Genomic DNA, 57,515 nt, shown 5'->3' with positions numbered 1-57,515 from the left:
ATCCAGAATCAGGTCACGCGCCAGCGGGTCACCGGCCAGCGCCGCATCACACAGGGTTTCCACCGTCAGCGGCACGCCGTGCAGCTGTGAACTCATGGAGACTTTCAGCCGCTGCTGCGCCAGCGCCAGCAGGTTATCGATGCCGGCGACCGTCTCCAGGCAGCCGTGATTGCCGCAGTAGCAGCGCTTGCCGTAAGGGTCGACCTGCACATGGCCAATCTCCGCGACACTGCGGCTGCCGCTGTGCAGCACCCGGCCGCCGGTGATGATCCCGGCGCCGACGTTGTGGTCAATCACCACCTGGATCACGTTCTGCGAGCCGCGTGACGCGCCGTACAGCGCCTCCGCCATCGTCCAGGCACCGATGTCATGCTGGAGGAACACCGGCACCCCGGTACGCTGCGCCAGCGCCGGGCCGAGCGGCATCTCATTGACCGGATAGTAAGGCATGCGGTGGACGATCCCGCCCTGGGCATCAATCATGCCCGGGAGGGTGATGGCGATGGCGGTCAGGCGCTCCAGTTTCTGCTGGTGGCGGATGAAAAACTGGTCGATGGTGGTCAGCAGGCGCTCCAGCAACGGCTGTTCACCCTCTGCGGTCAGCGGGAGTTGCTCCTCCACCACCAGCCGGCTGCTGAGATCGCGCAGCGCCAGGGTCAGGCTGCCGGGGCTGATACGGCCGGAGAGGTAGTGCCAGGCGTCGGTGTCGAGCACCAGCCCCACCGCCGGGCGACCACGGCTGCCGACATCCTGGAACTCGGTTTCCTGCACCAGATGGGCTTCCAGCAATTCACGCACGATCTTGGTGATGCTGGCCGGCGCAAGCTGCGCCAGTTTGGAAAGCTCAATACGTGAAACCGGCCCACATTGGTCGATCAGTCGATACACAGCCCCTGCATTGGTTTGTTTAATCTGGTCTATATGGCCGGGTTGCCCGTCGACGATCACGTACCTGCTCCTGCTATTTTTCGCGCCTCAAAATAAATCATATTCGACATCACAACCCTTTGGGAGCAAAGGCACAACTATTTGATTCGTTATGTGATTTAACGCACAGATTCACCCTGCATTTTGTAGGGAAGGATCACACCGGCGGCGCAACCGGCAGTGGCGCGGCCAGCCCGCGATCCTCCAGCAGCAAATCAAGCAGCGCCTGCGCCGGGGCGGTTAATGCACGGTGGCGGTGGCTCACCAGCCATACCTGCGTAGCGAAGTGCGGGTCGTCCAGCGGCACGTAACGCACCCCGCTGATCCGCAGCCGCGTAAACGAGGCCGGCAAAATTGAGACGCCAAGCCCGGAGGAGACCAGCCCGATAATGGTCATCGCCTCCCCCACTTCCTGAGTGATGTAAGGGCGGATGCCCGCGGCGGCCAGCAGGTCGAGGATTTCATCATACAGGGCGGTGCCGACCAGCCGGGAGAAGAACACAAACGGCTGATCCGCCAGCGCCTGCACCGCCAGGTGTGACGGGTTACCGGCCGCCAGCGGGTGATCCTCCGGCAGCACCGCTACCAGCGGCTCCCGCAGCATCAGCTGGTAGTGCAGCGCCTCGGGCAGCACGGTGTTGCGCATCACCCCGAGATCCAGCTTGCCCTCCAGCAAGGGGCCGATCTGCTGCTTGGTGTTCAGCTCCTCCATCTGGATATGCACATGCGGGTGGAGCTGGCGGAAACGGCGCAGGCTGCGCGAAATGCTGCCGATAAACGGCGACGAGGAGGTAAAACCGATGGTCAACTCACCCACTTCGCCCCGGTGGATGCGCGCCGCCTGCTCGGCGGCATCATTGACCTGCGCCAGAATCTGGTAAGCGTGGCGCAAAAACTGCTCGCCCGCCTGCGTCAGGCTGACGCTGCGGTTGGTGCGGGTCAGCAAACGTGCGTCGATTTGCTGCTCCAGCGTCTGGATTTGCAGGCTTAACGGCGGCTGGGAGATGTTGAGCCGCTCCGCCGCACGGCCAAAATGCAACTCTTCCGCCACGGCGATGAAATAACGCAGGTGGCGCAGTTCAATGTTCATCATATTTTAAAAGTATCAATTGTGATTATTAATATATTAGACAGGAAAATGTGACCTGCCTATGATTTTGTTACCCCTGATTTTCCTATTGATTCACCCACATTAAGGATTGACCGTGACCAGCCCCCAACGCTCCGCGAAAGCCCCTTCCGCGAGCGACGCAGCCAATGACAGTGACGCTGCCCATCAACACCCACTGCCGACTGACGCCCGCCGTACCCTGATTATTCCTGCTGCGCCCCGCGCCGCCAGCCCGTTTATCAAACGCGGCACGCCGCAGTTTATCCGTGTGACGCTGGCGCTGTTCTCAGCCGGGCTGGCGACCTTCGCCCTGCTCTACTGCGTGCAGCCGATCCTGCCGATTTTGTCGCAGGATTTCGGCATCTCACCCGCCAGCAGCAGCCTGTCTCTCTCTGCCTCTACCGGGATGCTGGCGGTCGGGCTGCTGTTTACCGGGCCGCTCTCTGATGCGGTGGGGCGAAAGCAAGTGATGGTGGTGGCGCTGCTGCTGGCGGCGATCTGTACGCTGGTCTGCTCGGTGATGACCAGCTGGGACAGCATCCTGCTGATGCGCGCGCTGGTTGGGCTGGCGCTGAGCGGCGTGGCCGCGGTCGCGATGACCTACCTCAGCGAGGAGATCCACCCCAGCGTAGTGGCGTTCTCGATGGGGCTGTACATCAGCGGTAACTCCATCGGCGGCATGAGCGGCCGCCTGGTCTCCGGTGTCTTGTCAGACTTCTTCTCCTGGCGGGTGGCGGTCGGCGTCGTGGGCGTGTTTGCCCTGGCCGCGGCGCTGATGTTCTGGCGCATTCTGCCGCCGTCGAAACATTTCCGCGCGGCCTCCCTGCGCCCGCGCAACCTGCTGATCAACTTCCGCCTGCACTTCCGGGATGCCGGGCTGCCGCTGCTGTTTGTGGAAGGCTTTGTGATCATGGGCAGCTTTGTGACGCTGTTTAACTATATCGGTTACCGGTTGCTGGCCCAGCCTTACCACCTCAGCCAGGCGATTGTCGGGGTGCTGTCCGTGGTCTACCTGATGGGCACCTACAGCTCGCCGAAAGCCGGGCTGCTCTCCACCCGCTACGGCCCCGGCCCGGTACTGATGGGGGCCATCGGCATGATGCTGGCCGGGATCCTGCTGACCGGGTTGTCGCCGGTGCCGGTGATCCTGCTGGGGATGATGCTGGTGACCGGCGGCTTCTTCGCTGCACACTCGGTCGCCAGCGCCTGGATTGGCCGCCGCGCCCGCCGCGCCAAGGGCCAGGCCTCCTCCCTGTACCTGTTCTGCTACTACGCCGGGTCGAGCGTTGCCGGTACCGGCGGCGGCTTCTTCTGGCACAGCTTTGGCTGGCTGGGAGTGGTGGGCTACATCAGCGTGATGTTGCTCGTCGGCCTCGGCGTAGCGTTGCGCCTGAAAGCCCTGCCGGAAAAACGCGCCCTGGCCTGACCCTTTATCGGGCGCGCCGCGCGCCCGATCTTCCCCGGTTCTCCCCTGATTCGCCCCTTTTTCCCTGCTCAGCGCATAAAACGGTGAAGTTAAAGTAGCCAGTTTGTTTTATATGCAGTATAAAGTGTGTTGTAACTAATTGGAGGGGTGAATGAGTAACTATGACCTGATTGGCCGCATGAATGAGTGTTTTCATGAGCTGGAGCTGGCGCTGGACGACCTTACCCACCTGCTGGGCAAGCTGTCGTTACAGGATGCGCGGGTGTTTGTGTTGCCGGAAATTGAGAAAGGCAAAGAGAACGACCCGGCAGACCAGATCGCCGTGACCCCGCTGATGGGCGACGAGGCGCACCAGCGGGCGTTACAGCATTTCCGCCGGTTGTTCATCCATGACAATGCAGAAAATATCAGCAGCAAGGCCGCGGTCAGGCTGCCGGGGGTGCTCTGCTACGCCGTGACGCCGGATGAGCAGCAGGCGGTGCAGTTGCTGATTGAGGAAGTGAACAAACTGAAGGCGGAGCTGGAGCATATTGTGACGGTGGAATCCGGCCTTGAGCGCGAGCAGCGTTTCGACTTTGTGCACACCCACCTGCGCGGGCTGATTACCCTGAACGCCTACCGCACCGTGACTTACCTGCTGGAGCCGGGTTCCGTGCGCTTTGGCTGGGCCAATAAACACATCATCAAAAACGTGACGCGGGAAGAGATTGTCGAGCAGCTGAACCGCAGCCTCAAAGCCGGGCGCGCCGTGGCACCTTATACCCGCGAGCAGTGGGCCGAGCATGTCACACGTGAGATCAATGACGTGATGCGGCTGCCGGAAAACGCCGCGCTGAAGATCCGCCGCCCGGTGAAAGTGCAGCCGATCGCCCGTGCCTGGTACCCGGCGCAGCAGAAACAGGTGCAGCACCCCTGCCCGATGCCGCTGATTGTGCTGTGCGGCCGCGTGGGCTCGCACGTCAAAGCGCCCAAACTCGGTGCCCTGCCCGACTATGACGCCGCCAACATCAAGCACAAATACCGCCCGGCCGCGCAGCCCCTGCACCTGCTGATCCCGCGCCTGCATCTTTACACTGACCATCTGGTCAACTGACAGACGTAAAAAAGCCGGCAAGCGCCGGCTTTTTGTTTTTCTACAGTTTATCGCTCAGCCCATTACAGCTTCATGCTGCCGACCATCTCTTCCGGGCGCACCCATTCGTCAAACTGCTCTTCCGTCAGGTAGCCCAGTTTCAGCGCCGAGGCTTTAAGCGTCAGCCCCTCTTTGTGCGCCTTTTTGGCGATCTCGGCGGCTTTGTCATAGCCGATGTGGGTATTCAGGGCAGTGACCAGCATCAGCGATTCATTGAGCAGCTGGGTAATGCGGTCACGGTTCGGCTCTATGCCCACCGCGCAGTGCTCGTTAAAGCCGCGCATGCCGTCCGCCAGCAGGCGGATGGATTGCAGGAAGTTATGGATCACCATCGGGCGGAACACGTTCAGCTCGAAGTTACCGGACGCGCCGCCGATGTTGACGGCCACGTCGTTACCCAGCACCTGCGCGCACAGCATGGTCATCGCTTCGCACTGGGTCGGGTTGACCTTGCCCGGCATGATGGAACTGCCCGGCTCATTTTCCGGGATGGAGATTTCACCGATGCCGCAACGCGGGCCGGAAGAGAGCCAGCGCACATCGTTGGCGATCTTCATCAGCGAGGCGGCCAGCCCTTTCAGTGCGCCGTGGCCGTGCACCAGCGCATCACAGGTTGCCAGCGCTTCGAACTTGTTCGGCGCGGTGACAAACGGCTGGCCGGTGAGGTCGGCCAGGGCTTTCGCCACACGCTCAGCGTATTCCGGGTGGGTGTTCAGGCCGGTGCCGACGGCGGTGCCGCCCAGTGCCAGCTCGCACAGGTGCGGGATGGAGGCCTCAATATGCTTCAGGTTGTGCGCCAGCATCGCGACCCAGCCGGAGATCTCCTGGCCCAGGGTCAGCGGCGTGGCGTCCTGCAGGTGGGTACGGCCGATTTTGACGATGTCTTTGAACGCGTCAGCTTTGTCAGAGAGCGTCTGGTGCAGGGTTTTCAGCTCCGGCAGCAGGGTTTCACGCACCGCGATCACCGCCGCGACGTGCATTGCCGTCGGGAAGACGTCATTCGAGCTCTGGCTCTTGTTGACGTCATCGTTCGGGTGCACCAGGCGGCCATCACCGCGCTCGCCGCCCAGCAGCTCGCTGGCGCGGTTAGCCAGCACCTCATTCATGTTCATGTTGGTCTGGGTGCCGGAACCGGTCTGCCAGATCGACAGCGGGAACTCGTTGCTGTGCTTGTCAGCCAGCACCTCGTCTGCGGCTTGCAGAATCGCGTTGCCGCGCTCCGCAGGCAACAGGCCCAAATCCATGTTAACGCTGGCGGCGGCGCGTTTGGTCTGCGCCAGGGCGTGGATCAGCGCGGTGGGCATTTTTTCCGAAGAAATGCGGAAATGCTCTAATGAACGCTGGGTTTGCGCGCCCCACAACTGTTCTGCAGGAACTTCAATCGGCCCCATTGAGTCTTTTTCAATGCGAGTGGCTGCCATTACTTTCTCCTTAGATACATAGCACATAAATGAGTGTGCCGCGGACGCTCCCATGTGTGCCCGCGGCACAGCCCACTATAGTGACACAGAAAAGCGGCGCATTATGCGACACAGTTTCATTTATTAGATTTTCCTTATTGATAATCACCTGTACTCACTGTTTACTAAACAGAATTTTCAAAATCCCCCTATTTTCTTCATGAGCAGGATAGCCACATGCAAAAGATGCACAATGCGGTTCAGAACTATGCCTGGGGCAGCCCGGACGCGCTGACCCGCCTGTATGGTATTGCCAACCCGCAGGGCAAGCCGATGGCCGAACTCTGGATGGGCGCGCACCCGAAAAGCAGCTCCCAGGTAACAGATGCGCAGGGCAACCGCCGTGCGCTGCGCGACGTGATCGGTGATGACCCGGCCACCTGGCTGGGCCGTGCGGTGGCCGATCGCTTCGGCGAACTGCCGTTCCTGTTCAAGGTGCTGTGCGCTGACCAGCCGCTCTCGATCCAGGTACACCCGAGCAAAGCCGCGGCGGAAGTCGGTTTCGCCAAAGAGAACGAGGCCGGGATCCCGCTGGATGCCGCCGAGCGCAACTACAAAGACCCGAACCACAAGCCGGAGCTGGTGTTTGCCCTGACGCCGTTCCAGGCGCTGAACGGCTTCCGCGAGCTGAGTGACATCATCTCCCTGCTGCAACCGGTGGCCGGTGCGCACCCGGACATCGCCGCGTTCCTGCAACACCCGGACGCCGGCCACCTGGCAACGCTGTTCGCCGGTCTGTTGAGCATGGAAGGCGAAACCAAATCCCTGGCGCTGGGCGTGCTGAAAGCGGCGCTGAACAGCCAGCAGGGCGAGACCTGGGACGCCATCCGCAGCATCGCCACCTTCTACCCGGACGACAGCGGCCTGTTCTCCCCGCTGCTGCTGAATGTCATCACCCTCCAGCCGGGCGAAGGGATGTTCCTGTATGCCGAAACCCCGCACGCCTACCTGAACGGCGTGGCGCTGGAAGTGATGGCCAACTCTGACAACGTGCTGCGCGCCGGGCTGACGCCGAAATATATCGACATCCCGGAACTGATGGCGAACCTGAAGTTTGAGCCGAAACCGGCCGCCACCCTGCTGACCCAGCCCCAGCAGCGCGGCAGTGAGCTGAACTTCCCGATCCCGGTTGAGGATTTCGCCTTCTCGCTGCATGACCTCTCTGCCAGCCCGCAAACGCTGGCCCAACAGAGCGCGGCGATCGTGTTCTGCGTGGAAGGGGAAACCGTGCTGGAGAAAAACGGTGAACAGGTGGTGCTGAAGCCGGGTGAATCCTGCTTTATCGGCGCGTTTGAATCCCCGGTTACCGTGAGCGGCATCGGCCGTATTGCACGGGTATTCAACCAGCTGGGTTGATTCCCCCCGGCACCGCGCCCCGTTTCTTGCTAAACTGGGGCCGGCCAGTTAACGAAAAACGCCTGCGGGCGTTTTTTTTTGCCGGCAGCGCGTGGACATTTTGCACGGACCTTTTCCGTGCCCAAAAAAGGATGAGCGGATTATGAAAAAATCGTTAGTTGCCGTGGGCGTGATTGTGGTGCTGGGCGCAGCCTGGACCGGGGCCGCCTGGTACACCGGCAAACAGTTTGAACAGCGCATTGATGAGATTGTGGCGCAGGCGAACGGCCAGATCGCCTCGCAGTTCCCGCAGGCCGGTGTCCGCTTGGTGTATCAGGATTACCAGCGCCACCTGTTCAGCAGCCGCGCGCGCTTTGTGCTGCAACCTGACCCGGCCGCACAGGGGGAGAAAGCCCTGAAGCCGGGCGAGGAAGTGGCCTTCAATGAGACCATCGACCACGGCCCGTTCCCGCTGGCGCAGCTGAAGAAATTCAACCTGATCCCCGCCATGGCCTCTGTACACAGCGAGCTGGCCAACACCGCCACCGTCAAGGGGCTGTTTGAGATGACCAAAGGTCTCTCCCCGGCCACCGCCGAGACGCGCATCGCCTACAGCGGTGACACCGAATCCGCCATTACCCTGGTACCGATCGACTACCAGAATAATGCCACCCGCCTGCAATTCTCCGGCGCCACGATCAATGCCGATGTCTCGCGCGACGGTGACCATATGAAAGCCGACGCCAGCAGCGACAGCATCGCCCTGACCTCGCGCAACCAGTTCGGCCAGCTGGAGAAAATCACCCTCTCCGGCGTGAACGCCAGCGGCGACACCCGGAAAGGCAGCGTGCAGATTGGCCTGGGCGAACAGCACCTGACCGCCAAACAAGTGATCGTCAATGTGGAAGGCAAAGATGCCGCCACGCTGGATGATATCCGCCTCAACAGCAACTTCGGTGAGCAGAACAACACCATCAGCGGCCAGCTGGACTACAGCCTCGGCGCGCTGAAGGTACAGGGCGCCGACCTCGGTGCCGGCAAGCTGACGGTCAAACTGGACAAACTGGACAGCGCGGCACTCAAGCAGTTCTCTGACACCTACAACCAGCAGGCGATGCAACTGGTGCAGCAGGGCGAGCAGCTTGACCCGGCAGTCTACCAGGCCCAGGCGGCCGCCCTGTTCAGCCAGAACCTGCCGTTGCTGCTGAAAGGCAGCCCGAGCATCAGCATCAGCCCGCTGAGCTGGAAAAACAGCGCAGGCGAAAGCACCTTTACCCTGAACCTGAACTTCAGCGCCCCGGTGGCGGGCCAGCCTGCCGCCCAGACGCAGGACCAGCTGATCGCCCAGCTGGTGCGTAACCTGGATGCCACCCTGACCATCCCGATGCCGATGGCGACCCAGATGGCGACCCAGATCGGTAAAATGCAGGGCTACAGTGAAGAAGATGCCGGGAAACTGGCGAAACAGCAGGTGCAGGGCCTGGCGGCGATGGGGCAGATGTTCAAACTGACCACGGTCAAAGATGACACCATCACCACCCGTTTCCACTTTGCTGACAACATCGTTGACCTGAACGGCCAGAAGATGAGCCTGCAACAGTTTGCCGGCCTGTTCGGCATCTTTGCCGGCCCGGCTGACGCGGCCCCGGCGCCAGAAGCTGCCCCGGCCGTGCCGCCGGCACCGTTGGCCCCTGTCCCGGCTCCAGCTCCGGCTCCGGCTCCGGCACAATAAGCGAACACCCTTGCTGACCAACCGGCCCCCGGGCCGGTTTTTTTATGCCTGCCGTTTTCTCAGATTACCCCGGCGCATGGGCGATCAGTTCCGGGGCGACCACCCACTGCTGCGGCATGGCCTCCGGGTCTTCAATCCGCTGGAGCAGCCGTTGCGCCGCGCTGCGCCCCACCTCCCGCCCGGCGGCGGAGACACGCGTCAGCGGCAGTTCCGCCAGCGCGTCATCCGCGCCCTCGCCAAACCCGGCCAGCGCCACCTGCGGCGAATAAAGCCCCTCCAGCGCCTGCCCGCCCACGCTGCGCCCGGCATTCAGCACGCCGAAATAGGCCCCGAGGGTCACTGCCGCGTCATGGCAGACCAGCGCGGTAATTTGCGGGTAGCGGCGTAACAGCGCCTCGACCTTCGCGGCCATGCCGTGCCGGTACGCTTCACTCTCCACTACCCACTCCGGGCGGAACGGCAACCCGTACTGCAACAGGGTGGCGCAGAAGCCCCCCAGCCGCTCGGCGCGCGTCAGGGAACTTCCGGCCCCACCGACATAGGCGATCTGCTTATGCCCTTCGGTGACCAGGTGCCCGGTCGCCAGCCGGGCCGCCAGCTGGTTATCCGGCCGCACCAGATCCATCCCCTCCAGCGCATTGGCCCGCGCCGCACACACCAGCGGCACCCCGGCCGCCGCCGCGCGTTGCCGCACGTCCGGCCCATGCAGCAGGTTCCCGGCCAGCACAATGCCGTCCACGCCCTGTTTCAGCAGGCTCTCTGCCGCCCGCAAGCTGCCCAGCCCCTCGCGGCCGCTCTGGGTCAGGAACAGCACCCGCGCCTGCGCCTCCAGCACCTCGCTCAGCCCGGCCGTAACCTCGGCATAAAACGGGTCACAGACGTCCCGCACAATCAGCCCAATCACGCCGGAGCGGCCGCCGCGCAGCGTTACCGCCTGCCGGTTCGGCACATAACCTAATACCTGAATCGCCTGCTGCACCCGGGCCGAGGTCTGCGGCGAAATGCGCCCCTTGCCACTGACCACCAGCGACACAGTGGTGACAGAAACCCCGGCGTGGTCAGCCACGTCATTAATGGTGATCTTCTTTGCCGTCATAGGCCCTCACCTGTCAGCAACTCATGAAAAATCAAAACGAAAGCGGGCATTGTACCCTGACTGACCCGGTTTTACCGGGCCGATCCGGCATCAGCAAAGCGACGATGAGCAACTGTGATCCGCCGCTCAGACCGCTCAGGTAAAACGTTTTATCTTATTTTACCTGATTTACCCTCACATTTTACCCAGTTTACTCATCCTTTACCTGACGTTTGCAAGGAGCATTTATGTCTGTGCCCACCCGCCCCAACATTACCCTCTGGGAGTTTTTCCAGAGCCTCGGCAAAACCTTTATGCTGCCGGTCGCCCTGCTCTCTTTTTGCGGCATCCTGCTCGGCATCGGCAGTTCACTCAGCAGCCGTGATGTCATCACCCTGTTACCGGCGCTGGGCCACCCGCTGTTTCAATTGCTGTTCACCTGGATGAGCAAAGTCGGCTCCTTTGCCTTCAGCTTCCTGCCGGTGATGTTTGCCATCGCCATTCCGCTCGGTATGGCGCGGGACAACAAAGGCGTGGCGGCGTTCTCCGGTTTTGTCGGCTTTGCGGTGCTAAACCTCGCCACCAACTTCTACCTCACCGCCAATGGCGTGCTGCCGACCAATGACCCGCTGGTGCTGAAGGCCAATAACATCCAGATGATCCTGGGCATCCCCTCCATTGACACCGGGATCCTCGGTGCGGTGATTGTCGGCGTGCTGGTGTACCTGCTGCACGCGCGTTTCCACACCATCCGCCTGCCGGATGCGCTGGCGTTTTTCGGCGGCACGCGCTTTGTGCCGATTATCACCACCGTAGTGCTCGGCATCGCCGGGTTGCTGGTGCCGCTGGTCTGGCCGTGGTTTGCCGCCGGGATCAGCGCGCTGGGGCGGATGATCAGCGGTGCCGGGATTTTCGGGCCGATGATTTTCGGCAGCGGCGAGCGCCTGTTGCTGCCGTTTGGCCTGCACCACATCCTGGTGGCGCTGATCCGCTTCACCGAGGCGGGCGGTACGCTGGACGTCTGCGGCCAGCCGGTGAGCGGCGCGCTGACCATTTTCCAGGCGCAGCTCTCCTGCCCGGAGACCCACGGCTTTGCCAACAGCGCCACCCGTTTCCTGTCACAGGGTAAGATGCCGGCCTTCCTCGGTGGCCTGCCGGGCGCGGCGCTGGCGATGTACCACTGCGCCCGCCCCGCTAACCGGCACAAAGTGAAAGGGCTGCTGATCTCCGGCGTGGTTGCCTGTGTGATCGGCGGCACTACCGAGCCGATTGAGTTCCTGTTCCTGTTTGTGGCGCCGGTGCTCTACCTGATCCACGCGCTGCTGACCGGGCTGGGCTTTACTGTGATGGCGCTGCTGGATGTCACCATCGGCAACACCGACGGCAATGTGATCGATTTCGTGGTGTTCGGCATCCTGCACGGCACCGCCACCAAATGGTACTGGGTGCCGGTGGTGGCGGCGGTGTGGTTCGCCGTCTACTACGGGCTGTTCCGCTTTGCCATTCTGCGCTTCAACCTCAACACCCCCGGCCGCGAGCCGGACAGCACCGGGAGCGTCAGCGCGGCCCCGGCCGCTACCGGCAGCAAGTCAGGCTATAACACCCCGGCGATCCTGGCGGCACTCGGCGGTGCGGAAAACATCATCTCGCTGGATAACTGCATCACCCGTTTACGCCTGTCGGTCAACGACATGGCGGCGGTGGATGATGCGGCGCTGAAAGCGCTGCGGGCGATTGGCGTGGTGCACCTGAATGAGCACAACGTGCAGGTGGTGATTGGCCCGCAGGTGCAATCCGTCAAAGATGAGCTGGACGCGCTGATGGCCGTTGAGCGGCAATCCTCATTAGTGACAGCGTAACGTAAAGGGGCGGCGTGGCCGCCCCGATAACGTAAAAAGTAAGGAAAGAGCTATGGTTGATTTTTCCACCCCGGTTGACCGGCACGGCACCTGGTGTACCCAGTGGGATTTTGTTGCAGACCGCTTCGGCCGGGCTGACCTATTGCCGTTTACCATCTCAGACATGGATTTCCCCACCGCGCCCTGCGTGCTGGCCGCCCTGCAACAACGGCTGGCACACGGCGTGCTGGGCTACAGCCGCTGGCAGCATGAAGATTTCCTCGGCGCGCTGCGCCACTGGTACCAGACACGGTTTGATACCGCGATAGATACCCGGATGGCGGTGTACGGCCCGTCGGTTATCTATATGGTGTCAGAGCTCATCCGGCTCTGGTCAGCCCCCGGTGACGCAGTGGTGATTCACACGCCCGCCTATGATGCCTTTTATAAAGCGATTGAAGGCAACCAGCGGCAGGTGCTGGCTTGTCCGCTAACACGTGACAACGTCACCTGGCGCTGTGACATGGCGGCGCTTGAGGCGCTGCTGGCGCGGCCGGAATGCAAAATTCTGCTGCTGTGCAGCCCGCACAATCCGACCGGCAAAGTCTGGCAGCGGGAGGAGTTGCAGCAGATGGCGATGTTGTGTGAACGCCACGGCGTGCGGGTGATCAGTGATGAAATCCATATGGACATGGTCTGGGGCAAAAACCGCCACACGCCCTGGCCGCAGGTGGCGCGCGCACCGTGGGCGTTGCTGACCTCAGCCTCGAAATCGTTCAACATCCCGGCGCTGACCGGTGCCTATGGATTTATCAGTGACAACGTCACGCGGGATACCTATCTGAACCACCTGAAGGGGCGCGACGGCCTCTCCTCCCCTGCCGTACTGGCGCTGGTGGCGCATATCGCCGCCTACCGGGAGGGTGCGCCCTGGCTGGACGCGTTGCGCCGCTATCTGGCGGAGAACCTCCGGCATGTGGCCGCGCGGCTTAATGGGGCGTTTCCGCTGCTCAACTGGCAACCGCCGCAGGCCACCTACCTCGCCTGGCTGGATCTGCGGCCGCTGGCGCTGGATGACCAGCGGCTTCAGCAGGTACTGATTGAGCAGGAGCGCGTCGCAATCATGGCAGGCAGCACCTACGGCCCGGAGGGTGCCGGTTTCCTGCGGCTGAATGTGGGCTGTTCACGCAGCAAACTGGATGCGGGGATAGATAAGATGATGAATGCCATAACGGCCGTTCTGGCTGAAAAGTAATTCCACACGGTTTCGCTGATTAAAGGCCATGCAAACAGCGTGGCCTTTATCTTTTTTTATCCCGTTATCCTCCTGCCGGTTATTTTTTAAGGGCGATAAATGCCCACGTAAATATCCTCGATCCCAGAAAAATGCGAGAAAAATCACAATTTCGTTACCTTTTTCCCGCGCTTTTTACCTGCCCTCCTGCCCGGTGAAACGCGCCCGCCCGCTTATTTATTATCCTATTGATTTGTAATAATTATATCCTCAATCACCTCTGACTTTATGACGCCTGAAATGAGAGTTAGCTCGCAAAAAAGCGTGCTCTCTTCCCCCTGTCAACCCGACAGCCGCCAGGATTTGTCAATGTTTTGTGAAGTCGCCTGCAAATTTAAGGCATACCAAAATTGACAATAGCTCATCCTCAAAGGCGGAGAAGAGCAGCAATGAGAATCGGCATGATGATAAGCGGCGGTGATGTTTCCGGGATAAATAATTTTATTTTCCAGGTGGCTAAACTGGCTCAGGCAAGCATTATTCTGTTTCAGGGCGGCATTCCGGGAATAGTGGCTAATCGCCATCAGGCTATTTCTGAACGCGACCTGGTGGATTTGTCTATTTCAGCGGTACCGGTTATTTCCTCCGGGCGCACCAGCCGGAAACTGGTGCGCAGCGAATATGAAACCATCAGCAAACAATTACGGGCGCTGCATATTGATGTCCTTATTATGGCCGGCGGTGATGGCTCATTGCAGTTTTTACACACGCTCAGTGAATTCGGCGTGAACTGTTTCGGCGTCGGCATGACGATTGACAATGATGTCTTCGGCAGTTGTTACACCCTGGGCTTTTCTACCGCCTGTGAACAGGTGGTGAAAGAGGTCAGTAAATTACGCAATACCGGCCGCGCGCTGCCGGGCCGGGTATTTATGATTGAGCTGCTGGGCGGCTATTGCGGGGAATTAACCCTGCAGTCTGCCATTAAATCCAACGCTGATATGGCGCTGATCCCGGAGTGCCAGCAATCTCCTGCTGCGCTGGCCGAAAGAATTACCCAGAAACTCAGCCGGCAGAACAGCGTGATTATTTTATGTTCAGAGGGCTATACCAAAGAATATACGCCCGGCTTCCAGGGTGCCATTGACACCCTGATCACGCAGCTGGAACCCAAAATCGGAGTGCGGATCCGCAAGACCCTGATTGGCTACGGGTTGCGCAGTGGTGATCCGACCGGTGAAGAGATTTATCAGGGAACCCTGATGGCGACAGAGGTCGTCCGCTGTATTCAGTCAGGCATGAAGAATAAGGCGATTATTATTAATGCCGGCAATCAACCCATCCCCATTGATTTAATCAGTATGCAAAAACGTCTGGTGGATACCGAAGGACACCATTACAGACTCGCCAGACAATTACATATCATCTGAGGAGATACCCCATGCTTAAAATACTGTGCGTCTGTGGCTGTGGCTTAGGCTCCAGCTTTGCTATCGAAATGAGCGCCAAAGCGGTATTAAAAAAACTGGAAATCGATGCCGATATTGATCACACCACTATTTCGGAAGCCAGCGCATTTAACTCTGATATTATCCTGACCCAAAAAACCTTCGCGGATATTTTAAATGCCGATGCCAGCGAAGAGGAGCAGCGGCGGGTGATTATTTTAAATAAGCTGACCGACAAAACAGAAATAGAGCAGAAGATTGTGGCCTTCCTGAAGGCCCGGGATATGAAGGATGGCCGCCATGAATAGCGTCATCCATTTCATCGTCAACGATCTGCTGGGGCAGGCGTCGATTCTGATCGCCTTTATTGCCATGATCGGCCTGCTGCTGCAAAAGAAATCGTTCGGCAAGGTCGCTGAGGGCACCTTTAAAACCCTGCTCGGTTTTCTGATCATGATGGCCGGCATCACGATTATTGTGGGCGCACTCACCTACCTCAACAGCATTTTCACCCACGGGTTCGGTATGACCGGCTATATCACCGATGTGGCAGCGATTGCCGGGCTGGCGAACCGTGAGCTGGGATCGGAAGTGGCCCTCACCCTGATGGTGATTTTTGCCGTTAATATCCTGATTGCCCGCATCACGCCGTTCAAATACATCTTCCTGACCGGCCAGGCCATGCTGTGGATGGCAACCATCGGCACCGTGATTGGCTATAAGGCCGGGCTGACCGGGCTGCCGCTGATCCTCACCGGCGGCATCTTCGGCGGCATCATGGCGGTCGCGATGCCGGCGCTGGCGCAACCGGTGGTACGCCGCATTACGGACTCAGATGAGGTCGCGCTGGGGCACTTCTGCACCCTCGGCTATCTGGTGCAGGCGGCGGTGGCCAAGGTGGTCGGCAAAGGCTCGCCCTCTACCGAGGATCTGACGCTGCCGCCCAATTTCCGCTTCCTTCAGGATACCTACCTGTCGATGGCGGTAGTAATGATCCCGATGTACCTGATCCCGGCGCTGGCCGCCGGCCCGCAGTTTATCGCCACCTTTTCCGGCGGCATGAACTACCTGATGTACTCCTTTATGCAGGCGATCCAGTTTGTGGCCGGGGTCTTTATCCTCTACAGCGGTGTGCGCCTGTTGCTCAATGAACTGGTGCCGGCGTTCCGCGGCATTGCGATGCGCATCGTCCCGAACGCTGTCCCGGCGCTGGATTGCCCGGTGCTGTTCCCCTATGCCCCCAATGCCGTGATTGTCGGCTTCCTCGCCACCACGCTGGGGTCCATCATCGGCATGATCGTCTTTCCGATGTTTGGGCTGGCGATGATCCTGCCCGGCCTGCTCACTAACTTTTTCGCCGGCGGTACCGCAGGCATCTTCGGCAATGCGCTGGGCGGGCGGCGTGGCGCGATGATCGGCGGTGTGGTGCACGGGCTGTTTATCACCTTCCTGCCGGCAATTCTGGTGCCGATGCTGGAAAGCTATGGGTTTGTCGGTGTCACCTTCAGTGATTCAGATGTCATCAGCAGTGGCCTGTTGCTGGGATACGCCTTCCAGAATAACTGGCTGTTTGTCGCCCTGTTCATCGCCTTCATCACGCTTATCGCGTGGTTCGTCAACGGTAAATCAACCAAGCACCATGAGGAAAAGATCCATGAAACTTTATAATTTCAACGCCTTGCTCGACGTGGCAAAAGCCCGGGGTTTTAAGGCTATCGGTTCGTTTAACCTGCATTGCCTGGAGATGCTGCCGGCCTATTTCCGCGCCGCCAAAGAGACCCACAGCCCGATGATGATCCAGATTTCAACCGGAACGGCGGACTACCTGGGCTATAAACTGCTGGTAGACGCGGTACGTTCGCTGGCAGAGAGCGAGGATGTCCCGACCTGTCTGCACCTCGACCACTGCTCTGAGTTAACCGCCATCCGGACTGCCATTGAGGCGGGCTTCAGCTCGGTGATGTATGACGGATCCCATCTTCCCATGGAGGAAAACATCGCCAATACCCGCCAGGTCATTGATCTTGCTCGCCAGTATAACGTGTCGGTAGAGGCGGAGCTGGGGGCGATTGGCGGCGCAGAAGACGGCAAACAGGTGGCAGAAGAGGCAATCGCGTTTACCACGGTGGAAGACGCCAGGCACTTTGTTGAACAGACCGGCGTGGATATGCTGGCCGTCTCGGTTGGTACGGTGCATGGGCTTTATACCGGCAAAGCCCATATCCAGCATCAGCGGCTGGCAGAGATCACGGCCGCCACCCATACCCCGCTGGTGTTGCACGGCGGCACCGGCGTCAGTGATGAGGATATGCGCCGCGCCGTGGCCGGGGGCATTGAGAAAGTCAACGTCGGTACTGAAATGAATGTGCAGTGGGTCGGCCGCTGTAAACAGGCGTTTGAAAAAGGCAAAGTGAATGACAGCGTGCGGAAATTTTTAATTCCGGCCAACGATGCTGTGACACAGGTATTAACCGAAAAAATTAACCTGTTTAAATAAGCCGGATTTTAAATAATCCAGCCTTTTAAATACGCATCATTTTTAAATAGACAACGTTTTTAAATAAGCACCGTTCATTTATTCTTCCCAGATAAAGACGCGCTTAATGATACGCTATTCATTATCACACCCTGGTGCCCCGGCACCCGCCGGGGCTGGAGAGAGCTATGTTTGAATTTCTGAAACGGCGGCAGGAAATACCTGCACCCACGCCTCAAAATACACAGGAAGCTGATAAAATAACAGAAAACATCATCCGGCTGGAGTCACAGCTTTCTGCCACGCCGGAAGACCGGGATATTCAGAAAACGCTGATGCTGGAATATAACCGGGCGCTGAAAGTGTATGCCGCTAATACCCGGCAGCGCGATCAGGTGGATACCCTGTTTGTCAAAATGGATGCGCTAAGAAATATCATCCGAAAAACCCTTTGAGGGAGCCTTATGACAATTAAACAACTGCTGATGGAGGCTAACGCCATTCAGGTCGGCGTGCGGGAGAGCGACTGGCAACAGGTTCTCATGCTGGCGGCCCGGCCGCTGGTAGAAAACGGCTATATCCACCCCGCCTATTATCAGGCGGTGATCAGCAATACCCTGGCCCATGGCGCGTATTACGTGTTTGATGAAGGGATCGCGATTCCACATGCCCGGCCGGAGTGCGGTGTGATTAAAAACTGTTTCAGCATGGTCGTGCTGGCGGAACCTATCGCCTTTGGCGACAGTGAACGGGCTGACATTATCATTATGTTCGGTGCCACCGACAGCAACAGCCATATCCAGGAGGGGATCCGCGCCATTATGGAATTACTGGATAATGACGTGCGGCTGAAAAAATTACGGGCGGCGACAGCCTGGCAACAGGTGGTGGAGATATTATGACGATGTCCTTTTCTCAGCCGGGGCATTTTCCGCCGGCGAAGGCCCCTTCCCACCCGCAGGGCAAAACGGTGATTCTGGTCAACGGCATTCCCGCCTCGGGGAAAAGCAGTATTGCCCGGCAACTGGCGCAGGATTTTACGCTGCCCGTCCTCACGCTCGACGGTATTAAGGAGCCGTTTATGGCCCGCCTCGGGCCTGTTGACCGCGAACAGAACCGCATGCTGGGCCGCGCCGCCTATGAGGCCCTCTGGCTGATGGTGGCCCAGGCCCCGGCGCGCTGCATCTATGTGATTGATGCCTGGTTTGGCTTCCAGCCAAAAGAGGTGCTGTGCCGCTATCTCAGCGACGCAGGCGTGGTACGGGTGCTGGAAGTATGGAACCAGATTTCCGGCGAGCGGGCTGCCGAACGGTACCTTGGCCGCCTTGCACAGCGGCCGCCGGGCCATCCCGGTGCGGAATACCTGCCGGAGCTGCGGGCGCTGGCGGCGCAGGCCGCCCCGATGGCGTTAGGCCCGGTGCTGAGTATCGATCAGGATCAGGCCATTGACATCCGCCGGCTCAGACGCTGGTTACAGGCGCAGGGGGTGCCGCGCCGGCAGCGGTACTTCCTGCCTGTGGTACCCGGCCGGCGGGTTGAAAAACGTTGCCGGGGCGCAGCCCCCAACGGGCACAGCAGCGATCTGTTTGACTGAAAGGCCGCGGCCCAACGATGACGGTAAAAGCCGCCCGCAGGCGGCTTTTTGCTGCCTGTCTCATCAGTAGAGGCTTTTGCGGGCGGTGCGCAGCGTATCCACCAGTGATAAAAGTGCGACTGCCACCAGAAAAATCCCCAGCATGATCATCGCATTAAACCCAAACTCCTTAAACAGCAGCAAACCGGCAATACACCCGGAGAGAAAGGAAAACACGGTGGTGAGGTGGGTGTTCAGCTGTTTCTTGTGCGGGCGGCGGTCATCCGGTGCGGCGCGGGTAATAAAAGAGGAGATAAAGGAGCCGAGCGCGATGCCGGCATCGGTCAGGGTGCCGGTGATATGGGTGGAGCGCACCCGGCCGTTGGAGAGCTGCGTGGAAGTGGAATTGTGGATGCCCATCAAAAAGCCCAGCAATACCAGGATCTCGCGGTTGTTTTGCGGCGAGTAGAGCACTGTCTCAAATACGGACGTCAGGGTTAACGCCACCCCTTCTGCCAGAATAACAAAGCAGTAAATGGTGCGTATTTTATTCCTCAGGCCGGTATCCACCACAAATCGGGCGCTGGCCGAGCCAATCACAAAGGCGGTAATCAGCACCGCCAGAAACAGCAGATCGTTAAGATCGGAACTCGACACCTCACTGGAAATCTGTGAGGCGTTACCGGTCATGTGGGAGGGGAAAAAACCAAAGGCACCCAGTGCCATGGCGTTCAGGATGCCTGCCGTGGTGGCCAGCACCAGCGCCAGGTAACGATCTTCCGTGTGTGACCTTACCCGCTTCTTTTTTATCAGCACATTACCACCCGTTGTATCCACGTATTGTTTCAAACGCCGCCATTTCACACCTGCCGGCAAAGGGCTCCCTGAAACACCGGGATGCTTGCTAAAGCATATAACCTGGCAACGCGTCTGTGGGCTGGGTAGCAAAAATTGATCTGCATCAAATTGTTACATTTACTTTCATTTATCAAGTTGGCCCGGGTTTTTATAGAGAAATGTAAAGATGCCCGTCTGACGGGGCCGGAAACGCGCATGAGCCGCCGTTATAGGCTACGGGTTTCTGTATATGAAACATCTTATTACGTAAATGTTACTGAATAACGTTGTCTGCGTTGCCCTGGCTGTTTACCCTTTGCGCCGGATTAATTTTCCTTAAGGGAGTGGAAGTATGTTTAAGCAACTTGTTACCGGGAGCGTAGTAAGCCTGGCGCTGATCAGCGGCGCAGCGCAGGCGATTGAAGGCAGCGTGGATGTGGGTGAGCACAACACCAACCTGAATCTGGGCCTGGGGACCACCTCCCCCGGCCTGTTCCTGAAAGGCAACTGGCTGCGCAGCGATCACGACGGCAGCACCACCGGCCTGGCGCTGGGTTACAACATTGATGCCGGCCCGCTGCGCGTGGCCCCGACGGCCAAAGCCCTGTTCACCCACCCGGAAGACGGCAAAGACGGTTTCGGTGTGGCGGTGGGTGCCGGCGCACAATACAGCTTCAATAACATGTGGGGCCTCTACGGTGAGTACTACTACGCGCCGGAAGCCTTCTCCGAACATCTGGAGAACTACCAGGAAGCGTCAGGCGGCCTGAGCTTCACGCCGATCTCCCTGCTGAACCTGCGCGTGGGTTACCAGTATGTTGAGCTGGACAACAAAGACGGCCGCAAAGATAACGTCCTGATCGACGGCCCTTACGTTGGCGCGTCCCTGCGTTTCTGATAGGCCCCCCGGCCATCACAGGGCGGCTGCGGCCGCCCTGTTCTGTTTCACCCGCGCGTAACACGCTTCTTCCTTGCTGAAAAGCGGGAAAAGGCCCCACGGCATGGCCTTGTTCCCTTAAGGAAATTCGTAAAATGTGATCCGGTTTCAGGTGAAAACCCGGTAAACTGTCTGATACCTTCCTGCTATGTTGCCCCCTCATGAACTATTACTCCCCTGACGACAGTCACCTGACGTTACGTGCTCTGCGGTTTGTGCGCCGGATGTTTATCATGCGGCAGTTGGGTACCTTTTTATGCTTTGTGCCGATCATGTCGGTGCTGATGGCCATGAACAGCCCGCGGAGTTTTTATGCCCTGCTGGCGGTGAATGCCTTTATCTGGCCTGGGGTGGCTTACCGGCTGGCGCGCACCGCGGCTGACCCGATAGGCCGGGAGCGGCACCACCTCACCCTGGACGCGGCCTTTGGCGGCATCTGGGTGGCGCTGATGGGGCTCAGCCCGCTCCCCTCCCTGATTATTATGGCGGTGCTGGCCTCTGACCGGTATGCGGCCGGGGGCTGGCCGCAGCTGAAACCGGCGCTGGCGGCGTTTTTTGTCGCCTTCCTGCTGGCGTGGACGGCCGCCGGTGTGCCGCTGCACCTGACCTTCAGCACGCTCACCGTGTGGCTGACCCTGCCGCTGGCCACCTGCTATATGCTGGCGCTCAGCACCGTCTCTTACCATCTGACCCTCAGCCTGCGTAACAAGAACCGCGAGCTGGAGCGCATCGCCCTGATGGACCCCGGCCTGCAAATCCCTAACCGCCGGTTGTTTGAGCGGCGGCTGGAGAGCGAGCTGCTGCGCACCCGGCGTGGCGAGAGTGCCGCTTACCTGATGATTCTGGATGTGGATCATTTCAAGCAGGTCAATGACACCTTCGGCCATGAAACCGGGGATTTCCTGCTGGCGGAGATCTCAGCGCTGCTGCGTAATGAGGTCGGCCTGGAGGATATCCCCGCCCGTTTCGGCGGGGATGAGCTGGGGGTGATTGTGCGTAATGCCGATGACAGCCGCATCGTGGCGCTGGCGGAAACGTTGCGGGATAAAATCTCACGCATCCGGCTGCCCGCCTCAGCGGCATTCCGCTGCTCGGTAAGCATCGGCATCGCGTCAGCGGGTGACGCCGCCTCGATCCATGAATGGCTGCGCAATGCCGACCGCGCGCTCTACCACGTTAAGCGTAACGGCCGCGACGGCGTATCGCTGGCGGAAGGTATACCGGTTCACCCAACAGAAGCGACCGCCGTGGTGAAATAGCCAACGATCTGGGTTGCACAGAAATGCGATACGGTACGCAATAATGTGATTATGGTCACTTTCTACTGCAACCTGATGGAAATTTTCATCCATTTGTTTTTATACTGATATGCACTTTTATCGGCAACTTTCTGCTGACCACAACAACGAGTGCACATCATGATTGATTCCCGCCTGCCCCTGACTGACATTCACCGCCACCTTGACGGCAACATCCGTGCGCAAACCATCCTGGAACTGGGTCGCCAGTTTAACCACCCGCTGCCCGCCACCGAGCTGGAAGCGCTGCGTCCGCACGTGCAGGTGATGAAAAACGAGCCGGATCTGGTGAGCTTCCTGCAAAAGCTGGATCTGGGCGTGGCGGTGCTCGGCTCGCTGGAGGCCTGCCGCCGCATCGCCTATGAAAACGTGGAAGATGCGGCCCGGGCCGGTATTCACTATGCGGAGCTGCGCTTCTCGCCGGGCTACATGGCGATGACCCACAACCTGCCGGTGGCGGGCGTGGTGGAGGCGGTGATTGACGGCGTGCGTGCCGGCAGCCGTGATTTCGGTACCGAGGTGCGGCTGATCGGCATCATGAGCCGTACCTTTGGCGAAGAGGCCTGCCTGCGTGAACTGGACGCCCTGCTGGCGAACCGCGACGGCATCACCGCGCTGGACCTGGCCGGGGATGAGCTCGGCTTCCCCGGCAGCCTGTTCCTCAGCCACTTTACCCGCGCACGTGACGCCGGGCTGCGCATCACCGTGCACGCCGGGGAAGCCGCGGGGCCGGACAGCATCTGGCAGGCGATCCGCGAACTGGGTGCAGAGCGCATCGGCCACGGCGTGAAAGCGGTGGAAGACCCGGCGCTGATGGATTTCCTCGCGGAGCACCAGATCGGCATTGAATCCTGCCTGACGTCCAACATCCAGACCAGCACCGTCTCCTCGCTGGCCGCGCACCCGCTGGCCACCTTCCTGCGCCACGGCGTGCTGGCCTCGATCAACACCGATGACCCGGCAGTCCAGGGCATCGAGCTGCCGCACGAGTACCAGGTTGCCGCCCCGCAAGCCGGGCTGACGGCGGCTGAAATCCGCCAGGCGCAGGAGAACGGCCTGACGATGGCGTTTATCACCGACGCCGAAAAACAGGCGCTGCGCGACAAGGTCAGCGCCCGCTAAGCTTTCCGGCGCAGGTTCCCCGCCTGCGCCGGTTCCCCCGCCCCTTTTTCTGATTTCCCTTTCCCCAGCTGGCAAAACCCTCTGCCCTGACTACGCTGAAAACAGCGCAACACAGGAGATGGCTATGCGTCTTGCATCGTATAACGTGGAAAACCTGTTCGACCGCGCGGCGGTCATGGATCAGGCAGGCTGGAGCAAAGGGAAGCCGGTGCTGGAGAAGTTCGCCGCCCTGAATGAACTGCTGGGCGAGATCACCTACACCGACGCAATGAAAAAGAAAATGGTGGCGTTAATGGTGGATCTGGGGCTGGAGAAGTCCGACACCGGGCCATTTGTTCTCCTGCGGCGCAACCGCGGCGCACTGCTGAAACGGCCGCGCGCCGGGGGCGTGGAGATCACCGCCGGGGGCCGCGCTGACTGGGTCGGCTCGCTGGAGCTGATTGAGGAGCCGGTGAATGAGGTGGCGATGCGCGTCACCGCCAAAGTAATGATCGATCTCCAGACGGACATTCTGGCGGTGATTGAGGCGGAGAGCCGCCCATCGCTGGCGGCGTTTAACCAGGAGATCGTCAAGGCGCTGGGCGGTGAACCGTTCCGCCATGTGATGGTGATTGACGGCAACGACACGCGCGGCATTGATGTCGGGCTGATGACCGGCGCGGCGTACCCGATCGGCGAGATGCGCAGCCACGTGGATGACCGCGACGGCGAGGCGCTGATCTTCTCGCGTGACTGCCCGGAATACAGCATCCCGCTCGCCTCCGGCGAGACGCTGTGGGTGCTGGTCAACCACCTGAAAAGTAAGGGCTACGGCAGCAAAGGCAGCTCTGACGCCCGCCGCCGCCAGCAGGCGGAGCGGATCAGCGCGATCTACCAGCAGCGCGTGGCTGAGGGCCACCCGCTGATTGCGATTGTCGGGGATTTCAACGACACGCCCGACAGCGACGCGCTGGCACCCTTGCTGAAAGAAACGGATCTGCGTGACGCCTTCACCCACCCGGCGTTCGATCAGGGCGGGTATCCCGGCACCTGGGGCAACTGCGCGGCAGACAACAAGCTCGACTATATCCTGCTGTCACCGGCGCTGTGGGAAAAAGTGAAAGCGGGCGGCGTGCTGCGCAAAGGCATGTGGCCCGGCGTGCGCCCGGTGAAATGGAAGGCCTACCCGGAGATCAAGGAGCCGGAAAACGCCGGCTCTGACCACGCCGCCCTGTGGGTGGATCTTGATATTTAGCGGCCGGTGCGCCAGCGGCTGAGGATGGCGTCGCTGGTTTCCATCCGGATCGGGTTGCCCGGCATGGTCAGCCCCGCCCAGACCTCATTATGCTGGCCGATCAACTGCTCCGCCGTGGCCCAGGTACGGTCGGCGGTGGTGTGGGCATCCGCCGCGACGGTGATGGCGTAGCCCCGGCTGTTGCCCGTCTTAATGGTGGTATCCACGCAGTAATCGGTGGCGCAGCCGCAGATCACGAAGTCGCGGGCATCCAGCGCCTGTAACGTTGCCGCCAGTTCCGTGTGCCAGAAGCCGTCGCAGGCGGTTTTGCTCACCATAATGGCGTCGGGCGGCGGCTGCAATTCCGGCAACAGCTGCCAGGCTTCCGTGCCCGCCTGCATCTCTCCCTCTTCATGGAGGATGAAAATGGTCTGGTCAGCGGCGGCGATCAGCGCGTTGATTCGCGCTGCCCTGCCGGCCCGGTCAAAACGCGGGGTGGCAAACACCCCGTTCTGCATATCCACAACAACAAGAATGTTCCGGTTCATGGTGTTCCTGGCATAAAAATGGCGGGGAAGAATCCCCGCCGGGAGAAAGGGAATAACGGCGCGCCGGGCGAGTCGCGTTAATGGCGCGCTATGAGAAGAGCGTTAACGGCGCGCCGGGCGTTTCACCGCCGTTTCCGGGGCGGCGGCGGCCTGTTGCGCGGCGGTACGGCGGGCGTAGCGGGCGGCCAGCACCGAGCAGACCATCAATTGCACCTGGTGGAAGATCATCAGCGGCAGCACCATCGCGCCGACTGCCGCCACCGGGAACAGCACGTTGGCCATCGGGATGCCGTTCGCCAGGCTTTTCTTGGAGCCGCAGAACACAATGGTTATCTCATCGGCAGTGTTGAACTTCAGCAGCCGCGCAGCCCAGGTGTTGACCACCAGCACAATCGCCAACAGCACCAGCGACATCACCAGAATCGACAGCAGTGACCAGCCGTCAATCTGGTGCCAGATCCCCTCCACCACCGCCGCGCTGAACGCGGTGTAGACCACCAGCAGGATCGAGGAGCGGTCGGTGATATTCACCAGCTTTTTGTGGCGCTGCACCCAATTGGCGATCAGCGGGCGCGACAGGTGGCCAATCACAAACGGCACCATCAGTTGCAGGATAATCGACTCAATGGCGTGCAGCACGTCCGGGCTGTTGCCGCCGCCCTGGGTCTGCATCAGCGCGCCGACCAGCAGCGGCGACAGGAACACGCCGAGGATGCTGGAGGCGGAGGCGCTGCAAATCGCCGCTGCGACGTTGCCGCCCGCCACCGAGGTAAAGGCAATCGCCGACTGCACGGTTGCCGGCAGCGCACAGAGATAGAGGAAACCCAGGTAGACGGTCGGCGTCAGGATGCCCGCCGGCACCAGCGCCTGCATGGCCAGCCCCAGCAGCGGGAACAGGGCAAAGGTGCTGAGGAACACCACCAGGTGCAGCCGCCAGTGGCCCATCCCGCTGATGATCGCCTCACGCGACAGCTTCGCGCCGTGCATAAAGAACAGCAGCGCAATCGCTGCGGTGGTCAGGTATTCAAAAAAGAGTTTGGCATTGCCTTCACACGGGAACAGGGAGGCGAGGATCACCACCGCCACCAGAACCAGCAAAAAAGTGTCTATCCGCAGACGTTGCAACCACGACATGACGCGTTCCCTTCAATCTAAAATAAAGCGCTTCAACGCACAGCTAAAAAAAACAGGCACCGGCGCACCGGTGCCTGCATGATGATTACGCCCTGACCGGCAGGGCGCGTTTCTGGCCGGCCGACTCCAGCCCCAGCTCAATCAGCTCCATCACCCGGATCGCCTCTGCGGCGGTAACCGGGTTGTTGCCCTGCCCGGTGATGGCGTCCCGCACCTGCGCGTAGTAGGCCGGGTAGTTGCCCGGCAGCGTCAGCACCGATTTCTCCGCCATCATGCCGTCATGTGCCAGCGTCAGCACGCCGTCGCGCATGTCGTAGCCCCAGTCCTCCTGCGGCAGGCGGTCACCCGCTTTCAGGCGATCTTCCTGCGGGTCGAGGCCAAATTTCACATAACTGCCCTCGGTGCCCTGCACGGTGAAGCGCGGGGTTTCGGCCGCGGCGTAGACGGTGCTGTGCAGTACCACGCGCAGGTTGCGGTAGCTGAGGATGGCGTGGAAGTAGTCCACCGCGCGGGCGTTGGGGCGCATCATGCCGAGGTCAACGTAGAGGTTATCCGGCATGCCGAACAGCTGCAGCGCCTGGTCAATCAGGTGCGGGCCGAGATCAAACCAGATGCCGCTGCCGGGGCCGCCGCCTTCGCGCCAGCGGTTGCGCACTTCCGGGCGGTAACGGTCAAAGTGGGATTCGAAATAGACGATGTCGCCGAGGCGGCCCTCGCCGATCAGGGATTTCAGCGTCAGGAAGTCGCTGTCCCAGCGGCGGTTGTGGAACACCGACAGCACCTTACCGGTGAGGCCCGCCAGCTTCTCCAGCTCGCGCGCCTGCGCCAGCGTCACGGTAAAGGGTTTGTCCACCACCACATGCTTGCCGGCGGTCAGCGCGGCCTGTGCCAGCGGGAAGTGGGTCTCATTCGGGGTGGGGATCACCACCAGATCGATACTGGGGTCATCAAACAGTGCCTGCGGATCTTTTACGACTTTCAGGGACGGCCAGTCCGCCGCCACTTTACCGGCATCGCTGCTGGAGACCGCCGCCAGTTCCAGGCCCGGCGTTCCCGCCAGCAATGGCGCATGGAAGGTTTTACTGGCATAGCCATAACCCACCAGCCCGACACGAATTTTTTCAGCCATTTCACATCCTCTTGAACAGTAACCTGCCACGATTTGACACCATGACAGGCGGCAGAACAAGAGTAAATTAATTGTTAACTGATTTTAACAGGCTGTGCGCTAGTAACGGTAACCGGCGACCTCCTGTTCCGGCCACGGGCGTTCACGGTAAGGCCGCGCCGGGTAGTTGATCTCGGTGCTGCGGCGGCGGAAATCACTGGGGCTGACGCCGACCCGCTTACGGAACACGCGGGAGAAGTAGAGCTGGTCGTCGTAGCCCACCACGCGGCCGATGGTGGCGATCGACTCCTGGGTGGTCTGCAACAGCAGTTTGGCGCGGATCACCCGCTGGTCTTCCCGCCAGCGCAGAATATTAATGCCGACCTGCTCGCGGAACAGGTGCGCCAGCCGTGACGGCGACAAACAGACGTGGCGTGCGACTTCATCAATCCGCAGCTCCCCCGCCAGGTTACCGGTGATGAACTGGCAGGCTTCAATCACCCGCGGGTCGAGGATTTTCTGCGGGCTTTGCGGATCTTCTTCCATCGCCCGCAGCAGCAGGCGCTCCAGCAGGTTCATGCCCAGCTCCTCAGAGAAGCGGCGGCCGGAGCGCTGGGTCTGTTCAATATTGGCAAACAGCCGGTCGAACTCCAGCAGCAACGTATTGTCCGGCAGCGTGAGGCGCCCGACTTCATTGGTTTTGCTGCGCCACTCCAGCCAGTCGGCCCAGTAGGCGCGCGGGCGGAAGTAGACCCAGCGGTGATACCAGCAGTCGCTGTTGGCGGAACGTCCATAATGGTGTGAGGCTTTTGGCGGGAACAGCAGCAGGTCGCCGGGGTTGCAATAGAAAGCCTGCTCGCCGTCAAAGACTTTGCCCTGCCCTTTGATGGTCAGGTTCAGGATGAAGCCCTTCATGCCGCCCGGCCGGTCGACAAAGAAATCAAGCGGGCCATCGGCCATGATCGGCGTCAGCCCGGCGACTAAATAAGCATTGAAGTTATAACCCGGCAGCAGCGGGTTGGGTTGCGGTTCCTGGATCATGCGGTGATACATCTGAGCCTCCAACATCAACGCGTTAACTCAACACATTGCAGACAAGTCTATCGGGCGGCAAGCCTGCCGCCCGATAAGGTTATGGAAATGTGAACAAGAAGTGGCTTTGCTCACCTTTGCAGCGTTAAACCGTGCGCTTGGCCGCCTGTTTGTAGCGGTCGAAGATCACCGCCGCCAGCAGGATCGCCCCGCGTACCACATACTGCGAGAACGGTGAGATGTTCAGCAGGTTCATGGCGTTTTCCACCGTACCGAGGATCAGGATGCCGGCAATCACGTAGGAGATTTTGCCGATGCCGCCCTTCAGCGACACGCCACCCAGCACGCAGGCGGAGATCACGATCAGCTCATAGCCGATAGAGGTCATCGGCTGGCCGCTGGTCATGCGCGACGCGAGGATAATACCCGCCGCCGCAGACACCAGCCCGGAAAGGATGAAGATGATGATTTTGGTGCGCACCACCGGCACCCCGGCCAGCCTGGCGGCTTCCTCGTTGCCGCCGATCGCCAGCGTATTGCGGCCAAAGGTGGTTTTATTCAGCAGGAAACCGAACAGGATCAAACAGCCGACGGTTATCCAGATTGGCGCCGGCAGGCCGAACCAGTTGGTGTAACCCAGGGCGAAGAAGCGCTCATCCTCGATCCCGACCGCTTTACCGTCAGAGATGATGTACGCCAGCCCGCGCACAATCTGCATGGTGGCGAGCGTGGTGATCAGCGCATTGATCTTCAGTCTGGCGATAACAAAACCGTTCACCAGCCCGGAGAGCAGGCCCAGCCCCATCCCGGCGGCCACGCCGATCCAGAGGCTTTCGGTGAGGTTGATCACCACCGCGGCGGTGACCCCGGCGCAGGCGATAACCGACGCGACAGAGAGGTCAAAGTCCCCGGAGGCGAGGCAGAACAGCATCCCGCACGCCACCATCCCGGACATGGAGATCGCCAGCCCCAGCCCTTTCATGTTGATAAAGGAGGCGAAGTTCGGCACAAAAATGGAACAGGCAATAAACAGCACGGCGAACACCACCAGCATGCCGTAACTGTCCCAGACGCGGGAAAGGCCAAGGCCGCGCGCTTTCACCGGGCCATTTTCCGGCTTACTGTTTTCCGGCTTAACACTTTTCGTTTTCACAGCAGGCGTGGTAACACTGGACATCATGCATTCCTCACTCAGGCAACCGCCGCAGCGGCATCGGGGGCAATATCAGGGGTGCGCAGCATCGCCAGGCTGAGCGCTTTCTCTTCGGTGGCCTCATCGTGGGTCAGCTCGCCGGAGAGCGCGCCTTCCCGCATCACCAGGATCCGGTCGGCCAGGCCCAGCACCTCCGGCAGATCGCTGGAGGCGAACAGCACGGCAATGCCCTGCTTCGCCAGCTCATAGATCACGTGGTAAATCTCATGTTTGGCCCCGACATCAATGCCGCGCGTCGGCTCATCAAGCATGATCACTTTCATCTCCTCTGACAGCCAGCGGCCTAAAATCGCCTTTTGCTGGTTGCCGCCGGAGAGGTTCATGATCAGCTGGTGGGCGGTCGGCGTTTTGATGTTCAGCCCACGGATATGCTTGTCGGCGTTGGCACTTTCCCAGGTGTTATTGATCAGGCAGCCGGCGGTCAGGGTTTTGCGCCGGGCGCTGATGTTGATGTTTTCACGCACCGAGTGCACCGGGATGATGCCGTCCGCTTTGCGGTCTTCCGGGCAGAGCATGATGCCGGCGCGGATGGCGTCAATCGGCGAGCGTATGGTCAGTGGTTTGCCGTCCAGCGAGAGCTGGCCGCCGGTGATGCGCGTGCCGCCAAACAGCCCTTTCATCAGTTCACTGCGCCCGGCCCCCACCAGCCCGAACAGCCCGACAATCTCCCCGGCGCGGACTTCCAGCGAGACCGGCGTGCGGACGCCCGGCGCTTTCACGTTGTCGACTTTCAGGCGCACCTCGCCATGCGGGCGCGGCGTATAGCCGTAGACGTCACCGAGGTCACGCCCTACCATCGCCTGCACCAGTTTTTCGTTGTCCACCTGCGCCATGTCATCAAAGGTGCGCACGTAGCGCCCATCTTTGAACACGGTGATGGCGTCGCTCAGCGCAAAGATCTCCTCCATGCGGTGCGACACGTACAGAATCACCCGCCCTTCGGCGCGCAATTCACGGATGACGCGGAACAGCTGCTCAATTTCACGCGCGGAGAGCGAACTGGTCGGCTCGTCAAAGGCGATCACTTTGGCGTTGCGCGCCAGCGCCTTGGCGATCTCCACCATCTGCCACTGGCCGATGGAGAGGTACTTCAGCGGCGTGTCCGGGTCAATCTCCAGCCCCAGGTGTTTGAGCTGTAACTCCGCCTCATAGCGCAGCAGTTTTTTATTCACCAGCCCGCGCTTTTGCGGCAGCTGGCCGAGGTAGATGTTCTCGGCCACTGTCATCTCCGGCACCAGGTGCAACTCCTGGTAGATGATGGCGACCCCGGCGTTCAGCGCATCGGTGGTGGAGGCAAAGGCGACCGGTTGCCCTTTCAGGCGGATTTCGCCGCTGGTCGGGGTGTAGTTGCCGCTGAGGATCTTCAGCAGCGTGGATTTACCGGCGCCATTCTCGCCCATCAGGGCGTGGATCTCACCGGCGCGGCAGTGGAAGCTGATGTCGTCCAGCGCTTTCACGCCCGGAAATTGCTTGCCGATGGCGCAAAACTCCAGGTAGGGCGACTGCGTTGTCATGGCATTGACCTCATGGGTAACAGGGACAGGTTCAGGGTGCTGAAAACGGCGGCCGCAGCGGCCGCCGCAGGATCACATCAGCCCTTTCTTCTGCAATTCCGGTTTGAAGTTGTCACGGGTGATCAGCACCACGTCGGTGACTTCGGTGAATTTGGCCGGTTCTGCGCCTTTTTCTACCCAGTCATGCAGCATCTGGATGCTCTTGTAGCCGTGGATGTCCGGGCTTGGCAGCAGGGAACCGAAGAAGCCGGTGGCCTGCGCCTTGGAGAGTTCGCTCACCGCGTCCACCCCATTGATGCCGATGCCGATCACGTTCGGTGCTTTGAAGCCCTGGCCTTCGGTGGCGCGCACGCCGCCCAGCACGGTGTTGTCATTCATGCCGATGATCAGCCAGTTTTTCACTTCCGGGTGCTGCACCAGCAGCGAGTTGGCGGCGTCAAACGCGCCGGGGATGTCGTTGGATTTGGTCGGGATTTTGTAGATCTGTTTTTCCGGGAACCCGGCGGCTTTCAGCGCGTCCATCGAGCCGGTGGTGCGGCGGCGGGCGGTGTCCAGCTCGTCGGCGGTGATCGCCATCACGCCGGTTTCGGCCGCGTTCCAGCCGCGTTTCTGCATCTCTTTATACAGCTCCTGCCCCTGGCGTTCGCCAATCTTGGTGGCGGCCATCATGACCAGCGGCACGGTTTCCATCGGTTTGCCTTTGGCGGTGACGAACTGGTCATCCACCGCGATCACTTTCAGGTCATAGCTGCGTGCCTTGGCCATGATCGCCGAGCCGAGTTTCGGGTCCGGCGTACAGATAACGAACCCTTTCGCGCCGCTGGCGGCCAGGCTGTCAATGGCGTTCAGCGTTTTCTCGCCGTCCGGCACCGCAATCTTGATCACATCAAAGCCGAGATCTTTGCCCGCCTTATCGGCGAACTTCCACTCCGTCTGGAACCATGGCTCTTCCGGCTGCTTCACCAGGAAACCGAGTTTCATAGTTTCGGCGATAGCTGAATGTGACATAACCGCGGCCAGCGCGACGGCAGCCAGTCCCTTAGTGAATTTATGCATGATGCTCTCCGGTCTTATTGGTGTTGTTCACCCGGTGCAACGGGCGGTGTGAAAACGTTATCAGTAGAGGTAAAACGGGGTTGGGCTTGCCATGAGTGCCCGGTTCAGGCGCATTCCGGCCGCACACCCTCTGTAAGACGGGATAAGTTTTAACGGGAATCGGGGCGTAAAATGTAGAGCGCTATCACATCTGGGGATTACAGCAGGAAAGTGCATAGATATAGCAAATTTAGCCAAGCATTAACTTTTGACTGACATCACAGAAACATCTAAAGAAGCAGGAAAGTGCATACTTGCAGCAAGCCACTCCTCACCCTGCCCCCTCCCGCGCTCCTATGGTAGTCAGCACTTCCCCTGAGACCCAAAAGGAGTACCCAGAATGACGCAAGGTGCCATTGCTATCGGCCTTGATTTTGGCAGCGATTCGGTACGCGCGCTGGCAGTGGATTGCCAACGGGGCACTGAACTCGAGACGGATGTCGTCTACTACCCACGCTGGCAGGAGGGCCGCTACTGCCGCCCGGCGCATAACCAGTTCCGCCACCACCCGCTTGACTATATTGAGGCGATGGAGCAGGCGATCCGCAACGTGGTTAACCGCTTAAGCCCGGCACAGCGCGCCGCCGTGGTCGGCATCGGCGTGGACTCCACCGGATCGACGCCCGCCCCGGTGGATGCCGAAGGCCGCGTGCTGGCGCTGCGCCCTGAATTTGCCGACAACCCGAACGCCATGTTCGTGTTGTGGAAAGACCACACGGCCATTAATGAAGCCGAAGAGATTAACCACCTGTGCCGCAGCGGCCGCTTCCCGGATTACACCCGCTACATCGGTGGGGTGTACTCCTCGGAGTGGTTCTGGGCCAAGATCCTGCATGTCTCCCGCCAGGATGCCGCCGTGCGTGACGCCGCGGCCTCCTGGGTTGAGCTGTGCGACTGGATCCCGGCGCTGCTGGCCGGGAAAACCGCGCCGGGCGACCTGCTGCGCGGGCGCTGCAGCGCCGGGCATAAAATGTTGTGGCACCCGGCGTGGGACGGCCTGCCGCCGCGTGACTTCTTCGAGGCACTCGACCCGTGCCTGGTCAATAACCTGCCCTACCCGCTGTTCACGGATACCGTCACTGCCGAGGTGCCGGTCGGCACCCTGAGCGCCGAATGGGCCGGACGCCTCGGCCTGCCGCAGAGCGTGGTGCTCTCCGGCGGTGCCTTCGACTGCCACATGGGCGCCGTGGGTGCCGGGGCGCAACCCTATACGCTGGTGAAGGTGATCGGCACCTCCACCTGCGACATCCTGCTGGCTGACACAGAGCGGGTGAACGATCGCGCCATCGCCGGCATCTGCGGCCAGGTGGACGGCAGCGTGGTGCCGGGGATGATCGGCATGGAGGCCGGGCAGTCCGCCTTCGGCGACATGTACGCCTGGTTCAGCCGTTTGCTGAGCTGGCCGCTGAAACAGGCCGCCGCCGCCAATCCGGCGCTGGCCCCGCAGCTGAAACAGATTGAGGCCGATCTGCTGCCCGCCCTGACCCGCGCCTGGGCGGAGAACCCGTCGCTGGAGACGCTGCCGCTGGTGCTGGACTGGTTCAACGGCCGCCGCACCCCGAATGCCAACCAGCGCCTGAAAGGGGTGATCACCGACCTGAACCTCGGCACCGAGGCCCCGGCGCTGTTCGGCGGCTTTATCGCTGCCACTGCCTTCGGCGCGCGCGCCATCATGGAGTGCTTCGAGCAGCAGGGCATCCCGGTGGAGAACGTGCTGACGCTGGGCGGCATCGCCCGCAAATCCCCGGTGATCATGCAGGTGTGCGCGGACGTGATGAACCGCCCGTTGCAGATTGTCGCCTCGGATCAGTGCTGTGCACTGGGTGCGGCGATTTTTGCCGCGGTGGCCGCCGGCGAGTATGCCAGCGTGCCGGACGCCCAGCAGCATATGGCCTGTGCCATCGAGCGCACGTTGCAGCCCGACCCGGCGCGGGTGGCGGAATTCCAGCGCCTGTATGAACGCTACCAGCAGTGGTGCGCCGCCGCCGAGCCGCGTTTCGCCCACGCCCCGGCCCAGCCCGCTGCCCCGGTAGCGGAACCCCTTGCCTAATTTTTCCGGCGGGTGCCCGTCACCCGCCCCCCTTTTTTGTCAGGAGTTGCAAATGGACGCATTTAAACAGCAAGAAGTATGGTTTGTGATCGGTACTCAGCATTTATACGGGCCGGAAACCCTGCGCCAGGTCAAGGAGAACGCTGAGCAGGTGGTTAACAGCCTGAACAAAGAGGCGGGCCTGCCGGTGAAGCTGGTGCTGAAGCCGCTCGGCACCTCGCCGGATGAGATCACCGCCATCTGCCGCGACGCCAACTACCAGAACGACTGTATCGGCATCATCACCTGGCTGCACACCTTCTCCCCGGCCAAGATGTGGATCGCCGGGCTGAGCATCCTCAACAAGCCGCTGTTGCAGTTCCATACCCAGTTCAATGCCCAAATACCGTGGGAAACCATGGACATGGACTTTATGAACCTGAACCAGACCGCGCACGGCGGCCGTGAGTTCGGCTTCATCGGCGCGCGGATGCGCCAGCAGCACAGTGTGATCGCCGGGCACTGGCAGGACGGGGAATCCCACCGCCGCATTGCCCAGTGGATGCGCGTGGCCGCCGCCCGCCAGGAGAGCCAGCAGCTGAAAGTGGCCCGCTTCGGTGACAACATGCGCGAAGTGGCCGTGACCGAGGGTGACAAAGTCGGCGCGCAGATCCAGTTCGGCTACAGCGTCAGCGCCTACGGCATCGGCGACCTGGTCAGCGTGATCAATGAAGTCAGCAAGGGCGATGTTGATACGCTGATTGAGGAGTATGAGGCGAGCTACACGCTGACTGACGCGGTGAAATCCACCGGCGACAAACGTGAGAACCTGCTGGATGCGGCGCGCATTGAGCTGGGCATGACCCGCTTCCTGGAACAGGGCAACTTCCGCGCCTTCACCACCAACTTTGAAAACCTGTGGGGCATGCAGCAACTGCCGGGTCTGGCGGTGCAGCGCCTGATGCAGAAAGGCTACGGCTTCGGCGGCGAAGGTGACTGGAAAACCGCCGCGCTGCTGCGCATCATGAAAGTGATGGCCAGCGGGCTGGAAGGCGGCACCTCCTTTATGGAGGATTACACCTACAACTTCCAGAGCGGCAACGATCTGGTGGTCGGCTCGCATATGCTGGAAGTCTGCCCGAGCATCGCCAAAGAGCAGAAACCGACCCTCGATGCCCAGTACCTCGGCATCGGCGGCAAGGCGGACCCGGCGCGCCTGATCTTCTCCACCCCGGCCGGCCCGGCGCTGAACGCCAGCGTGATCGACATGGGTGACCGTTTCCGCCTGCTGGTAAACGTGGTGGATACCGTGGAGCAGCCGCACCCGCTGCCGAAACTGCCGGTGGCCCGCGCCATCTGGAAAGCCCAGCCTGACCTGCCGACCGCAGCGGAAGCCTGGATCCTCGGCGGCGGCGCGCACCACACGGTGTTCAGCCAGGCGCTGAACCTGGAGCATATGCGCCTGTATGCGGAGATGCACAACATCGAACTGCTGGTGATTGACAACCAGACCACGCTGCCGGCCTTTAAGGACGCGCTGCGCTGGAATGAGGTCTACTACAAGATCTGCGCCAAATAAACCGGGCGCGTTCCCTGTTTTTAGACAAAAAATCGTCAGACGCAAAAAAGCGATACACACAAAAAAGAGTGGGCCATGGCCCACTCTTGTTATTTCCGCCTTTCCTTATTTCTGCCTTCTCTTATTTCTGCGGTTTTTGTGCCTCTGCAGCCGCAGGATCACTGCCCGGATCCACTGCCTGACCTGCGTCAGCGGGCTGCCCTGCGGCGGGCGTGGCGGCAGCGGCAGTACTGGCTCCTTCGACAACAATCTCTTTATAGGCGTCGTCGGTGGGGTCTGGGTTAGCGGCGGCAAGGGTCGAGGCTGTCGCCGCCTTGCCCTCCGGCGTTGCCAGCGTACTTTTCTCGGGTACGGCTGCCGGCTGGCTGCTGCCCCCGCTGGTTGCCGCCTGGCCGGCGTCCGGCGTGGCCTCGCCCTCAGCCTGGACAATCACCCCCACACCCGGCGCAACAACCTGCCCGGCGGCCAGTGCCTCGGCCGGTTGGTCGGGGATCGCTGCCCCCTCTATGGCGGCTTGTGCACTGTCGGCAGTCGGGCCGCTGTTGGCACCCGCCCCGGCATCGCCGCTGGAGGTGCCGTCTTGCGGGTTGGTGCCGGTGCCGCCGGTAGGCTGAGTGGCAGCGTTATCCGTGCCGGTACCGGCCGCCAGCGCATCCGCCGGTTGATCCGGGATGGCGCTGCTGCCCCCGGCGGCCGCAGCCGGTTCCGCCGGGGCGCTCTCCGGTGCCGCCGCAGGTGCAGCGGCCGGTTCCGCCGGGGCGCTCTCCGGTGCTGCCGCAGGTGCAGCGGCCGGTTCCGCCGGGGCGCTCTCCGGTGCTGCCGCAGGCTCCGCGGCCGGTTCCGCCGGGCTGCTCTCCGGTGCTGCCGCAGGTGCAGCGGCCGGTTCCGCCGGGGCGCTTTCCGGTGCTGCCGCAGATGCAGCGGCGGGTTCAGCACTGTCGCTCACCGGGGCGGCAGCCGGCTGAGCCTGGCCGGCAGGCGGCACCGCCTCTGCCGGGGTCTCGGTAATGATCTCTTTAGCGCCGGGGACAGAAACCTCCTGCCCGGCTGTCTGCACATCCCCCACCGGGGCGGCGGCGGCCTTAATCTCAATCATCTCTTTCTCGGTGACGCCGCCCAGCGGCATGTTCGCCCGCGGGTCACCGCTGGAGGTGCCGTCCTGTGGGTTGGTTCCGCTGCCGCCGGTGGGCTGGGTGGCGGCGCTGTCGGTACCGACACCGGCCGCCAGCACATCGGCCGGTTGATCCGGAATAGCGCTGCTTTCTGCGGCAGGCTCCGCGGCGGCAAGTTGGGTCGCGCCCTCCGGCACGGCTGCCGGTTCTGCGGCGCTCACCGGGGCGGGTTCACCAGCGGCCTCTGCGGGCGGCTGGCCGACCGGTGCGGGGGCCTCCGGCGCGGCGGCGGCGCTTTCCCCTGCCTGGGGGCTGGCGGACGGCGCCTGACCGGCAGGCGGCAGGGCGTCCGGCGGAGTGTCCCCAACCATTTCCTGGCCGCTGGGCTTGGCACCCGGTGCAGGCTCGGTACCGGCGGGCTGCACATCCCCCACCGGCGCGGCGGCAGCGGCGGCCTCGACCACCGTTTTCTGGGTGGGCGCCGCGATGGGCGCACCCGGTGCACCGGTCGCGCCGGGGTCACCGCTGGTGGTGCCGTCCTGCGGTTCGGTGCCGCTGCCGCCGGTCGGCAGGGTCGCGGCGTTGCCGGTGCCGGTACTGCCCGCCAGCACATCAGCAGGCTGGTCCGGAATCGCCGTCACCTGTGCGATGCCCTGCACCGGGGTGCCGACCGGCGGGGCGTTGCCGTTGATCGCTTTCAGTGCGGCCGCCCCCAATTGTGTGGTGAGGTTGCTCATGGCCTGCCCGGCGGCATCCCCGGCGGCAGAAACCGCCGCGCCCGCGATCCCGGCCATTATCTGCCGGGCCTGATCCAGCACGCCGCTTTCACGCTCTTTCAGGAAGGCTTTCGCCCGCATTGCCAGCACTTCAGCCGGTTGTTCCGGCACCGAGGCGGCGGCAGAGGCTTTTTCCGCCAGGGTCTGCCGGGCCGCGGCGGCAGCCGCAGCCAGGCTGGCCTCAATGGTCTGTTTCGCCAGCTCTTTCGGTGCCGGTTCGCTGCCGTTCTGCGGTGCGGCATTGAGGGTGCTCTGCGGGTTCGCGCCCTCTTCCACCCCAAAGATCGAGTAATCCACCAGCATGTTCCCGGTCAGGTCAGTGACGGCATTCTCTTTGCGCTCACCGTACGGGTAGTGCTGTGTGCGGTTCAGGGAGAGGTAGAGCAGGCCCAGTTGCTCATCATCCTCATCCTGCAACCGCTGGGACATCACCTCCGTGACAAATTTGGTGATCTCGACCCCGGCGCGGAATGCCGGGTTGGCGGCGGTCACCACCAGCGCCCCCAGTGAGGAGGCGAACGTATTGAACTCCGCATGGTCGGCGATAGAAGAAAACACCGATCCCAGTTCACGGGTATCCTTGTTGCTCTTAATCGCCATCAGGCACCAGTTGATGTCCTCCGGGATTTTGTCATTCTGGTACAGGTTATACCCAGTGGTACCAAAGGTCAGGCGGGCGTTGTCCTTCACATTTTCCACGGTGGTCAGGATCTGTGAGGAGCTGACGCTCTGCACCGCGCGGGCCAGCAGCGCGGTTTTCTGGGCCGGATCGTTACTGTCCAGCCAGGTGTCAATGTCGGGTAAAATAGATTGGCTGGTGGTCACAAAACTGATTAATTTCACGTCCGACAGATCTTTGCGCCAGTTAAACAGGGAACGGGTCGACCCATTACTGGTCAATTTCACTTGGTTGGCTCGGAAATAGAACATAATGTACCTCTTCATAATGTGGAGTAAACGCGGACTGGCGGAAGTAGCCGCAGAAATAAAAAGACTTCTTTACGCATTAATAACCAACGGCACAGGGCGAAATAAAAGTGTGTGCGCCCGGCCCCTCCCGCACTCCCTGACGCGGCACAGGCGCACAAGCCTGTTAGTGTTTACACACCAGAATGATTATTTTAAAAACGGGGTTATTTTCCCGCCCCCCTGTTTTGCAGCGCCCCCTGCGCTTCTTCCTTGATTCTGCTGCTCAGGCTTGATCCAAAGAAATATTGGATAATGGCCGACAGCGCGACCCCCAACAGAAAACCGGTAACGGTATTAATCATATTCTCCCGCTGCACGATATTGACGGATGGCGAAAAACAGGCCATGAACAAAAATAGAAACGTCAGCAAGGTGACGCAAAACGCATACAGGTAGAGAAAATGGCTGCTCAGGAGCCGCAAAGCCGCAGGCCGTGGAGCCGCGTCCTGCAGATCCGGCGCAGCCCCGGCTGCCAGGGTGCCGGCCTCTCCCGCTTGCCCTGTTGTCTCCGGCCGGGCTTGCGGGTTATCTCGGTTATTTTCATTCATGGTAAAACCTCCGTTAATTAATACATCCGTTATTTCAATGTCATCCCACTCCCTGCGATTCATTAAAGGCATAACATCAGCGGGGTAAGTGATAAAGTTCACCTGTTTCATTTTGTCTCATTGACCTCTATGAGCCGTGTAATGAGGCGTAATGAGGTGTGCCAGCGAAATAAAAAACCCTCCCGGTTCTCATTGATGCCCCGGCAACCCCGGTGAGATAAGGGTAAAAACAACCCATTAGCGGCCGTTATTTCTCATTGCTTTATGATGCCGGGAAAAATAGCCGCGGCAGGCGGTGCATTTTGGCGGGAAAAAGATTGGCAAGGTTTTTTTATCAGATTAAGGGCAATGAACAATATGGGGGAATACGGCAGGCCTGAATGATTACCCGGCATCATCAGTTATGCGGCAGGCAGGCGGAATATGACAATTGTTAGCCGGTAAATAAAAGAAAGGGGCACAAGAAAGGATAAAAAAGCCGCCGCCGCTGAGATAATCCCGCGCCGGAAAGGGGCGGCGCAGGGCAAACCGGCGCCTTACGCGTGCCGGTTCAGGTGGGCAACGGCCTGCCGCAACCAGTGCAGCAAGGGTTCATCCAGCCAGGTTCCCTGCGAGAGTTCCGGCTGCTCCTCCATCGCCAGGCGGATTTTGGCATGAGTTTGCGGGTCGTTGCCCGCATAGGCACAAAACAGCGCCATCCAGCGCTGGGCCAGCGGCCGGGCCTCCGGGGCATCCGGCGCGATGCCCTGCGCCATCGCCCGGCGCATGTCAGCAATCAGCGGCGGCCAGGCGGACATCTGCTTCGGGTAGTTCTCATAGAGAAAGGCGTATTCGTCATCATTCAGGTAGCGGCGCAGGAGCTGCATTTTATTCTCCGCAAAGGCGCGGGTAATAAAGGCCTCAATCTCCGGCGTCATGCCGATTGCCGCCCGCATTGCCGGTTCCTGCTGGTGCATCTGGTTGAGCCGGTTGAGGAAATCGGGGTTGCAGGCGGTATCCCGCTCCAGCGCCAGCATCCAGCGCAGCGCCAGTTGCCGCGCGGCCGGTTCCTGCGGCAAGGTACGGTTCTCCAGCAGCCATTGTGCCTCTTTCACCAACGCACGCCACTCGGTGTCACGCGCCTCATCGGCCTGTGAGAGCGGCAGCTGGGTCAGCTCCTCCTGGGTAAAGTATTTCTCATACATCGTCGTTGACTCCCACGTTATCAGCCACAAATTCCAGCGTTGCCAGCCATTCGCCAATGGGCGTTTCCTCGTCCCGTTGCAGTTGCTCTGCCATCCGCAGCAGCCGGCGGCGCAGGAAAACAATATTGGCAAGCTGTTTGTCCAGCATAGCAATTTGTCGCGGAATCACCTCATGCAGGGGTAACGTGTGCCGGGCCAGCAGGTCACCGATATCCGCCAGCGTCAGCCCGAAGCGGCGCAACGCCTGAATCTGATGCAGCCGCACCAGATCATTCTGATGATAAAGGCGGTAACCCCCGGGCGAACGCGCCCCCGGCTTGAGCAAGCCCAGTGCGTCATAATGATGGAGCGTTCGTACCGTTACCCCGCCATGGCGGGCCAGTTCTCCTATCAACATCGTGCTCTCCTTTTCTGTACATCTCCATATAGCCTGCGGCCTGACGCGGCGTCAGGGTCAAGCCTTTTTGTTACACATAAACACCCCTGCGCAGTGCGGTGGCTCACAAAATTCCGCCCCGACTGCAACCGGTTTCTGAAACCGATTGCAGTGACAATCCCCCTTTCCTACACTGGCTCTGCACATTATTCATTCAGGAGATCACACGATGTCAGCATTTCCGGACGGGTTTTTATGGGGTGCCGCCACGGCGGCTTATCAGGTTGAGGGCGGTTACCAGGCCGACGGCAAAGGGCCGTCCATCTGGGATGAGTTTGCACACCGGCCGGGTGCCACTTACCAGGGCACCAACGGCGATGTGGCCGTCGACCATTACCACCGTTTCCGCGAGGATGTGGCGCTGATGGCGGAGCTGGGCATGAAAAGCTACCGCTTTTCTATTGCCTGGCCGCGCCTGCTGCCTACCGGGCGCGGTGAGGTGAATGAGGCCGGGATCGCCTTTTACAGCGACCTGATTGATGAACTGCTGAAACACCAGATTGAGCCGATGATCACCCTCTACCACTGGGACTTGCCGCTGGCGCTGCAACAGGAGGGCGGCTGGGAAGCGCGCACCACCGCCGACGCCTTTGTTGACTATGCCCGGCTCTGCTACCAGCGCTTTGGCGACCGGGTGAAACTCTGGTCAACCTTTAATGAGACGGTGGTGTTTATCGGCCACGGCTACATTACCGGGGCGCATCCCCCGGCAGTACAAGACCCGGCGCGGGCGGTGCAGGCCTGCCACCATGTGTTTGTGGCCCACGCTGCCGCCGTGGCCGCCTTCCGCCAGAGCGGCATCAGCGGGCAGATCGGCTTTGTGAACGTGCTGCAACCGCACACCCCGCGCAGCAATGCGCCGGAGGATGTGGCGGCCAGTGCGCTGGCAGACGGCATTTATACCCACTGGCTGTACGATCCGGTGCTCAAGGGGGAATACCCGGCAGAATTGCTGGCGAAAACCCAGTCGCTGTGGGGCGTGCCGCGTTTTGCACCCGGTGATGCCGACCTGTTGCGCAACAACATCTGTGACTTTATCGGCCTCAACTTCTATAAGCGTGAAATGGTGGCGGCCAACCCGCACGGTGACACCCAGCTCACCGCCAACCACAGCGGCACGCGCGGCAGCGGCCACCAGGCGGGCAAAGAGTTCGGGTTCAAAGGGCTGTTCAAGTTTGTGCGCAACCCGGACGGCGTCTACACCGACTGGGACTGGGAGATCTACCCGCAGGGGCTGACGGACGGGATTCTGGCGATCAAGGCGCGCTACGGCGATGTGCCGATCTACATCACGGAAAATGGCCTCGGCGCGAAAGACCCGATCATCGACGGCGAGGTGGTGGATGATGACCGCATCGACTACCTGCGCCAACACATCGCCGCGATTGCGGACGCCATTGAACAGGGCGCGGATGTACGCGGCTACTACCCGTGGTCGTTTATCGACCTGCTGAGCTGGCTGAACGGCTACCAGAAGCAGTACGGGTTTGTGTATGTCGATCATGCACGTGCGTTGGCGCGGCAGCGTAAAAAGAGCTTTTTCTGGTACCAGAAGGTGATTACCAGCAACGGAGAGCAACGCTGAGCAATCGGGGCCGGCCGGGTGCCGGCCCCGTTTTCCCCCTGCCCGTTCCCCCGCCGCGCCTTTCCCAATCTTCTTGTTTGTTTCTTAAACCCCAATCCGCTTTTACAACACATTCTTGATAAGCCGGGGAATTTCACTCTGGTAGTATGTGCCGGCTGAATGCGGGCCTCCCGCGTTGTTTCATCCTGCACAAAGGTTTTTTATGTCGCTAAATCAACATGCCCGGCGGATTGGCGGATGGTTGCTGGCCCCGCTGGCCTATCTGATCATGACGCTGCTGGGCAATACGCTGACGCTGGTGCTCTATGGCATGGCGCTCTCCCACAGTGAATCCCGTGCGCGGCTGCTCGGCACCACCGGCATGGCGCTGCCGTGGTATCTGTCACTGGTAACGGCGCTGGCGATGTGGCTGTTCAGCGCCTGGGTGCTGTGGCAGTTCACCCAGCGCAAACGCATTGTGCCGCGGCTCTACATTTTCTGGCTGTTGGTGACGGTGCTGCTGGCGATTAAAAGCTTTGCCTTTGCGCCGGTGCCGGATGACCTCGCGGTGCGCAGCCTGCTGGCCCCGCTGCTGGCGGCGGCGCTGCTGGTGCCCTATTTCTCCCGCTCGCGCCGGGTAAAACAGACGTTTATTGGCTAACCCCGCTGACTGCCCCGCGCCAACCGGCCGGGCGGCAGGCAGCGGTTCTTTTGACTTCAGACTTTCAGGCATTGCAATGACCGAATACCTGCTCTTGTTTGTCGGCACTGTGCTGGTAAACAACTTTGTACTGGTGAAATTCCTCGGGCTGTGCCCGTTCATGGGGGTCTCCAAAAAACTGGAGACCGCCATCGGCATGGGGCTCGCCACCACCTTCGTGATGACGCTGGCCTCCATCAGCGCCTGGGCGATCAACCGCTTTATTCTGCTGCCGCTCGACCTGGTCTACCTGCGCACGCTCTCCTTTATTCTGGTGATCGCCGTGGTGGTGCAGTTCACCGAGATGGTGGTGCGCAAAACCAGCCCGTCGCTCTACCGGCTGCTGGGGATCTTCCTGCCGCTGATCACCACCAACTGCGCGGTGCTGGGTGTGGCGTTGCTGAACATCAATCAGTCGCACAATTTCCTGCAATCCGCCGTGTATGGCTTCGCGGCGGCCGCCGGTTTCTCGCTGGTGATGGTGCTGTTCGCGGCCATCCGTGAGCGCCTGGCGGTGGCGGATGTGCCTGCGCCATTCCGCGGATCGTCCATTGCGCTGGTCACGGCCGGGCTGATGTCGCTGGCCTTTATGGGCTTTACCGGTCTGGTGAAATTCTGATGAGTGCGTTGTGGATTGCGATTGCGGCGCTGACGCCGCTGGCATTGATTTTCGGGCTGGTGCTGGGTTACGCCTCGCGCCGGTTCAAAGTGGATGAAGACCCGGTGGCCGAGCAGGTCGATGCCCTGCTGCCGCAGAGCCAGTGCGGCCAGTGCGGTTACCCCGGCTGCCGCCCCTACGCGGAAGCGGTGGCCAACGGCGAGAAGATCAACAAGTGCGCGCCCGGCGGCGAGCAGGTGATGGTGAAGATCGCGGCGTTGCTGAACGTTGATCAACAGCCGCTGGACGGCGGTGACACCGTCACGCACCCGGTGCGCAAAGTCGCCTTTGTGGATGAGAGCAACTGCATCGGCTGCACCAAGTGCATTCAGGCCTGCCCGGTGGATGCGATCGTCGGCGCGACCCGTGCCGTACACACCGTGGTAGCCGACCTCTGTACCGGCTGCGACCTCTGCGTCGCGCCCTGCCCAACTGACTGTATTGAAATGATTCCGGTAAAAACCACCACCGCCAACTGGAAATGGGATCTGAACACCATTCCGGTACGCGTCATCGCGGAGGGCCAGCATGTTTAACCTGCTCAAGGCCCTGAACAAACATAAAATCTGGGATTTCGCCGGCGGCATCCATCCGCCGGAGATGAAAACCCAGTCGAGCCATGCGCCGCTGCGCACGATGCCGCTCAGCGACGAATTCATCATTCCGCTGCAACAGCACCTCGGCCCCGAGGGTGAGCTGCTGGTGCGCGCCGGTGACCGGGTGCTGAAAGGCCAGCCGCTGACCGCCGGGCGCGGCCGCACGCTGCCGGTGCACGCGCCGACTTCCGGCACCGTGCGCGCCATTGAGCCGCGCATCACCGCCCACCCCTCCGGCCTGAAAGAGCTGTGCGTGGTGCTGGACGCCGACGGCGATGACCGCTGGTGTGCGCTGTCGCCGGTGGCGGATTACCACCAGCAGAGCGCCAACGACCTGATGGCGCGCATCCACCAGGCGGGCGTGGCTGGTCTCGGCGGCGCAGGCTTCCCCACCGCCGCCAAATTGCAGGGCGGCCGGCACGGCGTGAAAACGCTGATCGTCAATGCCGCCGAGTGCGAACCCTACATCACCGCTGATGACCGCCTGATGCAGGAGCACGCCCCGGCGATCGTCACCGGCACGCGCATCCTCTGCCATATCCTGCGCCCGGAGCGGGTGATCATCGGCATTGAGGACAACAAACCGGAGGCGATCGCCGCGCTGAAGCGGGCGCTGAAAGAGGACGCCACGCCGGGCGTGAAGCTTGAGCTGCGGGTGATCCCGACCAAATACCCGTCCGGCGGCGCCAAGCAGCTGACGCGCATCCTCACCGGGCAGGAGGTGCCGCACGGCAAGCACTCTTCGTCGATTGGTGTGCTGATGCAGAACGTCGGCACGCTGTACGCCATCACCCGTGCCATTGTGCACGGTGAGCCGCTGATTGAGCGCGTGGTGACGCTGACCGGGGAATCGGTCGGCCAGCCCGGCAACGTCTGGGCACGCATCGGCACGCCGGTGTCGCTGCTGCTGAAAGAGGCCGGGTTCCGCCCGCACGATCGGCAACTGGTGATCATGGGCGGGCCGCTGATGGGCTTTACCCTGCCGCACCTTGAGGTGCCGACGGTGAAGATCACCAACTGCCTGCTGGCCCCGTCACAGAGCGAAATGGGCGAGCCGCAGGCCGAAGAGGCGTGCATCCGCTGCAGCCAGTGCGCCGACGCCTGCCCGGCCGGGCTGTTGCCGCAGCAACTCTACTGGTTCAGCCGCGGCCAGGAGCACGAGAAAGCGCGCAACTATAACCTGTTCGACTGCATCGAGTGCGGGGCCTGCGCCTACGTCTGCCCGAGCAACATTCCGTTGGTGCAGTACTACCGGCAGGAGAAGGCGGAAATCCGCGAGCTGGATCAGGAAGCGGCACGCGCCGCCGATGCCAAAGCGCGCTTTGAAGCCAAACAGGCGCGCATGGAGCGGGAGAAACTGGCCCGTGAAGCGCGCCATAAACAGGCCGCTGTCCGGCTGGATGACAGCCAGAATGAGGCCGTGCAGGCCGCTGTGGCGCGGGTTGCCGCCAAAAAAGCTGCGCAACCGCTGGATGAGGCAGTGCGTGAGGCTGACCGGGCCGAGCGCCACGCCCGCCGCGCCGCCATTGAGGCGGAGATCCCGGTGGATCAGACTTCACAGTCAGAAGATGAACATCACCACGACGCCGATCCGCGCAAAGCTGCCGTGGCCGCCGCCCTCGCCCGCGTCAAAGCCCGTAAGGCCGCAGAAGCGGACGCAGACGCCGCCCCGGCTGCCGCCGCATCGGACACCGGCACGGATGACAAACGCAAAGCCGCGGTGGCCGCCGCATCGGACACCGGCACGGATGACAAACGCAAAGCCGCGGTGGCCGCCGCCCTCGCCCGCGTCAAAGCGAAAAAAGCGGTCGAGGCGAATGCCGATTTCGGTACCGCCGAGGTGGTGGATGCCGCTGTTCCCACCCCGCCTACCGACGACGACAAACGCAAAGCCGCCGTCGCCGCAGCGGTGGCGCGAGCCAAGGCTAAACGCGCTGCACCGGTGGATGCAGAGCCTGCCGACGCCGCCCCGGCGGAGCCGGAATTGAGCGCCGAAGACAAACGCAAAGCCGCTGTGGCCGCAGCGGTCGCACGCGCCAAGGCGAAACGTGCCGCGCAAACTGACGCAGAGCCTGCCGACGCCGCCCCGGCGGAGCCGGAACTGAGCGCCGAAGACAAACGCAAAGCCGCTGTGGCCGCAGCGGTGGCGCGAGCCAAGGCTAAACGTGCCGCCCCGGCGGATGCAGAGCCTGCCGACGCCGCCCCGGCGGAGCCGGAACTGAGCGCCGACGACAAACGCAAAGCCGCTGTGGCCGCAGCGGTGGCGCGTGCCAAGGCGAAACGTGCCGCGCAAACTGACGCAGAACCTGCGGAGGCTGCCCCGGCGCAGGCGGATACGGCCTCTGGTGAGGCACCGGAAAACCATTCGCCGCAAAACCATGCCGTAGAAAATAACCCTGCTGAACCGTTGCGCAAGGAGGCCGGGGCACCCCCTGCCGGCAGCGCCACGGAAAAACAAGAAAGTGACCCGCGCAAGGAGGCGGTCGCTGCGGCGATTGCCCGGATCAAAGCGCGCAAGGCCGCCGAAGAAACGATGTCGAACGAGGAATAAATGGCTTTCAGAATCGCAAGTTCACCCTTTACCCATAACCGGCAACGCACCAGCAGCATCATGCTGTGGGTGATGCTGGCCTGCATCCCCGGTATGGCGGCGCAGTGGTACTTTTTCGGCCCCGGCAACCTGGTGCAGGTGGCACTGGCGATGGTCACGGCGCTGAGTGCCGAAGGGGCCATCGTAGCGATGCGCCACCAGTCCGTTAAATCAAAACTGGGGGATAACTCCGCCCTGCTCACCGCGCTGCTGCTGGGCATCAGCCTGCCGCCGCTGGCCCCATGGTGGATGATTGTGCTTGGTACTTTCTTCGCCATCGTGATCGCCAAAGGGCTGTATGGCGGCCTCGGCCAGAACCCGTTCAACCCGGCGATGGTGGGTTACGTGGTGCTGCTGATCTCCTTCCCGGTACAGATGACCACCTGGCTGCCGCCGGACACGCTTCAGGCGCATGCGCTGGGCTGGCACGACACGCTGCTCAGCATCTTCAGCGGCCACAGCAGTGACGGCCTCACCGCCTACCAGTTACAGACGAATGTGGACGGCATCACCCAGGCGACCCCGCTGGACGGCTTCAAAACCGGGCTGCGCGCCGGGCATGCGTACACCCAGTTGCTGGCACAGCCGATCTACAGCGGCTTCCTGGCCGGTCTGGGCTGGCAGTGGGTTAACCTCGGCTTCCTGGCCGGTGGCCTGCTGCTGCTTGGCCGCCGCCTGATCCACTGGCATATCCCGGTGAGTTTCCTGCTGATGCTGGCGTTTTGCAGCGGGCTGGCGTGGCTGGTGAACCCGGCGCTCAACGCCTCACCGCTGATCCACCTCTTCTCCGGCGCGACCATGCTCGGCGCGTTCTTTATCGCTACCGACCCGGTGACCGCCTCCACCACGCCGCGCGGCCGCCTGATTTTCGGCGCGCTGATTGGCCTGCTGGTGTGGCTGATCCGTGTGTATGGCGGTTACCCGGACGGCGTGGCCTTTGCCGTGCTGCTGGCCAACATTACCGTGCCGCTGATTGACCACTACACCCAACCCCGTGTCTACGGGCATCGCTGAGGAGTTATGATGTTTGATACTATGCGACGCCACGGCACGACCCTGGCGCTGTTCGCGGCGTTGACCACCGGCCTGACTGCCGTGGTCTATACCCTGACCAAACCCACCATCAGCGATCAGGCTGCCCGGCAGCAGAAGGCGCTGTTTGATCAGGTGATCCCGGCCGGCGTCTATGACAACGCCATGCAGACCGAGTGTTACCTGGTCACTGACCCGGCGCTCGGCAGCGCTGCCCTGCACCGCCTCTACCTGGCGCGCAAAGGCGGCGAGCCGGTGGCCGCCGCCGTGGAAACCACCGCGCCGGACGGCTACTCCGGGGCGATCCAGATCCTGGTCGCGGCTGACTTCCACGGCAAGGTGTACGGCACCCGCGTGCTGGAGCACCATGAAACGCCGGGGCTGGGTGATAAAATTGAAGTGCGGATCTCTGACTGGATCAAGCACTTCGCCCAACAGACGATTAACGGGCCGGACGACCGCCGCTGGGCGGTGAAAAAAGATGGCGGCATGTTTGACCAGTTTACCGGCGCGACCATTACCCCGCGTGCGGTGGTGAATGCGGTGCGCCGCACCACCCTGTATATGGAAACCCTGCCGCCGGTTCTTGCCACCTTACCCCCTTGTGGAGCCTCTGATGAGTGAAGCCAAACGCGTAACCATTGACGGGTTGTGGAGAAACAACTCTGCGCTGGTCCAGCTGCTGGGCATGTGCCCGCTGCTGGCCGTGACCTCAACTGCCACCAACGCCCTCGGGCTGGGGCTGGCCACCACGCTGGTGTTGTTCTGCACCAACAGTTCGATTTCGCTGATGCGCCGCTGGATCCCCAGTGAAATCCGTATCCCGATCTACGTGATGATCATCGCTTCGGTGGTGAGCTGCGTGCAGATGCTGATCAACGCCTACGCTTATGGCCTGTATCAGTCGCTGGGGATTTTTATTCCGCTTATCGTCACTAACTGTATCGTGATCGGCCGCCCGGAGGCATACGCCGCCAAAGCGCCGGTGCGTTACGCCGCGCTGGACGGGCTGATGACCGGCCTCGGCGGCACCCTGACGATGTTTGTGCTCGGGTCGATGCGTGAGATCCTCGGCAACGGCACGCTGTTTGACGGCGCAGATCAGCTGCTCGGCAGCTGGGCGAAAGTGCTGCGGATTGAGGTGGCGCACCTGGATTCGCCGTTCCTGCTGGCGATGCTGCCGCCGGGGGCGTTTATCGGCCTGGCGATGCTGCTGGCGATCAAATACCTGATTGACCAGAAGATGAAAGCGCGCAACGCGGCGGTGAGCGTCACCTCGCCGGTTGCCCAGCCGGGGGAGCCTGAAAAAGCGTTATGAACCAGGAAAAAAGGACGAGTATTCTTAGCCGGCTGCGGGATAACGACCCGCACCCCACCACCGAGCTGGTCTACAGCACCCCGTTTGAGCTGCTGATCGCCGTGCTGCTGTCGGCACAGGCCACTGACGTCGGCGTCAATAAAGCCACCGCGAAACTCTACCCGGTGGCGAATACCCCGCAGGCGATACTGGATCTCGGCGTGGACGGCCTGAAGGAATACATTAAAACCATCGGGCTGTATAACAGCAAAGCCGAGAACGTCATCAAGACCTGCCGCCAGCTGCTGGAGCGGCACGGCGGCGAGGTGCCGGAAGACCGCGCCGCGCTGGAAGCCTTACCGGGCGTCGGGCGTAAAACCGCCAATGTGGTGCTGAACACCGCGTTCGGCTGGCCGACCATCGCCGTTGACACCCACATTTTCCGCGTCAGCAACCGGACGAATTTCGCACCGGGCAAGAACGTCGATCAGGTCGAAGAGAAACTGCTGAAAGTGGTACCGGCCGCCTTCCGGGTGAACGCGCACCACTGGCTGCTGCTGCACGGCCGTTACACCTGCATTGCCCGTAAACCGCGCTGCGGCTCCTGTATCATTGAGGATCTCTGCGAGTATAAAGACAAGGTCTACGAGTAGCGGCTTTCTGCCTCCCCGGCGCCGGGCTGGGCGACGGAATAGTGACGCCCGAGCTTGCCCTGCAGCCTCAGGTTAAACACCGGGGCGTCCGGGTGGGTGAGGCGGTTCTGCAACAGGTTTACCGCCTCCACCCCCAGCGCCCGGCTCGGCACATGCAGCGTGGTCAGCCACGGGGCCAGTGCCGTAAGCGGCGGGTGCTCCACCCCGCTGCCGAGCAGCGAGACATCCTGCGGTACCCGTAACCCCATCTCCTTCAGCGCGGCAATCGCCCCGTTTACCAGCGGGCTGCCGCCGCACAGCAACACGCTGGGCCGCTGTGACGGCGCGCAGGCGGTAAAGTAGCCACGTACCGCCTCCTGCGCCTCTTTCTCACAGAAGTTCTGCGTCACCAGCAAGTGATGTTCTTCATCGAACACACAGCGGTGGTGGTGAAACGCGCTCTTGATCCCCTCCAGCTGGGCCACCAGCGTCTCCGGCCGCAGGCAGAGCAGGGAGAGAATGCGGTGATGCCCCTGCTCCAGCAGGTAATGCGCGCCGCGAAAGCCGATGGCCCGGTGATCGGGCGAGACGCTGTCGAGCGCCATCTCCTGGTCAAGGCTGTTAATCAGCACGCAGGGCTTGCCGAAGCTGGCCGCCAGCTTGTGTACCACCGGGTCATCAATGCCGAGCAGGATAATCGCCTGGGCGCGCGGCGTGTTGAGCTTCTCCAGGAACAGCGGGATATCCGCGTGCCGCTCCTGCAGCGCGCAGCTATGCAGGTGAACGTCATGCGGGGCGATCGCCTCCTGCACGCCCTGAATCACCTCGTAATAAAAATGATCTTGCCGGGCATAAAAAGCCCGGTCAGGCGCAAACAGCAGAATATTATTAATCAGCAGCCGGTTGGAGAGCGTCTCCGCCACCCCTATTTCCCGCGCGCAGGCGAGTATTTTATCCCGCGCCTGTTGGCTGGTATTGGATTTACCCGCCAGCACCCGTGATACGGTGCTGAAAGATAACCCGGTACGTAATGAGATTTCCTTTATCTTTAACTTCCCCATCGGGTTGTGATCTCCGGCGCATAGGCCCCGTGAGAATAATTCACTGGTAGCCTATTGAAATTATTGAGAACGACGCAGGCTACGTGAAAAGCTCCCGGCATGGTGGGAGTATTATCACAAATTAGTGTTGATTCCTGACAATCTCAAAACTTACCTTCCTTTCACCCTATTTCAGATCGGAGATAATAATGAAAATATTATTAATAACGGTTAATTTAATTCCTGCTTCACTGTTAGCAATACGTTGACCTCGTTATATTCCGGCACTCCCGTTGCTGAAATTTATCTATTTAGTCATGCGCGGGTGAAATTACCGGAATATCCGCGCGACGTTTTCCAGCCGCTGTCCGGCAATGCCTGAGGGTTGCGTTGGCTGGCTTGGGCTTTTTTGCTGGGATCGGGGGTTGTTGCGTTGGCATACGCAGCATTCTGATTAAGATCGAGGTTTGTTGCGTTGGCATACGCAGCATTCTGATTAAGATCGAGGCTTGTTGCGTTGGCATACGCAGCATTCTGATTAAGATCGAGGCTTGTTGCGTTGGCATACGCCCGCATTCTTTCTGCGGCCCCGCTGCCGCCACCGCGCAAGGGGCGCGTAAGCGCCCGCCCCTTGCATCCCCGCGCCTGGGTGCCCCGGCTGAATCATTGCCCGCTCCCGCGGGTAGTATTCGCCCCATCCATGGGGCTCACCCCTTCGGGGCAACGCTTCGCGTTGTTCAAATTGGCTCCCGGCCAATTTGTCCTCATTTCGCCTCCGGGCTAATCGGGCCGCCGCAGACACGCTCCCAGCGTGGCTGCGACTCTCGCGGAATTATTCGCCCCATCCATGGGGCTCACCCCTTCGGGGCCAACGCTTTGCGTTGTTCAAATTGGCTCCCGGCCAATTTGTCCTGTGTGCTCGCCCGGCCCTGCGGCTCCACTCGGCAATGATTTTTACGCCCCCACCACCTCTGCATATCATTGGGTATGTAAGGAAAAAGTAGGGGTGATCCTTTTGGTTCTGCCCGCTCACCCGGCCCTGCGTCCTCGTCGGCAATAATTTAATGCCCCCGCCACCTCTGCATATCCTTGGATATGTAAGGAAATGGTAGGGGTAAATATTGCCCGGCCCTGCGTCCTCGTCGGCAATAATTTAATGCCCCCGCCACCTCTGCATATCATTGGGTATGTAAGGAAATGGTAGGGGGTAAATATTGCCCGGCCCTGCGTCTCCACTCGGCAATGATTTTTACGCATCCATCACTTCTGCATATCATTGGGTAGGTGTGAAAAACGTTGGCGGCAAATCCAGATATTCAGGCCGTCTCACTAAAACAGGAGGCTTCTATGATCATCGCCCAGGTATCAGACATTCATGCAGCACCTGATAATGACAATCTCTCCCGGTTCGCGCGCGCCCTCTCCTGGCTGGATTTCATTAAGCCAGATGCCCTGGTACTTACCGGCGATGTGATTGATAACCATTGGGCAGAAGGCTACGAAAAAGTATCGGCTTGCCTGCATAAAAGAACCTGGCCAACCTTTGTCCTGCCCGGGAACGCTGACGATAGCACAGGGATACGCGCTATGTGGGGTCGCCGCAGGTCTCCGGCCATAGAAGATGATGCACTGCATTTTGTGGCGGAGCTCGGCGGGCTGCGCCTTATCGGGCTTGACTCCACGCTCCCGGGATCGCCGGCAGGCAGTGTGTCTGAGCATCTTCTGTGGCTGGAACACACCCTGAGCACCGGCGGCGGGACACCCTCCATACTGTTTCTGCACCACCACGTATTTCATAGCGGCATTCCTTCCATGGATCAGATCATGTGCCGTGACGCAGGAAAACTGGGGGCGCTGTTAGGCCGGCATCCGCGGCGGCCCATCGCTATCGCCACCGGGCATGTCCACCGGCCGATGGCGGGCAATCTGGCAGGGATCCCCGCTTATATCTGCGGCTCCATCTGCCCCGCCAACCCGGTGTGGTTTGGATCAGACACCGTGCCCCCCGCTGACGATCCCCCCTCGCTGATGCTCTATCGCTTTGCCGGTGGGGCGTTGGTCAGCCACATTATTGCGGTGTGACCGTGTATCCCGGCCGGGAGAGCGGCGCAGTTCGCCAGAGAAATGACGGGATAATACGGCAAGGCAAATGCGTTCCCACTGACAAAAAAGGAGCACCTTCCGGCGCTCCCCGTTTTTATTGCGGCGGCTTTACTCCTGCCGCGCGGTTACAGCAGTTTTTTCGACTGTTTCAGCACCACGTCGCAGGCTTTGGTTTTCAGCTTCTGCTTCAGCTGGGCGGTGCCGACGCCGATGTTGCTCAGGTTCAGGTCGTTGCCCTGCCCGGTGTGCAGGATGCCGCCGAGGCCGTCCTGGTAATCTTCACTCTGTGCGCCGGAAGCGCTCTGGATGCCGAGCTTGCTCAGCAACTGATCCTTCACGCTCGCAGCGTTGGTGGTCGAGAGCACGTTGTTTTTGACGCAATACTCCAGCACACCCGCGGCGTTGGTGGCGCTTTCGGCTTTCAGGCCGTTGTCGCCGCCGTTGAGCAGCCCGGTCAGGGTGCCGAGCGACAACCCGCCGCTGCCGGTGGCGGCGGTGTTGCTGCCGCTGGTGGCAGTGCTGTTATTGCTGTTCAGCGCGTCGCTGGCGCTTTTCAGCGTACCGGCCCAGTCTGCCTGCGCCGCGCCGCTTACCAGCGTGCCGCCCAATGCCAGCGCCATAACCCAACGTGATGAAAACTTACCCATGTCCTGCCCCTCATTGATAAAAATGACTAAAAATGATGCTGCCAAAAATCAGGCTGAAACCTTAGGCGGCCGCGCAGGCCGCCTCAACCAGATCAGTCCGAGTTTGCCGCGGATAAGGTGAATTCAGCGGCTTATCCGGCTTAAGACAGGATAACAGGGTAAAACACTGCCGTCAGGCGCGATATCCGGTGGCTGTCGGTTTCTGCTGCCGTTGTTGCAACGCCAGCAAAATCGCCTCATAGCGCACCTCGTCCAGCCGGTAGAAACACCACCAGATCACCAGCGTCAGCAACGCCAGCAGCCCGGGGTAGATAAACATCAACAGCGTAATGCCGTGCTCGGCGGTGGGCGTCTGAATGCTGTTGGGCCGGTACCCCACCCACGCCAGCACCACGCCCGGCAGTGAACCGGCAATCGCCTGCGACAACTTGCGGCTGAAGGTGAAAAACGAATAGACCATGCCCTCGGTGCGCAGCCCGGTTCGCCACTCGCCATACTCCACCGCGTCGGAGGCGAACGCCCAGTAGAGGCTGTTCACCAGCGCGCTGCCGAAAAACGCCAGACAGGAGAACAAAATAAACGGCAGCGCGCCGGGCGTGGGCCAGAAATAGTTACAGAGATCGCCCAGCGCCCAGATGGCGCAGCCCAGCACAAAGGTCACCTTCTTGCCGTGGTGCTTGCTGAGCCACGGCACACAGGCCACGCCAAGGAACACGCAGCCCATGCTGAAAAACCCCATATAGGGCAGGATGCCGATGTCACGCAGCACATACTGGCAATAGTAAACCTGTGCCACCAGCTTGACGTTAAAGGCGGAAAAGGTCAGCAGGTTCACCAGGCAGAGCAGCAGCAGCGGCGTATTGCGGCCGATGGCGCGCACCCCGGCCATCAGCGGGAACGGCGGTGCCTGGCGCTGAGCCGCCTCCGGCTGGCCGATGCGCTCATGGATATTGGCGTAACAGAACAGCTGCAACAGCACGCCCACCAGCGCAAAGCCCCCCACCACCCACAGCGCCCCCTGTTGGCTGGTGGGCACCCAGGCCAGCAGCGGCACAAAACAGACGGTGGTGATCAGCAGCGCCAGGTTCGAGCCGCCCTGCCGCCAGGCGGCCAGCTGGGCGCGCTCCACCGGGTCTTGCGTCATGGCGGCGATCATCGAGCCGTAAGGGATATTCACAATGCTGTAAATCAGCCCAAACAGCATATAGCTGAAATAGGCCCACAGCAGCGTGCCGTCCGGGCTGAAGCCCGGCTGCCAGAAACTCGCCAGCGTCGCCAGCCCGAGCGGGACCGCGCCGAACAGGATAAACGGCCGGAACTTGCCGCGCGGGCCGATGTTGCGCCGCCGGTCTACCCAGGTGCCGACGCTGAAATCCGCCAGGGCGTCAAACAGCTTGGTGAAGAAAAACACCCCACCGGCGGCCGCAGGCGGCAGGCCCAGTGTGTCGGTGTAGAACTTCAGCAGGTAGATCTGCCCGAGGTCAAACATAAAGCCGTTGCCGACGTCGCCCAGCCCGTAGGCCAGCTTCTCGCGCAGCGTCAGCAGCGGTTGCGCCTGCTCGCCCCCGGCGGGCCGGGCGGCCGCCAGGGTTGTGGAATGGTGCATCATGATGTTTTTCTCCCCACCTGAACGGCCGGCGGTCGTGGTATGTGCGGGTCAGGCGTCGCCGGCGGGGTGCCGGCGCGCCTCCAGGTCACTGACGATCTTCACGTAAGTCTTCTCATTCAGGCGGTAAAACAGCCCCATCACGGCGGCGGTCACCAGCGCCAGCACGCAGGGGCAGAAAAAAATCAGCTGGCGTAACCCCTCCTGTGTGGCGTCGCTCTGCACCACGTTCGGCACGTAACCGATCTGCGTCAGCATCAGGCCGGGGAAGAAACCGGCCAGCGCCTGCGACACCTTACGGAAGAAAGTGAAGCCGGTGTAAACCGTGCCCTCGGCGCGCACGCCGGTGCGCCACTCGCCGAACTCCACCGTGTCTGACACCAGCGCCCAGTTGAGGCTGTTGACAAACGCCGAGCCGAAAAAGGCCAGGCAGGAGAACAGCACAAACAGCAGCGAACTGCTGCCGAAGGCGTAGTTCAGCAGGTCACCCGCCGCCCAGATCAACAGCCCGCCGAGGTAGACCGGCTTCTTGCCGAAACGGCGCACCATCACCGGCACCAGCAACACCCCGAGGAAGATGCAGCCCATGCTGAAGAAGCCCATCCACGCCATCAGTGAGAGGTCGTTCAATACGTACTGGGTGTAGTAGATCTGGATCGCCAGCTTGACGTTAAACGCCGCCAGCGTGCAGAGGTTCGCCAGGCAGAGGATGAACAGCGGCCGGTTACCGGCGATGGCGCGGAACGAGGCGAGCAGCCCCGGCCGTGCGCCGCTGGGCGCGGCGCTGACATAACGCTCGGTCACGCCGCGGTAACAGAGCCACATGCAGCCGAGGCCCAGCAGCGCAAACAGCGAGGAGGCGGCCAGATAGCCCTGCTGCGGGTTGTGCGCAAAGCGGTCGAGGATCGGCACAAAGCCCACGGTGCAGAGCAGCAGGCCGAGCGTCGCCCCACCCTGCCGCCAGGCGGCGAGCTGGGCGCGGTCATCCGGGTTTTTGGTCATCGCCGGTACCATCGCGCCGTAGGCGCAGTTCATCATGCTGAAAAACAGGCCGTAGAGCATAAACAGCACGGTCGCTATCAGCGCTTTGCCGCCGGGTGAGAATGGCGTGCCGACGAAGTTCACGACCGCCAGCAGCGCCACCGGGAAGGCGGCAAACAGGATAAACGGCCGGAACTTGCCGCGCGGCCCAACGTGGCGGCGGGCATCCAGCAGCACGCCGGTGCCCATGTCGGTGAAGGCAGTGAAGAACTTCGCCACCAGAAAAATCAGGCCGCCCCACGCGCCCGGCAGGCCGAGCACATCGGTGTAGAACTTGAGTAAATAGAGCGTGCCGATATCCAGCAGCAGGTTGGAACCGACATCGCCGAGGCCGTAGGCGACTTTTTCACGCAGCGGCAACGTGGAGAGCACGGCGCGCGGCGGTGCTTCGACGGAGAGGGTCATGGTTAATCTCCTGAGAGGCGCACCGCAGGGCGGTGCGCAAAAAAGGGTGTGGACGTACCGGTCAGGCGTCACGCAGGGTGGCGAACAGCACCGCCCATGCACTGTCACGGCGGTAGAACACCGGCGGCTGCCCCAGCGGCGCGGCCACGGTGACCTCATGGCCGCCGCTGTCCGGCTCGCCGGTCCAGAGGTTGACCCAGTGGTCACGCGGCAGGTAAAGCGTCCACGCCCGGCAGTCGGGCTGGTGCACCGGCGCCACCAGCAGGTCCCGCCCCAGCAGGTACTGGTAGGCGAGATCAAAGGTCTGCGGGTCATCCTCGTAGTGCAGCAGCAGCGGGCGCATCACCGGGATGCCCTCGCGGCTGTTCTCCGCCACCGCCTGCTTCAGGTAGGGTTTCAGGCGGCGGAAGATGCCGGTCATACGCGCCAGGTGGCACAGGGTGTCGTCGTCGCTGTCGAACTGCCAGTTATCGTCCGGGCGGTTGCCTTCGTGGCTGCGCATCATTGGGGTGAAGGCGGCGAAATCGCACCAGCGCAGCAGCAGCTCTTTGCTGCGTTTCATGCCGAACAGCGTGGTGTAGCCGCCGAGGTCGCTGTGGTGCAGGCCGTGGCCGGTCATCGCCAGTGACAGCGCCGCCGGGATCACCGACGCCAGCCCGTCATCCAGGCTCCAGTCCACGTTCTGATCCCCGGCCCACATCATCAGCGAATATTTCTGGCTGCCGGTGTAACCGGCGCGCATAAAGAACAGCACCTCGCCCAGTTTGCCGGTCTCGGCCAGCGCCTCGTAGTTGCACTGCGCCCAGAGCGCCGGCCAGCGGTTGTGCATGATCTCGGCGCTCACGCCGTTGTGCAGGAAGGTGTCGGTGGGCAGGTATTCGCCGAAGTCGGCCATCCAGCCGTCGAGGCCGAAGCCAATCAGGTTGCGTTTGATCACCTCTTTGTACCAGCGGTACGCCGCGGGGTTGGTGAGATCCACCACCCCGGCGTAGAACTCGCCGAACTCCACCTGATAGTCGCGCCCCTCCGCGTCCCGCGTCAGGTAGCCGTGGGCCGCCGCCTCGGCGTAGAGCTCTTTCTCGATTGCCACGTAGGGATTGATGTAGCCGAGGAAGCGCACGCCCTCCTGTTTCCACTGCGGGATGCGCTGGTC

General features: G+C 61.3%; 50 protein-coding genes and 1 pseudogene (2 of these 51 only partly in view). 29 read left to right on the top strand and 22 right to left on the bottom strand.

Annotated features, from left to right (window positions below):
• A protein-coding gene (gene mlc / locus CYR55_RS02645; RefSeq protein WP_101814589.1) for a sugar metabolism global transcriptional regulator Mlc crosses the window boundary here: on the bottom strand, positions 1-948 show its 5' portion. Its footprint begins 270 nt before the window's first position; only the first 948 of its 1,218 coding nucleotides appear in the window; it begins with the start codon at positions 946-948; its stop codon lies off the left edge, out of view.
• A gap of 136 nt (positions 949-1,084) precedes the next feature.
• Positions 1,085-2,017: a LysR substrate-binding domain-containing protein gene (locus CYR55_RS02640; protein WP_101814686.1), complete on the bottom strand. Its 933-nt coding sequence runs from the start codon at positions 2,015-2,017 to the stop codon at positions 1,085-1,087.
• Between the two features lie 115 nt (positions 2,018-2,132).
• Here CYR55_RS02640 and CYR55_RS02635 point away from each other — a divergent pair, with 115 nt between their 5' ends.
• Positions 2,133-3,464, top strand: coding sequence for an MFS transporter (locus tag CYR55_RS02635; RefSeq protein WP_101814588.1), 1,332 nt, complete (start codon positions 2,133-2,135; stop codon positions 3,462-3,464).
• 151 nt (positions 3,465-3,615) lie between these two features.
• Positions 3,616-4,557, top strand: a complete 942-nt coding sequence (gene tus, locus CYR55_RS02630; protein WP_101814587.1) for a DNA replication terminus site-binding protein — start codon at positions 3,616-3,618, stop codon at positions 4,555-4,557.
• Between the two features lie 62 nt (positions 4,558-4,619).
• Here the strand turns inward: tus and fumC are convergent, their stop codons facing one another.
• Positions 4,620-6,017, bottom strand: a complete 1,398-nt coding sequence (fumC, locus tag CYR55_RS02625; RefSeq protein WP_101814586.1) for a class II fumarate hydratase — start codon at positions 6,015-6,017, stop codon at positions 4,620-4,622.
• 216 nt (positions 6,018-6,233) lie between these two features.
• Here fumC and manA point away from each other — a divergent pair, with 216 nt between their 5' ends.
• Both manA and CYR55_RS02615 read left to right on the top strand, forming a co-directional pair.
• Positions 6,234-7,412, top strand: coding sequence for a mannose-6-phosphate isomerase (gene manA / locus CYR55_RS02620; protein ID WP_101814585.1), 1,179 nt, complete (start codon positions 6,234-6,236; stop codon positions 7,410-7,412).
• 142 nt (positions 7,413-7,554) lie between these two features.
• On the top strand, positions 7,555-9,123 hold the full coding sequence (locus CYR55_RS02615; protein ID WP_101814584.1) for a YdgA family protein: 1,569 nt from the start codon (positions 7,555-7,557) through the stop codon (positions 9,121-9,123).
• 64 nt (positions 9,124-9,187) lie between these two features.
• Here the strand turns inward: CYR55_RS02615 and malI are convergent, their stop codons facing one another.
• Positions 9,188-10,219 (bottom strand): Mal regulon transcriptional regulator MalI, encoded by a 1,032-nt coding sequence (malI, locus tag CYR55_RS02610; RefSeq protein ID WP_101814583.1) that lies wholly within the window; start codon positions 10,217-10,219, stop codon positions 9,188-9,190.
• A 227-nt stretch (positions 10,220-10,446) separates the two neighbouring features.
• Between malI and malX the strand changes: the two genes are divergently transcribed.
• From malX to CYR55_RS02565, 9 genes and pseudogenes are all read left to right on the top strand, one after another.
• Positions 10,447-12,057 (top strand): maltose/glucose-specific PTS transporter subunit IIBC, encoded by a 1,611-nt coding sequence (malX, locus tag CYR55_RS02605; RefSeq protein ID WP_101814582.1) that lies wholly within the window; start codon positions 10,447-10,449, stop codon positions 12,055-12,057.
• A gap of 52 nt (positions 12,058-12,109) precedes the next feature.
• Entirely contained in the window at positions 12,110-13,291 is a 1,182-nt protein-coding gene (locus CYR55_RS02600) for a MalY/PatB family protein (RefSeq protein WP_101814581.1), read from the top strand.
• A gap of 428 nt (positions 13,292-13,719) precedes the next feature.
• A complete protein-coding gene (locus CYR55_RS02595) occupies positions 13,720-14,700 on the top strand; it encodes a 6-phosphofructokinase (protein ID WP_101814580.1) in 981 nt (326 codons plus the stop codon).
• An 11-nt stretch (positions 14,701-14,711) separates the two neighbouring features.
• On the top strand, positions 14,712-15,026 hold the full coding sequence (locus CYR55_RS02590) for a PTS sugar transporter subunit IIB (RefSeq protein WP_101814579.1): 315 nt from the start codon (positions 14,712-14,714) through the stop codon (positions 15,024-15,026).
• Complete coding sequence (locus CYR55_RS02585; protein WP_101814578.1) at positions 15,019-16,386, top strand: PTS sugar transporter subunit IIC; 1,368 nt, start codon at positions 15,019-15,021, stop codon at positions 16,384-16,386. The genes CYR55_RS02590 and CYR55_RS02585 overlap by 8 nt, the downstream gene beginning before the upstream one ends.
• Positions 16,373-17,215, top strand: a complete 843-nt coding sequence (locus tag CYR55_RS02580) for a class II fructose-bisphosphate aldolase (RefSeq protein ID WP_101814577.1) — start codon at positions 16,373-16,375, stop codon at positions 17,213-17,215. The genes CYR55_RS02585 and CYR55_RS02580 overlap by 14 nt, the downstream gene beginning before the upstream one ends.
• 167 nt (positions 17,216-17,382) lie before the next feature.
• A complete protein-coding gene (locus tag CYR55_RS02575; RefSeq protein ID WP_101814576.1) occupies positions 17,383-17,649 on the top strand; it encodes a hypothetical protein in 267 nt (88 codons plus the stop codon).
• Positions 17,650-17,658: 9 nt separating this feature from the next.
• Entirely contained in the window at positions 17,659-18,096 is a 438-nt protein-coding gene (locus CYR55_RS02570; RefSeq protein WP_101814575.1) for a PTS sugar transporter subunit IIA, read from the top strand.
• Positions 18,097-18,098: 2 nt separating this feature from the next.
• A pseudogene (locus tag CYR55_RS02565) lies at positions 18,099-18,671 on the top strand (P-loop nucleotide/nucleoside kinase family protein); the annotation flags it as partial.
• A gap of 180 nt (positions 18,672-18,851) precedes the next feature.
• On the opposite strand, the gene CYR55_RS02560 reads toward CYR55_RS02565, so the two are convergent.
• Positions 18,852-19,583: a YoaK family protein gene (locus tag CYR55_RS02560; protein ID WP_101814685.1), complete on the bottom strand. Its 732-nt coding sequence runs from the start codon at positions 19,581-19,583 to the stop codon at positions 18,852-18,854.
• A 373-nt stretch (positions 19,584-19,956) separates the two neighbouring features.
• On the opposite strand from CYR55_RS02560, the gene CYR55_RS02555 reads away from it, so the two are divergent.
• The 4 genes from CYR55_RS02555 to CYR55_RS02540 all read left to right on the top strand — a co-directional run bounded on the left by CYR55_RS02555 (position 19,957) and on the right by CYR55_RS02540 (position 24,195).
• Positions 19,957-20,502 carry a YfaZ family outer membrane protein gene (locus CYR55_RS02555; protein ID WP_101814574.1) on the top strand — a complete coding sequence of 182 codons (546 nt, stop codon included), beginning with the start codon at positions 19,957-19,959 and terminating at the stop codon, positions 20,500-20,502.
• 200 nt (positions 20,503-20,702) lie between these two features.
• Positions 20,703-21,800, top strand: a complete 1,098-nt coding sequence (locus CYR55_RS02550; RefSeq protein WP_101814573.1) for a diguanylate cyclase — start codon at positions 20,703-20,705, stop codon at positions 21,798-21,800.
• 159 nt (positions 21,801-21,959) lie between these two features.
• Positions 21,960-22,961, top strand: a complete 1,002-nt coding sequence (gene add / locus CYR55_RS02545) for an adenosine deaminase (RefSeq protein WP_101814572.1) — start codon at positions 21,960-21,962, stop codon at positions 22,959-22,961.
• Positions 22,962-23,085: 124 nt separating this feature from the next.
• Entirely contained in the window at positions 23,086-24,195 is a 1,110-nt protein-coding gene (locus tag CYR55_RS02540; protein WP_101814571.1) for an endonuclease/exonuclease/phosphatase family protein, read from the top strand.
• Here the strand turns inward: CYR55_RS02540 and CYR55_RS02535 are convergent.
• The 7 genes from CYR55_RS02535 to CYR55_RS02505 all read right to left on the bottom strand — a co-directional run bounded on the left by CYR55_RS02535 (position 24,192) and on the right by CYR55_RS02505 (position 31,779).
• The gene (locus CYR55_RS02535) at positions 24,192-24,722 is read right to left on the bottom strand and encodes an isochorismatase family protein (RefSeq protein ID WP_101814570.1); all 531 of its coding nucleotides are present in this window, start codon (positions 24,720-24,722) and stop codon (positions 24,192-24,194) included. The genes CYR55_RS02540 and CYR55_RS02535 overlap by 4 nt on opposite strands.
• A gap of 102 nt (positions 24,723-24,824) precedes the next feature.
• Positions 24,825-25,856 carry a bile acid:sodium symporter family protein gene (locus CYR55_RS02530; RefSeq protein ID WP_101814569.1) on the bottom strand — a complete coding sequence of 344 codons (1,032 nt, stop codon included), beginning with the start codon at positions 25,854-25,856 and terminating at the stop codon, positions 24,825-24,827.
• Between the two features lie 85 nt (positions 25,857-25,941).
• Positions 25,942-26,985: an oxidoreductase gene (locus CYR55_RS02525; RefSeq protein ID WP_101814568.1), complete on the bottom strand. Its 1,044-nt coding sequence runs from the start codon at positions 26,983-26,985 to the stop codon at positions 25,942-25,944.
• A 99-nt stretch (positions 26,986-27,084) separates the two neighbouring features.
• Positions 27,085-28,017, bottom strand: coding sequence for an arabinose operon transcriptional regulator AraC (gene araC, locus CYR55_RS02520; protein ID WP_101814567.1), 933 nt, complete (start codon positions 28,015-28,017; stop codon positions 27,085-27,087).
• A 124-nt stretch (positions 28,018-28,141) separates the two neighbouring features.
• Positions 28,142-29,173 (bottom strand): L-arabinose ABC transporter permease AraH, encoded by a 1,032-nt coding sequence (gene araH / locus CYR55_RS02515; protein ID WP_101814566.1) that lies wholly within the window; start codon positions 29,171-29,173, stop codon positions 28,142-28,144.
• 14 nt (positions 29,174-29,187) lie between these two features.
• Complete coding sequence (araG, locus tag CYR55_RS02510) at positions 29,188-30,723, bottom strand: L-arabinose ABC transporter ATP-binding protein AraG (protein WP_101814565.1); 1,536 nt, start codon at positions 30,721-30,723, stop codon at positions 29,188-29,190.
• A 72-nt stretch (positions 30,724-30,795) separates the two neighbouring features.
• Entirely contained in the window at positions 30,796-31,779 is a 984-nt protein-coding gene (locus tag CYR55_RS02505) for an arabinose ABC transporter substrate-binding protein (RefSeq protein WP_101814564.1), read from the bottom strand.
• Between the two features lie 379 nt (positions 31,780-32,158).
• Here CYR55_RS02505 and CYR55_RS02500 point away from each other — a divergent pair, with 379 nt between their 5' ends.
• On the top strand, positions 32,159-33,868 hold the full coding sequence (locus CYR55_RS02500) for a ribulokinase (protein ID WP_101814563.1): 1,710 nt from the start codon (positions 32,159-32,161) through the stop codon (positions 33,866-33,868).
• 52 nt (positions 33,869-33,920) lie between these two features.
• The gene (gene araA, locus CYR55_RS02495) at positions 33,921-35,426 is read left to right on the top strand and encodes an L-arabinose isomerase (RefSeq protein ID WP_101814562.1); all 1,506 of its coding nucleotides are present in this window, start codon (positions 33,921-33,923) and stop codon (positions 35,424-35,426) included.
• A 121-nt stretch (positions 35,427-35,547) separates the two neighbouring features.
• Here araA and CYR55_RS02490 read toward each other — a convergent pair whose 3' ends face one another.
• From CYR55_RS02490 to CYR55_RS23885, 4 genes are all read right to left on the bottom strand, one after another.
• Entirely contained in the window at positions 35,548-38,244 is a 2,697-nt protein-coding gene (locus CYR55_RS02490; RefSeq protein WP_101814561.1) for a hypothetical protein, read from the bottom strand.
• Positions 38,245-38,447: 203 nt separating this feature from the next.
• Positions 38,448-38,942, bottom strand: coding sequence for a hypothetical protein (locus CYR55_RS02485; RefSeq protein WP_101814560.1), 495 nt, complete (start codon positions 38,940-38,942; stop codon positions 38,448-38,450).
• 425 nt (positions 38,943-39,367) lie between these two features.
• On the bottom strand, positions 39,368-40,015 hold the full coding sequence (locus tag CYR55_RS23890; RefSeq protein WP_241522059.1) for a TipAS antibiotic-recognition domain-containing protein: 648 nt from the start codon (positions 40,013-40,015) through the stop codon (positions 39,368-39,370).
• Positions 40,008-40,412, bottom strand: a complete 405-nt coding sequence (locus CYR55_RS23885) for a MerR family transcriptional regulator (RefSeq protein ID WP_241522058.1) — start codon at positions 40,410-40,412, stop codon at positions 40,008-40,010. The genes CYR55_RS23890 and CYR55_RS23885 overlap by 8 nt, the downstream gene beginning before the upstream one ends.
• 208 nt (positions 40,413-40,620) lie before the next feature.
• Here CYR55_RS23885 and CYR55_RS02475 point away from each other — a divergent pair, with 208 nt between their 5' ends.
• The 9 genes from CYR55_RS02475 to nth all read left to right on the top strand — a co-directional run bounded on the left by CYR55_RS02475 (position 40,621) and on the right by nth (position 49,541).
• Positions 40,621-42,036 carry a glycoside hydrolase family 1 protein gene (locus CYR55_RS02475; protein WP_101814559.1) on the top strand — a complete coding sequence of 472 codons (1,416 nt, stop codon included), beginning with the start codon at positions 40,621-40,623 and terminating at the stop codon, positions 42,034-42,036.
• Between the two features lie 202 nt (positions 42,037-42,238).
• Entirely contained in the window at positions 42,239-42,676 is a 438-nt protein-coding gene (locus CYR55_RS02470; protein WP_101814558.1) for a DUF2569 domain-containing protein, read from the top strand.
• Between the two features lie 76 nt (positions 42,677-42,752).
• Entirely contained in the window at positions 42,753-43,334 is a 582-nt protein-coding gene (gene rsxA / locus CYR55_RS02465; RefSeq protein ID WP_101814557.1) for an electron transport complex subunit RsxA, read from the top strand.
• Positions 43,334-43,909 (top strand): electron transport complex subunit RsxB, encoded by a 576-nt coding sequence (gene rsxB, locus CYR55_RS02460; protein WP_101814556.1) that lies wholly within the window; start codon positions 43,334-43,336, stop codon positions 43,907-43,909. Before rsxA ends, rsxB begins: the two co-directional genes overlap by 1 nt.
• Positions 43,902-46,520, top strand: coding sequence for an electron transport complex subunit RsxC (gene rsxC / locus CYR55_RS02455; protein ID WP_101814555.1), 2,619 nt, complete (start codon positions 43,902-43,904; stop codon positions 46,518-46,520). Before rsxB ends, rsxC begins: the two co-directional genes overlap by 8 nt.
• The gene (gene rsxD, locus CYR55_RS02450) at positions 46,521-47,573 is read left to right on the top strand and encodes an electron transport complex subunit RsxD (protein ID WP_101814554.1); all 1,053 of its coding nucleotides are present in this window, start codon (positions 46,521-46,523) and stop codon (positions 47,571-47,573) included. It begins immediately after the preceding gene.
• A gap of 9 nt (positions 47,574-47,582) precedes the next feature.
• Positions 47,583-48,215, top strand: a complete 633-nt coding sequence (gene rsxG / locus CYR55_RS02445) for an electron transport complex subunit RsxG (protein ID WP_101814553.1) — start codon at positions 47,583-47,585, stop codon at positions 48,213-48,215.
• Positions 48,208-48,909, top strand: a complete 702-nt coding sequence (locus CYR55_RS02440; protein WP_101814552.1) for an electron transport complex subunit E — start codon at positions 48,208-48,210, stop codon at positions 48,907-48,909. The genes rsxG and CYR55_RS02440 overlap by 8 nt, the downstream gene beginning before the upstream one ends.
• Positions 48,906-49,541, top strand: a complete 636-nt coding sequence (gene nth, locus CYR55_RS02435; RefSeq protein WP_101814551.1) for an endonuclease III — start codon at positions 48,906-48,908, stop codon at positions 49,539-49,541. Before CYR55_RS02440 ends, nth begins: the two co-directional genes overlap by 4 nt.
• Here nth and CYR55_RS02430 read toward each other — a convergent pair.
• Together CYR55_RS02430 and CYR55_RS23270 are read right to left on the bottom strand one after the other, a co-directional pair.
• Positions 49,532-50,581, bottom strand: coding sequence for a LacI family DNA-binding transcriptional regulator (locus CYR55_RS02430; RefSeq protein WP_101814550.1), 1,050 nt, complete (start codon positions 50,579-50,581; stop codon positions 49,532-49,534). The genes nth and CYR55_RS02430 overlap by 10 nt on opposite strands.
• Before the next feature lie 294 nt (positions 50,582-50,875).
• Positions 50,876-51,136 (bottom strand): hypothetical protein, encoded by a 261-nt coding sequence (locus CYR55_RS23270; RefSeq protein ID WP_146000939.1) that lies wholly within the window; start codon positions 51,134-51,136, stop codon positions 50,876-50,878.
• A gap of 771 nt (positions 51,137-51,907) precedes the next feature.
• Here CYR55_RS23270 and CYR55_RS02425 point away from each other — a divergent pair.
• A complete protein-coding gene (locus CYR55_RS02425) occupies positions 51,908-52,642 on the top strand; it encodes a metallophosphoesterase (protein ID WP_101814549.1) in 735 nt (244 codons plus the stop codon).
• Between the two features lie 146 nt (positions 52,643-52,788).
• Here CYR55_RS02425 and CYR55_RS02420 read toward each other — a convergent pair whose 3' ends face one another.
• From CYR55_RS02420 to CYR55_RS02405, 4 genes are all read right to left on the bottom strand, one after another.
• Positions 52,789-53,310, bottom strand: coding sequence for a YjjA family protein (locus tag CYR55_RS02420; RefSeq protein WP_101814548.1), 522 nt, complete (start codon positions 53,308-53,310; stop codon positions 52,789-52,791).
• Positions 53,311-53,482: 172 nt separating this feature from the next.
• Positions 53,483-54,919, bottom strand: coding sequence for a glycoside-pentoside-hexuronide (GPH):cation symporter (locus CYR55_RS02415; RefSeq protein ID WP_241522057.1), 1,437 nt, complete (start codon positions 54,917-54,919; stop codon positions 53,483-53,485).
• A 48-nt stretch (positions 54,920-54,967) separates the two neighbouring features.
• A complete protein-coding gene (locus CYR55_RS02410; protein WP_101814547.1) occupies positions 54,968-56,362 on the bottom strand; it encodes an MFS transporter in 1,395 nt (464 codons plus the stop codon).
• A 61-nt stretch (positions 56,363-56,423) separates the two neighbouring features.
• Positions 56,424-57,515: the 3' portion of an alpha-glucosidase gene (locus CYR55_RS02405; RefSeq protein ID WP_101814546.1), read on the bottom strand. The gene runs 945 nt beyond the window's last position; 1,092 of the gene's 2,037 nt are visible here — the last part of the coding sequence; its start codon lies off the right edge, out of view — the gene reads right to left on this strand; its stop codon occupies positions 56,424-56,426.

Source organism: Chimaeribacter californicus, assembly GCF_002858675.1.
Classification (GTDB): domain Bacteria; phylum Pseudomonadota; class Gammaproteobacteria; order Enterobacterales; family Enterobacteriaceae; genus Chimaeribacter; species Chimaeribacter californicus.
Note: the sequence above shows the minus strand (reverse complement) of the source record. Positions and strands in the feature narration are given on the sequence as shown.

Bases quoted from the DNA above. Each gene is read 5' to 3' on its own strand.
- CYR55_RS02575 (WP_101814576.1), top strand. From the start codon at position 17,383: ATGTTTGAATTTCTGAAACGGCGGCAGGAAATACCTGCACCCACGCCT.
- CYR55_RS02540 (WP_101814571.1), top strand. From the start codon at position 23,086: ATGCGTCTTGCATCGTATAACGTGGAAAACCTGTTCGACCGCGCGGCG.
- CYR55_RS02615 (WP_101814584.1), top strand. From the start codon at position 7,555: ATGAAAAAATCGTTAGTTGCCGTGGGCGTGATTGTGGTGCTGGGCGCA.
- rsxG (WP_101814553.1), top strand. From the start codon at position 47,583: ATGTTTGATACTATGCGACGCCACGGCACGACCCTGGCGCTGTTCGCG.
- CYR55_RS02475 (WP_101814559.1), top strand. From the start codon at position 40,621: ATGTCAGCATTTCCGGACGGGTTTTTATGGGGTGCCGCCACGGCGGCT.
- CYR55_RS02530 (WP_101814569.1), bottom strand. From the start codon at position 25,856: ATGTCGTGGTTGCAACGTCTGCGGATAGACACTTTTTTGCTGGTTCTG.
- manA (WP_101814585.1), top strand. From the start codon at position 6,234: ATGCAAAAGATGCACAATGCGGTTCAGAACTATGCCTGGGGCAGCCCG.
- malI (WP_101814583.1), bottom strand. From the start codon at position 10,219: ATGACGGCAAAGAAGATCACCATTAATGACGTGGCTGACCACGCCGGG.
- CYR55_RS23885 (WP_241522058.1), bottom strand. From the start codon at position 40,412: ATGTTGATAGGAGAACTGGCCCGCCATGGCGGGGTAACGGTACGAACG.
- CYR55_RS02640 (WP_101814686.1), bottom strand. From the start codon at position 2,017: ATGAACATTGAACTGCGCCACCTGCGTTATTTCATCGCCGTGGCGGAA.
- rsxB (WP_101814556.1), top strand. From the start codon at position 43,334: ATGAGTGCGTTGTGGATTGCGATTGCGGCGCTGACGCCGCTGGCATTG.
- malX (WP_101814582.1), top strand. From the start codon at position 10,447: ATGTCTGTGCCCACCCGCCCCAACATTACCCTCTGGGAGTTTTTCCAG.
- CYR55_RS02440 (WP_101814552.1), top strand. From the start codon at position 48,208: ATGAGTGAAGCCAAACGCGTAACCATTGACGGGTTGTGGAGAAACAAC.
- CYR55_RS02425 (WP_101814549.1), top strand. From the start codon at position 51,908: ATGATCATCGCCCAGGTATCAGACATTCATGCAGCACCTGATAATGAC.
- nth (WP_101814551.1), top strand. From the start codon at position 48,906: ATGAACCAGGAAAAAAGGACGAGTATTCTTAGCCGGCTGCGGGATAAC.
- CYR55_RS02580 (WP_101814577.1), top strand. From the start codon at position 16,373: ATGAAACTTTATAATTTCAACGCCTTGCTCGACGTGGCAAAAGCCCGG.
- fumC (WP_101814586.1), bottom strand. From the start codon at position 6,017: ATGGCAGCCACTCGCATTGAAAAAGACTCAATGGGGCCGATTGAAGTT.
- CYR55_RS02410 (WP_101814547.1), bottom strand. From the start codon at position 56,362: ATGACCCTCTCCGTCGAAGCACCGCCGCGCGCCGTGCTCTCCACGTTG.
- CYR55_RS02470 (WP_101814558.1), top strand. From the start codon at position 42,239: ATGTCGCTAAATCAACATGCCCGGCGGATTGGCGGATGGTTGCTGGCC.
- CYR55_RS02420 (WP_101814548.1), bottom strand. From the start codon at position 53,310: ATGGGTAAGTTTTCATCACGTTGGGTTATGGCGCTGGCATTGGGCGGC.
- araA (WP_101814562.1), top strand. From the start codon at position 33,921: ATGGACGCATTTAAACAGCAAGAAGTATGGTTTGTGATCGGTACTCAG.
- tus (WP_101814587.1), top strand. From the start codon at position 3,616: ATGAGTAACTATGACCTGATTGGCCGCATGAATGAGTGTTTTCATGAG.
- CYR55_RS23890 (WP_241522059.1), bottom strand. From the start codon at position 40,015: ATGTATGAGAAATACTTTACCCAGGAGGAGCTGACCCAGCTGCCGCTC.
- CYR55_RS02430 (WP_101814550.1), bottom strand. From the start codon at position 50,581: ATGGGGAAGTTAAAGATAAAGGAAATCTCATTACGTACCGGGTTATCT.
- CYR55_RS02485 (WP_101814560.1), bottom strand. From the start codon at position 38,942: ATGAAACAGGTGAACTTTATCACTTACCCCGCTGATGTTATGCCTTTA.
- add (WP_101814572.1), top strand. From the start codon at position 21,960: ATGATTGATTCCCGCCTGCCCCTGACTGACATTCACCGCCACCTTGAC.
- araG (WP_101814565.1), bottom strand. From the start codon at position 30,723: ATGACAACGCAGTCGCCCTACCTGGAGTTTTGCGCCATCGGCAAGCAA.
- rsxA (WP_101814557.1), top strand. From the start codon at position 42,753: ATGACCGAATACCTGCTCTTGTTTGTCGGCACTGTGCTGGTAAACAAC.
- CYR55_RS02590 (WP_101814579.1), top strand. From the start codon at position 14,712: ATGCTTAAAATACTGTGCGTCTGTGGCTGTGGCTTAGGCTCCAGCTTT.
- CYR55_RS02500 (WP_101814563.1), top strand. From the start codon at position 32,159: ATGACGCAAGGTGCCATTGCTATCGGCCTTGATTTTGGCAGCGATTCG.
- araC (WP_101814567.1), bottom strand. From the start codon at position 28,017: ATGTATCACCGCATGATCCAGGAACCGCAACCCAACCCGCTGCTGCCG.
- CYR55_RS02570 (WP_101814575.1), top strand. From the start codon at position 17,659: ATGACAATTAAACAACTGCTGATGGAGGCTAACGCCATTCAGGTCGGC.
- CYR55_RS02555 (WP_101814574.1), top strand. From the start codon at position 19,957: ATGTTTAAGCAACTTGTTACCGGGAGCGTAGTAAGCCTGGCGCTGATC.
- CYR55_RS23270 (WP_146000939.1), bottom strand. From the start codon at position 51,136: ATGCGGGCGTATGCCAACGCAACAAGCCTCGATCTTAATCAGAATGCT.
- CYR55_RS02525 (WP_101814568.1), bottom strand. From the start codon at position 26,985: ATGGCTGAAAAAATTCGTGTCGGGCTGGTGGGTTATGGCTATGCCAGT.
- rsxD (WP_101814554.1), top strand. From the start codon at position 46,521: ATGGCTTTCAGAATCGCAAGTTCACCCTTTACCCATAACCGGCAACGC.
- CYR55_RS02505 (WP_101814564.1), bottom strand. From the start codon at position 31,779: ATGCATAAATTCACTAAGGGACTGGCTGCCGTCGCGCTGGCCGCGGTT.
- CYR55_RS02595 (WP_101814580.1), top strand. From the start codon at position 13,720: ATGAGAATCGGCATGATGATAAGCGGCGGTGATGTTTCCGGGATAAAT.
- araH (WP_101814566.1), bottom strand. From the start codon at position 29,173: ATGTCCAGTGTTACCACGCCTGCTGTGAAAACGAAAAGTGTTAAGCCG.
- CYR55_RS02415 (WP_241522057.1), bottom strand. From the start codon at position 54,919: ATGATGCACCATTCCACAACCCTGGCGGCCGCCCGGCCCGCCGGGGGC.
- CYR55_RS02490 (WP_101814561.1), bottom strand. From the start codon at position 38,244: ATGTTCTATTTCCGAGCCAACCAAGTGAAATTGACCAGTAATGGGTCG.
- rsxC (WP_101814555.1), top strand. From the start codon at position 43,902: ATGTTTAACCTGCTCAAGGCCCTGAACAAACATAAAATCTGGGATTTC.
- CYR55_RS02585 (WP_101814578.1), top strand. From the start codon at position 15,019: ATGAATAGCGTCATCCATTTCATCGTCAACGATCTGCTGGGGCAGGCG.
- CYR55_RS02550 (WP_101814573.1), top strand. From the start codon at position 20,703: ATGAACTATTACTCCCCTGACGACAGTCACCTGACGTTACGTGCTCTG.
- CYR55_RS02535 (WP_101814570.1), bottom strand. From the start codon at position 24,722: ATGAACCGGAACATTCTTGTTGTTGTGGATATGCAGAACGGGGTGTTT.
- CYR55_RS02600 (WP_101814581.1), top strand. From the start codon at position 12,110: ATGGTTGATTTTTCCACCCCGGTTGACCGGCACGGCACCTGGTGTACC.